At 70.1% G+C, this 43,129-nt stretch carries 32 protein-coding genes (1 of these 32 only partly in view); 20 read left to right on the top strand and 12 right to left on the bottom strand.

Translation table 11 applies throughout. The features are described 5' to 3' along the window. Positions 1-404: helix-turn-helix domain-containing protein (locus ACWEPL_RS16160; protein ID WP_452436589.1), on the bottom strand; the 404-nt coding region annotated here is incomplete at its 3' end. Positions 405-579: 175 nt separating this feature from the next. Here ACWEPL_RS16160 and ACWEPL_RS16155 point away from each other — a divergent pair. After that, positions 580-3,516, top strand: a complete 2,937-nt coding sequence (locus ACWEPL_RS16155) for a glycosyl hydrolase (RefSeq protein ID WP_452436588.1) — start codon at positions 580-582, stop codon at positions 3,514-3,516. Positions 3,517-3,763: 247 nt separating this feature from the next. After that, positions 3,764-4,033 (top strand): hypothetical protein, encoded by a 270-nt coding sequence (locus tag ACWEPL_RS16150; RefSeq protein ID WP_452436587.1) that lies wholly within the window; start codon positions 3,764-3,766, stop codon positions 4,031-4,033. A gap of 315 nt (positions 4,034-4,348) precedes the next feature. Here the strand turns inward: ACWEPL_RS16150 and ACWEPL_RS16145 are convergent, their stop codons facing one another. The 4 genes from ACWEPL_RS16145 to ACWEPL_RS16130 form a co-directional block, all read right to left on the bottom strand. Beyond that, positions 4,349-4,789 (bottom strand): hypothetical protein, encoded by a 441-nt coding sequence (locus tag ACWEPL_RS16145; RefSeq protein WP_363966703.1) that lies wholly within the window; start codon positions 4,787-4,789, stop codon positions 4,349-4,351. Between the two features lie 81 nt (positions 4,790-4,870). Continuing rightward, the gene (locus ACWEPL_RS16140) at positions 4,871-6,856 is read right to left on the bottom strand and encodes an alpha/beta hydrolase (protein ID WP_452436586.1); all 1,986 of its coding nucleotides are present in this window, start codon (positions 6,854-6,856) and stop codon (positions 4,871-4,873) included. A gap of 508 nt (positions 6,857-7,364) precedes the next feature. Next, positions 7,365-7,529: a hypothetical protein gene (locus tag ACWEPL_RS16135; RefSeq protein WP_452436585.1), complete on the bottom strand. Its 165-nt coding sequence runs from the start codon at positions 7,527-7,529 to the stop codon at positions 7,365-7,367. A 144-nt stretch (positions 7,530-7,673) separates the two neighbouring features. After that, complete coding sequence (locus ACWEPL_RS16130; protein ID WP_452436584.1) at positions 7,674-8,903, bottom strand: plasmid pRiA4b ORF-3 family protein; 1,230 nt, start codon at positions 8,901-8,903, stop codon at positions 7,674-7,676. Positions 8,904-9,128: 225 nt separating this feature from the next. Between ACWEPL_RS16130 and ACWEPL_RS16125 the strand changes: the two genes are divergently transcribed. Further along, on the top strand, positions 9,129-10,226 hold the full coding sequence (locus ACWEPL_RS16125) for a LacI family DNA-binding transcriptional regulator (RefSeq protein WP_452436583.1): 1,098 nt from the start codon (positions 9,129-9,131) through the stop codon (positions 10,224-10,226). Positions 10,227-10,267: 41 nt separating this feature from the next. On the opposite strand, the gene ACWEPL_RS16120 is transcribed toward ACWEPL_RS16125, so the two are convergent. Together ACWEPL_RS16120 and ACWEPL_RS16115 are read right to left on the bottom strand one after the other, a co-directional pair. Continuing rightward, positions 10,268-12,382 (bottom strand): ATP-binding protein, encoded by a 2,115-nt coding sequence (locus ACWEPL_RS16120; RefSeq protein WP_452436582.1) that lies wholly within the window; start codon positions 12,380-12,382, stop codon positions 10,268-10,270. Between the two features lie 2 nt (positions 12,383-12,384). Further along, positions 12,385-14,739 (bottom strand): ATP-binding protein, encoded by a 2,355-nt coding sequence (locus ACWEPL_RS16115; RefSeq protein ID WP_363966714.1) that lies wholly within the window; start codon positions 14,737-14,739, stop codon positions 12,385-12,387. A gap of 257 nt (positions 14,740-14,996) precedes the next feature. Between ACWEPL_RS16115 and ACWEPL_RS16110 the strand changes: the two genes are divergently transcribed. Beyond that, positions 14,997-16,508 carry a serine/threonine-protein kinase gene (locus ACWEPL_RS16110; protein ID WP_363966716.1) on the top strand — a complete coding sequence of 504 codons (1,512 nt, stop codon included), beginning with the start codon at positions 14,997-14,999 and terminating at the stop codon, positions 16,506-16,508. 3 nt (positions 16,509-16,511) lie between these two features. Here the strand turns inward: ACWEPL_RS16110 and ACWEPL_RS16105 are convergent, their stop codons facing one another. The 5 genes from ACWEPL_RS16105 to ACWEPL_RS16085 form a co-directional block, all read right to left on the bottom strand. After that, the gene (locus tag ACWEPL_RS16105) at positions 16,512-17,390 is read right to left on the bottom strand and encodes a nucleoside hydrolase (RefSeq protein WP_452436581.1); all 879 of its coding nucleotides are present in this window, start codon (positions 17,388-17,390) and stop codon (positions 16,512-16,514) included. A gap of 31 nt (positions 17,391-17,421) precedes the next feature. Then, positions 17,422-18,240, bottom strand: coding sequence for a carbohydrate ABC transporter permease (locus ACWEPL_RS16100; RefSeq protein ID WP_452436580.1), 819 nt, complete (start codon positions 18,238-18,240; stop codon positions 17,422-17,424). A gap of 2 nt (positions 18,241-18,242) precedes the next feature. Continuing rightward, entirely contained in the window at positions 18,243-19,295 is a 1,053-nt protein-coding gene (locus tag ACWEPL_RS16095) for a carbohydrate ABC transporter permease (RefSeq protein ID WP_452436590.1), read from the bottom strand. A 62-nt stretch (positions 19,296-19,357) separates the two neighbouring features. After that, entirely contained in the window at positions 19,358-20,641 is a 1,284-nt protein-coding gene (locus ACWEPL_RS16090) for an ABC transporter substrate-binding protein (protein ID WP_452436579.1), read from the bottom strand. Positions 20,642-20,807: 166 nt separating this feature from the next. Then, a complete protein-coding gene (locus tag ACWEPL_RS16085; protein WP_452436578.1) occupies positions 20,808-21,131 on the bottom strand; it encodes a hypothetical protein in 324 nt (107 codons plus the stop codon). Positions 21,132-21,378: 247 nt separating this feature from the next. Between ACWEPL_RS16085 and ACWEPL_RS16080 the strand changes: the two genes are divergently transcribed. From ACWEPL_RS16080 to ACWEPL_RS16005, 16 genes are all read left to right on the top strand, one after another. Continuing rightward, positions 21,379-22,698, top strand: a complete 1,320-nt coding sequence (locus tag ACWEPL_RS16080; RefSeq protein WP_452436577.1) for a pectinesterase family protein — start codon at positions 21,379-21,381, stop codon at positions 22,696-22,698. Positions 22,699-23,073: 375 nt separating this feature from the next. Then, positions 23,074-24,390 carry a hypothetical protein gene (locus ACWEPL_RS16075; protein WP_452436576.1) on the top strand — a complete coding sequence of 439 codons (1,317 nt, stop codon included), beginning with the start codon at positions 23,074-23,076 and terminating at the stop codon, positions 24,388-24,390. A 56-nt stretch (positions 24,391-24,446) separates the two neighbouring features. Continuing rightward, positions 24,447-25,343, top strand: coding sequence for a nucleoside hydrolase (locus ACWEPL_RS16070; protein ID WP_449953276.1), 897 nt, complete (start codon positions 24,447-24,449; stop codon positions 25,341-25,343). Positions 25,344-26,052: 709 nt separating this feature from the next. Then, the gene (locus tag ACWEPL_RS16065) at positions 26,053-27,075 is read left to right on the top strand and encodes a sugar-binding transcriptional regulator (RefSeq protein ID WP_363966733.1); all 1,023 of its coding nucleotides are present in this window, start codon (positions 26,053-26,055) and stop codon (positions 27,073-27,075) included. Between the two features lie 900 nt (positions 27,076-27,975). Next, complete coding sequence (locus ACWEPL_RS16060; RefSeq protein ID WP_452436575.1) at positions 27,976-30,219, top strand: Ig-like domain-containing protein; 2,244 nt, start codon at positions 27,976-27,978, stop codon at positions 30,217-30,219. A 16-nt stretch (positions 30,220-30,235) separates the two neighbouring features. Continuing rightward, positions 30,236-32,218, top strand: coding sequence for an ABC transporter substrate-binding protein (locus ACWEPL_RS16055; protein ID WP_452436574.1), 1,983 nt, complete (start codon positions 30,236-30,238; stop codon positions 32,216-32,218). A gap of 9 nt (positions 32,219-32,227) precedes the next feature. After that, the gene (locus ACWEPL_RS16050; RefSeq protein WP_363966739.1) at positions 32,228-33,226 is read left to right on the top strand and encodes an ABC transporter permease; all 999 of its coding nucleotides are present in this window, start codon (positions 32,228-32,230) and stop codon (positions 33,224-33,226) included. A 6-nt stretch (positions 33,227-33,232) separates the two neighbouring features. Next, on the top strand, positions 33,233-34,363 hold the full coding sequence (locus tag ACWEPL_RS16045) for an ABC transporter permease (RefSeq protein ID WP_355201089.1): 1,131 nt from the start codon (positions 33,233-33,235) through the stop codon (positions 34,361-34,363). Continuing rightward, complete coding sequence (locus tag ACWEPL_RS16040) at positions 34,338-35,333, top strand: ABC transporter ATP-binding protein (protein WP_355201091.1); 996 nt, start codon at positions 34,338-34,340, stop codon at positions 35,331-35,333. Before ACWEPL_RS16045 ends, ACWEPL_RS16040 begins: the two co-directional genes overlap by 26 nt. Then, positions 35,330-36,370, top strand: coding sequence for an ABC transporter ATP-binding protein (locus ACWEPL_RS16035; protein WP_363966743.1), 1,041 nt, complete (start codon positions 35,330-35,332; stop codon positions 36,368-36,370). Before ACWEPL_RS16040 ends, ACWEPL_RS16035 begins: the two co-directional genes overlap by 4 nt. Beyond that, positions 36,367-37,407 carry a sialidase family protein gene (locus tag ACWEPL_RS16030; RefSeq protein ID WP_452436573.1) on the top strand — a complete coding sequence of 347 codons (1,041 nt, stop codon included), beginning with the start codon at positions 36,367-36,369 and terminating at the stop codon, positions 37,405-37,407. Before ACWEPL_RS16035 ends, ACWEPL_RS16030 begins: the two co-directional genes overlap by 4 nt. Next, positions 37,404-38,585 (top strand): sialidase family protein, encoded by a 1,182-nt coding sequence (locus ACWEPL_RS16025; protein WP_452436572.1) that lies wholly within the window; start codon positions 37,404-37,406, stop codon positions 38,583-38,585. The genes ACWEPL_RS16030 and ACWEPL_RS16025 overlap by 4 nt, the downstream gene beginning before the upstream one ends. Then, on the top strand, positions 38,582-40,024 hold the full coding sequence (locus ACWEPL_RS16020; RefSeq protein ID WP_363966749.1) for an ABC transporter substrate-binding protein: 1,443 nt from the start codon (positions 38,582-38,584) through the stop codon (positions 40,022-40,024). The genes ACWEPL_RS16025 and ACWEPL_RS16020 overlap by 4 nt, the downstream gene beginning before the upstream one ends. Then, positions 40,021-41,409, top strand: coding sequence for a DUF5060 domain-containing protein (locus tag ACWEPL_RS16015; protein WP_452436571.1), 1,389 nt, complete (start codon positions 40,021-40,023; stop codon positions 41,407-41,409). The genes ACWEPL_RS16020 and ACWEPL_RS16015 overlap by 4 nt, the downstream gene beginning before the upstream one ends. A 2-nt stretch (positions 41,410-41,411) precedes the next feature. After that, positions 41,412-42,407 (top strand): DUF5605 domain-containing protein, encoded by a 996-nt coding sequence (locus ACWEPL_RS16010; protein WP_452436570.1) that lies wholly within the window; start codon positions 41,412-41,414, stop codon positions 42,405-42,407. Beyond that, positions 42,404-43,129, top strand: the 5' end (the start) of a protein-coding gene (locus ACWEPL_RS16005; protein ID WP_452436569.1) for a hypothetical protein. The gene runs 1,326 nt beyond the window's last position; only the first 726 of its 2,052 coding nucleotides appear in the window; it begins with the start codon at positions 42,404-42,406; its stop codon lies off the right edge, out of view. Before ACWEPL_RS16010 ends, ACWEPL_RS16005 begins: the two co-directional genes overlap by 4 nt.

The following is a 43,129-nucleotide window of genomic DNA, read 5'->3' as shown; positions in this document are numbered from 1 at the left end:
GTCGCGGCCGGGTGGCAGGGCTGGGAGTCCCACCGGCAGCCGTCGCCGTCCTTGGGCCACTCGACCGTGTCGAACCAGCCCCGCCCCTTGAAACGCGGCAACCCTGGCGTGCGGCCTGCTTCGACACGGTCGAAGAACGCCCGGTACGCCTTGTCCAGCCTGCGGAGGGTGGCCTGCTGGGAGGAGAACGACCACCGGCCCTGACCGCCGGGGTCGTCGGCGCGGATGTGCTTCAGCTCCGCCGACTGCTCGCCATAGCGCACCGTCACCCCGGCTTTGCGGTAGGCCGTACGGCGGTGTTCGAGAACCGCGTTGTACAGCTCCCGGTGGTCTTCCAGACACTGTGCGAGCGCGGCGGCCTGCTTGCTGGTGGGGCGCAGCAGGAACTTGAACGACCTGCGCACACCCACCCCACACGCTCGGTAACGAGACCACCACGATATCGGCCGGCACCGACAAACCCGGAAGGAAATCTGTGACCCGCGGACCTGACAGGTCAAGGCACGCTCGGGCCTTGACGGCCCTCCCGCTCCCGATTCCCCCGTCGCCTGAAGACGACGGTTACCTCGGGAGACTCTGATGGACGACCTCTCGCGCCGTGGCTTCCTCTTCACCGCGACCCTCGCCGTCACCCTCGCCTCCGGCTCGCCCACCTCCGCCTTCGCCTCAGGCTCGCCCGCCTCCATCGCCGGTCCTCCCGGGGCGGGCTGGTTCGCGCGGCCGCGCCGGGCCGTGCGGCCGATGGTGCGCTGGTGGTGGCCCGACGCCCACGTCGATCCCGCCGAGATCCGGCGGGAGGTGGACGTGCTCGCGGACGCCGGGTTCGGCGGGGCGGAGATCGCGGCGGTGCACCACAGCATCCGCGACAAGTCCGTGCTGGACCCGGCCCGGCACGGCTGGGGCACCCCCGCCTGGAACGCCGCCGTCGAGGCCGCGCTCGACCAGGCGGCCCGGCGCGGCCTGATCATCGACCTCACCATCGGCCCGTCCTGGCCGGCCGCCGTCCCCACGATCACTCCCGAGCATCCGGCCGCGGTCAAGGAGCTGGCGCACGGCTCGGTCGCCGTGGCCGGGGGCGCCACGTACGCGGGTGAGGTGCCGCCGCCCGCCGTCGCCGGGCATCCCGCGCGTACGCTGCTGCTGGTCCAGGCGGCCCGGCTCGACCCCGCGAACTCCACCCGCAAGGAGACCGGCCTCGACCCCGCCTCCGTGGTTCGGGTGCCCGTGAGCGACGGGCGCGTCGACTGGACGGCGCCCGCCGAGGGCGAGTGGGTGCTGATCGCGTACTGGGAGCGGGGCTCGGGCCAGCGTCCCGAGTCCGGCCCGCACACCGTGCCCGAGGCGTACGTGGTGGACCACTTCAGCCGGGCGGGCACCCGGGCGGTGATCGACTACTGGGAGTCCACGCTGCTCACGCCCGCCGTGCGGAGGCTGCTGAAGCGGGCGGGCGGTGCGCTGTTCGAGGACTCCATCGAGATCGAGAGCGACGCGCTGCCGTGGACGCCGGGGCTGCTCGCGGAGTTCGAGCGGCGGCGGGGGTACTCGCTGGCGCCGTTCCTGCCGGTGGTGGTACTGGCGGAGGAGGATCCGGTCTTCGCGTACGACGCCGTGCTGACCAGGCATGCCCGCAAGGACTACTGGGACACGGTCTCCGAGCTGTTCAACGAGCACCACTTCGGGATGCTGCGCGACTGGGCGCATTCGATCGGCCTGGAGCTGCGGGCGCAGCCGTACGGGCTGCAGACCGACGCCATCGCCGCCGCGGCCATCCTCGACGTGGCCGAGGGTGAGTCGCTCGGCTTCAAGAACCTCGACGACTACCGCTGCCTGGCCGGGGGCCGGGACCTGGCGGGGCGCGAGGTGCTGTCGTGCGAGGCGGGGGCGTACGCGGGCGGGGCGTACACGACGACCTGGACGAAGCTGCTGCGCACGGTGGGGGGCGCGTACGCGGCGGGGCTCAACCAGACCGTCCTGCACGGTTTCTCCTACGCCACGGCGCCGGGTGCGGCCTGGCCCGGGTTCGCCGCCTTCACCCCCTACTCGGGGACGGTCGGCTATGCCGAGTCGTGGGGTCCGCGCCAGCCCACCTGGCGGCATATCAGCGATATTTCCGGATATTTCGCGAGAATCCACCAGATCATGCGAGAAGGTGCGCCACGTGCTGACGTGGCGGTGCTGCGGCAGACCGGCTACACCAAGACCGGCATCGGCGCCGGCTGGTTCACCGCGAGCGGCGTCCCCACCGGGTGGACCCACCAGTTCATCAGCGCGCCCCTGCTCGACCTGCCGTCCGCCCGCGTCTCGGGCCGCCGGCTGGCGCCTTCCGGGCCCGCCTACAAGGCGCTGTTCGTGGAGGGCGACCGCTTCTACGCCTCCGAGTGCACGATGACGGTCGCGGTGGCGCGGCGGCTGCTGTCGTACGCGCGGGCCGGGCTGCCCGTCGTACTCCTCGGCGCGTGGCGGTCCGCCTCGGTGCCGGGGGTGGCCGCGGAGGGGGAGAACGAGCGGCTTCGAGCGGTTCTGACCGACCTGCTGGCCGAGCCGTCCGTCCGGCTGGTCGCGGACCAGTCGGAGATCCCGGTCGCGCTCGCCACCCTCGGCGTGCGTCCCGACATCCGGTACGCCACCGCATCCACCCTCCTCGCAGCCCGCCGGGTGGCCGGCGACGTGGACTACTACTACCTCTGCAACGGCAAGCACACCGAGAACCCGAAGCCACCGGTGGCACCCATCGACCACGACGTCACGCTGGCGCGCACGGCCCGCGACGGCGTCCCGTACCTCCTGAACCCGTGGACCGGCCGCGCCGAGCGCCTGGCGCTCTACACGGCCGACACCGACGGGATACGGCTACGGGTGAAGCTGCGCCCGGGCGAGTCGACGGTGCTGGCCATCGGCCGCCCCGGCCTCTTCGGGACCGCCCCGGTGCAGGGACCTCACGCCGTGGCCACGGACGCCGACCTGGTGAGGTACGACCTGGGCACACTGGTCGTGCGCGCCTCCCGCGCCGGGACCTACACCATCACGCTCTCCGACGGCCGCACCGTCACCACGACGATCGGCCCGGTGCCCGAGCCGGTGCCCCTGTCGTCGTGGCGGCTGGAGGTCGAGGACCGGCGTCCGGAGGGCACGACCACGCACCGGCTCACCCTCGACCAACTCACCCCCTGGTCGGACATCCCCGAACTGGCCGACACATCCGGCATCGGCGTCTACACCACCGATGTGCGGCTGGAGGGCGGGGCGTACCTGGAGCTCGGCGCGGTCACCGACACCTGCCGCATCCTCGCCGACGGCCGTCTCCTGAACCCCGTGAACCAGCTCAACCCGGTCGTGGACCTGGGACGGGGCGTCCGCACACTACAGGTGGAAGTGGCCACACCCCTCGGCAACCGGCTCAGGGTGACGGACCCGGCGGTCTACGGCGGCCTGACCCGCCAGCCCTACGGCCTCCTCGGCCCGGTCCGGCTCGTCCCGTACGTCGAGGCCCGCCTGCGTCCGAACTCCGAACCATGAGCATCCGAACTCACCTCCGCCCTGCTCCCATTTCGCCAGAACGGCCCCCTTTCGCGCCCGAGCCGCCGACACCTATTCACATCCCGCGGGAGAAACACGCCGGACGCCGGGAGAAACAACCACACCCAAGCACGGGGGCGATGACCTGCACGAACTCCAACAGTGTGGCACTGTGCTCGCCGTCAGACCTTGCACCCGCGCACTGGTGCGGGATTGCCCTTCCCACCTTCGCAAAGGCAGGAATGCGGTGAACATAGAGGCACAGATCCTCGCTTTGCTAACGCGTATCCGGGCGCTCGAGGAGAACAGGCAGCCCGGAGACGACAGCTCCAAGACGATCAGCATTGCCCTGGTGCTGGCGGAACTCGCCGACATCCGGGCCGAGATGAGACAGGACCTCGCGGCCCTCGGTGACGAACTCGCCGGCCTTCGCCGCCATATGAACGACCGCTTCGCCACCATCCAGTCCGAGCTGCTGCACAGGCTCGGCGGGCTCCCACCCGAAGTGACCAACTAGCGAACCGATCACAGGACGGCAAAACAGCCCCGTCTGAGGCTGCCGAGGCTCAGGCGGGGCCGCTCTTTTGAACACGCCCTGGGCGGTGACAAGGCAGGCAACTGGGAGCGGTGGTACAGGGAGAACATCCCGCCGGCCGAAGCGCGGAAAGAACGCGGCTTGGGGCAGGAGGACTTTGCGGCGATCATGGATGTGAGTGTTGCCAGGGTTTCTCAAAATCGAGCGTGGCGAGGTGGGTCTCTCGATGTCATCGCTCGCTGCGCAGCCTGACGCCTCTTCCATCACCCATCGCCCAACGGAAAAGTTCTGCTGAGTTCAGGGCGTGGACGAGGGCTCGGGGGTGCCGTTGGGCCACAGGCAGGTAGAGGTGGAGCTCAGGGAAAGCACGTCGCCTTCCGTCCAACCGATGGTGATGAAGAAGTCGTCGGGGCGGGAGCGCCCGTAGAGTTGCAGGCCGTTGTCGGACTGGGCCTCGATGTAGTGGCCTTGGCTTTGCCAGTACGCCTTCACCTCGACGATCACCTTCTTGAGCGAGTCCTTGGGCAGCCCGCGCAGGTAGTACGTGCGATTGATGATGAGCCGATCTTCGGAGCCTCCGTCGACCGGGTCGAGGCATAGGCTGTCGTTAAGACTGGGCTGGTGCAGCTCCAGTTCGGGCTTGGGATGCATGATGGCGACGGTCCCGTTGATGAGCTGCTCAATGCGGGCCAGTGCCTGTGCCTTGGTGATCGTCGGCTTGTCGGCCGATGCGTTCATCGCTCCTCCTAGAGCTCCACCGGGCGCGCATCCTGCGACGAGAACCGCGGCTGCGATGATCAACCTGACGGAGCGGAACATCTAGTCTCCTGGCGGGGTCGGCGACGGCTGCGGACTGGGCGACGGCGGGGACACGAGCTCAGGAGAAGGATGTGCCGGAGGTGGCGACGGTGTCGGCAAGGGTGTCGGCAAGGGTGTCGGAGTCGGCACCTGCTTCGGCGTCGGCAGCTTCGTCACCTGGTCATATCGACCAGCGATGATGAATCCCATGTTCCTCAGCGAGACCGACTCATCGTTCCAGTAACCGGAGTGTGTCCCGATGTCATACCCAGTAAAAGCCAGGAAGCCCGAAACTGGCGTAGGGCTGACAACGAAACGCTGGGCGCCGAAGGCGATGTTGCTGGGGTCGGTGCCGAAGGGCCCCGGGCCGTTCGGGAGGGCGGGTTGCAGGACGCCCGAGATGGGGTGCCGCCCGCCGCTCAACGGAAAGTGCCCCAGGTCGGCCACCGGGTCCTGCGGGGACTCCCCTACCCACACCTGTTTGACTCCCAGATCGCCCGCCCGCATCGCCATCGTCCCCGGGCTGCCCACGAGGATGAGCTGATCGGCGAACGTCCCCTTCCGCGTCTGGGCGGCGATGCCGGTTACCACGCTGCCGTAGCTGTGGCCCAGGACGGTGAACCGTGGGGTGCCGGCCGCCTGGTGGGTGGCGTGCAGGCCGTCCAGGAAGCTGGCCAGCGGGCCGGCTCCGGCCTGGGCGAGATGGGGTGAGGCGACGGAGGTGTCCGCCCGGAGGATCCCGGCGTCGAGTTGCGGGGCCGTGTAGCCGAGCCAGAGAATCGAAGCGGTCTTCGCGTGGGGGGCCGAACGGCTCGCCTGGTCCCAGAGGGTTCCGGCGCGGGCCACGTCGGCGCCGATCCCCTCCAGGGTGCTGCCCGTGCCCGGCACGGAGGTGACCACCGAGTCGGCCTTGTCGGGGTCGCCGAAGGAGATGGCGGCCTTGCCGAGCCCGCCCAGTTCGAGGGCGAGCAGGAGCGCGGGCGGGCGGCCGTTGACCCCGCCCAGGGCCAGGCTCTTGGTGACGGCTTCGATCTGCCGCTGCTGCTTCTCCAGCTCCTCGATCTCACGGTGCGTGGTCATCCTCCGCCACGCGTCCGCCATGATGATCCCCTTCGCCAGGGACTCGTCCAGGGCCCGGCGCTCCGCCAGCCGCTTGGCGATGGCCTCCTTGCGCATGGCGAGATAGGCGCGGTTCGCGCTGTCGCGGGTGGCGGCGGGCACGCCGTTGAGCGAGCCGACCAGTTGCGGCGCGGCGTCGATGAGCCGCCGTTGGGCGGCCGGGTCGAGCATCTGCCACCAGGCGCTGACCCGGGCGGCGAGGGTGAGGTCCTTGCCGGTGTTCTGGGCCGCCACCAGCTTCTCCAGCGCCGAGGTGTCGCCGGCTGCGGCGGCGGCCATCACGTCGCCGATAGCGCCCGGGGCGGGGGCGGACCCGCCGAACAGCCCGAAGCCGAGCACGGCCGCGGTGGCCGCCTCTCTGTCGGGGCGCTGCTGGAGCACGGTCAGCCGTCTGCGCAGGTCGGCGACCTCGCCGGCGGCCCAGGCGCCCACGTCCCCGACCTGCTGGGCGGGCGCGGCGCTGACGCCCGCGGAGCCCAGCGCCGCCGAGAGAACACCTCCCGCGGCGGAGAGTTCGTGCCCAGCCCGCTCCAGATCCGCCACCATGCGGGTCATCGCCTCCACGTTCATCCCGGCGTAGCCGCCGCGCGTAGATGGAGTGGCGGGGAGCGGGGTGGACAGCGACGGCGGGGCAGCGTGCCCGCCGAGGGCGCGGATGCGGTCGGCGATCTGCGCGGCCGCGGTCTCGAAGGCACGCTGCAGCCGGGCCCGCTGGTCACCCATGGCTCGGGTGAAGGGAGCGGCGCCGCCGCCGACCCAGGCGTGGGCCGCCATGTAACGCATGCTGGAGTCGAGCGCGCCGAGGTGATCGCCGGCCAGTCGCACCACCCGCGCCAGGGCCTCCTCCAACCCTGCCGTGTCACCTGCCACAACCTCGTACGGTGACACAGTCGCCACCGTACGGAGTCAGGTCATAGCCAGCCGTTATCGGCGGCCATCATTGAGCGGCCGAGCATGATAAGGCGCACTATCGGGCCTATCTCTTCTCCAGAACGCCGCCCCGCTCGTTCACCTGTGGGAACGCTAGTGCGTCCCCCTCAAGGAGGTTGCGCCACAGGTGCTTCACCTCCGCCTCCCGAAGCCAAGGGCTCTCGCTGACCCGGTCTTCCTTGGACGACCTCTCCGTTCGGCGGATATGGCCGAGGCAACCGGCCACGCAGAGCTCGTACACCATCGGCAGGCATTCGCACGTGTGGCCGCGGACCCTGACGGACTTGCATCTGGCTGTCGGGCCGGACCATTCGATGGCCCCGTGCCCCTCTCTCAGCGGCTTCACGTGCGGGCCGTGAATTCCTCGATCGTGATGTCGATCTCCAAGGCCGATTGTGATGTCCGGGTGATGGGACGTCGCTCAACGCGGTGGTCTCCCTGAGGGGGTCGGGCAGAGGTGGGCGACCTACCGGTTCGGGCAGCAGATCACGCCGATCGTGGCGAACCGGCCACCCTGCACCGATTCGCCCCACTGCACGTCCACACCCCCGGACAGCAGGTCGAGGGCCGTCTCCAGCCGGTCCTCAAGGGGCACCCGATCTGGTAGCGGCGTCCGGATTCTTCGAGTCACGCAGGGCGTAGGCGTCCTCCATCACCAAGCCCGGCAGAGGGTCCGTCGTCATCCTCCGTGAATGACGACGGACCCTGGTGGCGGTAACCGGCTCATCTGTTGCGCACCGACCCTCGCCTTCTTGGTGACCAGGTGGAGCGGGTATCAAGCGATGTTCAGCACCGCTCGCCGGACCGCCACCAGATCGAAACGCCTCGGATCGAACTCCGCGGCGCTGGTCAACCCCGCCCATCGCACCAGGTGCTCGTGCTCCTCATGACGGGGATCGGCCAGAGCGGCCCGGAACTCGCGGTACCCCCACGTCCCGCCACAGTCCTCCGGCGGGCAGGCGCCTTCTCCTGCCACGACCGCCGGATACCGGACACCCTCCTCGGCCGCCACCGCCCGCTCGAAGACGATCTCGTGCTCCCAGCTGTCGCCGAAGTCGTACTCCCAGCTGATCCGCGCGCCCGCGCCGCCCACCACCTCGGCCAGGGTGGTCGTCGTCTCGTCCAGCAGGCCGTCGTCCCATTCGAGCGAGGGCCGGCCGTAGCGCCGCTCTCCGATGGTGAAGACGTGCAGGTGATGGCCCTCCCATCCCATGGCCAGGGCCAGGATGCAGTGCAGGCGCGCCAGCGAGATCCCGGCTGACACCCGTAGCCGCCGCCACACCACCGGGTCTTCGGTGTCCAGCAGCGTGACCTTGAGTTCGTACACCGGTTCCCCCGGAGCGGCCTCCCCCAGCGTGCGCCGTATCTCCTCCTGGCCGAGCGGGGTCAGCGCGGCTTCCCCGTTCGTCAGCTCGATCGCTCCCAGGTGCGCCAGCGCGCTCAGCATCCGTTCGGTGTCCCGGTCGTTGGTTTTCCGGGCGCGTTCCGGCTTCTCGATGAGGAACGGTGCCGACGCCCGTTCCCAGGACAGCTCGTACAGCTCCGTCAGCGGCGCGGACCCACCGTACAACCGGGTCAGCACGGTACGCACGACGGGCGCGAACTCCTCGTGCAACGGCGAGGTCCACCACCCGGCTGGGCACACGGCCTCCGCCAGCCGTGGGAACGCCTCGAACGCCGCCTGCCACAGCGCGGCCGGGCGAGCGAGCGTCGGGGTGGCCTTCTTCACCGGGACCAGCCGTCCTTTGACCACCCGCACCAGGCCGGCGGCCCTGGCCCACAGGAAGACCCTCTGCAACCCGGAGAGCTCGGCGCTGGACGTGGTCTTGAACACCCTCCCACCGATGTCCGGGTCGACCACGTCACCGGTGTCCAACAGGTCCACCAGGGTCCTGGCGTCGGCCAGAGTGATCTGGCCGGTGGCGGTCAGTTTCCGGCCCGCGCCGACCCACTCGGTGAAGGCGCGCAGTTCCCGCACCACCGGCGAGTCCTCTGCCTCATGCACTCATCCAGCTAACACCAGCGGGACGCTCCTCGTTGCTCGGCGAGGCTCCCTATTCTGGAATCTTTGGACGCGGAACACGCGCTCAGCCAGGCGGTCCTGCACGGCTCCTCGTAAGCCGAGGCCTGCACCACCGGGGACCCATGAGTCTCGTGAGTCACGGGGGACCTGTATGGGGTGTTCCGGCCCATAAGCTGGGTTCGTGAATGCCGGAGTGAGACGCGAGTGGTGACGCGCAACGACGTGGCGCGGCTGGCGGGCACCTCGCCCGCCGTGGTCAGCTACGTGATCAACAACGGGCCCCGGCCGGTCTCGGCGGCGGCCCGGCAGCGTGTGCTGGACGCCATCAAGCAGCTCGGTTACCGCCCCAACGCGGTGGCCAGGTCGTTGCGCTCGCGACGCTCGTGGACCATCGGGGTGATCGCCTCCGACAGTGCCGGCGGGAAGAGCCCGTTCTTCGGCCAGTTCACCCGGGCCTGCGAGGAGGTGGCCTGGCAGCGGGGCTACTCGGTGCTGTTCGGCAACTCCGCCGAGGATCCGGCGCGGGCGGAGGGCTATGTCAGGGGGTTCCTGGAGCGGCAGGTCGACGGGCTGGTGCTGATGCGGGTGCCGGTCTCGGCCGATCAGGCCGAGGAGATGCGGGGACGCGTTCCGGTGGTCACCATCGACCACGCGGCGCCGCCGTTCTTCTCCCGGCTCGCGGTGGACGACGAGGAGGGCGGCTATCAGGCCACCCGACATCTCCTGGAGCACGGCCATCGCCGCATCGGCTTCGTCGGCGGCCCGCTGGACATCACCCCCGTGCGGCTCAGGGCCGCGGGCTGGCGCCGCGCGCTCCAGGAGGCCGAGGCCGCTGCCGGGTCAGAGGCGGGGCTGGTCGAGGAGGGGAAGCTTGCCAAGGGGGCAGGGTCCGTCGAGGGGGTCGAGCTCGCCAAGGAGGCAGGGCTGGTCGAGGAAGGCGAGTTGAGTTTGGAGGGTGGTTACGAGGCCGCGCTCCGGTTGCTGTCGTCGCCCTCGCGTCCCACGGCCCTGTTCGCCTCCATCGACGGCCAGGCCATCGGCGCGATGCGGGCCGCCGCCGATCTCGGGCTGCGGGTGCCCGGGGACGTGGCGGTGGTGGGGTTCGACGGGGCTCGGGAGGCGGCGTACACGGTGCCCGGGCTTTCGACGATCAGCCAGCCGATAGACGAGATGGCCCGCCACGCCACGGAGACGCTGGTCGGCGCCATCGAGTCGGAGGGTGTGGAGCCGGTGACCAAGATCTTCTCCGCCACGCTGGTCACCCGCGGCTCCTGCGGCTGCCCCGAGCCCCGCCTGCACCGCTGATCCCCCAGCCGTTGATCACGCAGGCCGCGGGCAGCGGCTTGTCACGGCTCTTCCAGTGCGTACGCGATCGCCCGGGAGAGCCCGAGCCGCGTACCGTCCCGGAAGGCCGCCGTGAACGCCTGAGCCCCCAGCTCCCGGCGGGCCCGCTCGGCGCACTCCTGGTGCGATCTCGCCTGGTACCGCATCCGCGCCGGAGAGGCGGCCACCGCCTCCCACAGGACGTGGGCGGCTCCCAGCAGCCGGGCGGCCCGCTCGTACCGGCCACGTGCCGCGGCCGTCCAGGCCAGCACCTCCAGGGACTGCGGAAGGCCCCACCGGTCGTCCGCGGCGCCCCAGAACGCGGCCACCTCCCGCATCCTGGCCTCGGTCTGCTGCAAGTCGCCCTGCTCCCAGCGGGCCATGCCGACCGCATACAATGCGTACGCGCGGAAGAGCGTAGCGTTACGCCTCTCGCACAACGTCACGAGTTCCTCGCCGTACTCGGCGGCCCGGTCCGGGCGCATCGTGGCGGCGAAGAGGCCGGCGACATACAGGGTGACCCCCACCGCGTGGACGTCGCCTCTCGCCCAGTGCCGGGCACGGGCCTCCTCCAGTAGCGCGAGCCCGCCCTCGGCGTCACCCTCCGACAACGCCGCCACGCCGGAGAGCTGGACGGCGAACGCGAGTGCCCTCTCGTCCCTCAACTGACGCGCGAGCGCCAGGCACTCCCGCGCGTCGGCCGCCGCCGCATCGCCCTGGTAGTGGGCGAGCAGCCCGTCGGCCCACAGGCCCATCGCCCTGGCGACGCTCGATCCGGGTACGAGCGCGAGGCCGCGCTTCAGCCAGTACCGGCCTTCGCTGAGACCACCGGCGACGAGCCAGTTGGCCCACAGCTCGGCGGCGATCTCCAGACCGGCGGCGGCGTCGCCGGGCCGGCCGAAGCAGAGGTCGAGCGCGACGCGTACGTTGGGCAGCTCCGGCTCCAGCTTCCGCATGCGATCGATCTGGCCCGGCTCCACCCGGTCCACGCGCACCTGCTCGACCAGTTGGCGATAGTGCTCGATGTACCGCTCGCGCAGCGCCTCCGCGTGCGCGGGGGGCAGCTGTTCGCGGCCGTACGCGCGGATGGTCTCCAGCATGCGGTGACGGGCCCCGGCGCCGTGCGGCTCCGCGACGCCCAGGATGGACTTGTCCACCAGCCCCATCATCAGATCCAGCACGTCCTCGCGGGCCAGGCCCTGCCCGGGGCAGACCGCTTCGGCGGTCTCGACGTCCACTCCCCCCGGGAACATCGACAGCCGTTCCCACAGCCGCCGCTCGCCGGGCGAGCACAGCCCGAAGCTCCACTCCATGGTCGCCCGCAGGGTCTGGTGGCGTGCCAGCCTGCCGGGGCCGACCTCTCCAGCCGGCAGGGCCGCCGCGTCCAGGCGCTCGTCGAGCTCGTTCACGAGGTCTTCCACGGAGGTCGTCCGCAGCCGTACCGCCGCCAGCTCGATGGCCAGCGGGATCCCGTCCAGGCGCCGGGCCAGCCGGGCGACGGCCCGGGCGTTGGCCGCGTCGACGTGGAAGCCCGGCCGGATCGTCGCCGCCCGCTCCGTGAAGAGGCGCACGGCGTCGCGCCGGGCGATGTCGCGGGTACGGTCGCCGGGCCGCGGGATCGGCAGGGACGGCACCGGCAGCACCCGCTCGCCGTACACTCCGAGCGACTGCCGGCTGGTGGCCAGGATCTGCAGCCGCGAGGTGCCGTACAGCAGTTGCTCCACCAGCCGGGCGCACGCGCCGAGCAGATGCTCGCAGTTGTCCAGCACCAGCAGCAGCTGTTTGTCCGCCAGGTGCTCGATCAGCTGGGCCTCGAGGTCCGGCGTGCGGTCGTGGATGCCCAAGGAGGCGGCCACGGCCGGGGCCAGCAGGTCCTCGTCGTCGATGGTGGCCAGCTCCACCAGCCGGACGCCCTCCCGGTACCTCCGGGGCAGGATCTCGCTGACGCGGCGCGCCAGCCGGGTCTTGCCGACCCCGCCCACGCCGGTCAGGGTCAGCAGGCGGGTCTTGGCCAGGAGCCGCCTGACCTGGGCGATCTCGTGCCGTCGTCCGACGAAGCCGGGAGCGTCCGCCTGCCGCCGGTCCGCCGCCGCCTCCTCGGCGTCCGGAGCGCTCCAGATCGTGTCTTTCACGGACATGATCACTCGCCGCCGGGCGGCCTCTCGCCGGTGCGGCGGGCCTGCTCCGCGACCCAGCCGACGATCTGGGTCCTGGAGTTGAAGCCGAGTTTGCACAGAATGTGCTCGATGTGGCCCTCGACGGTGCGCTGAGCGATCACCAGCGCCGCCGCGATCTCCTTGTTCCGCATCCCCCGGGCGATGAGCTGGGCGATCTCGGTCTCCCGCGGGGTGAGCGGCGTGTACTGGTCCTCCTCACCGGACGGGCCGCGCGAGGGCGCCTCCTCCATGAGGGCGTACGCGAGCGCCTGGTCGGCGGAGCGCCTGGTCCCGCGCTTGACGGCCGTCTGGAAGGCCGGTTCGCCAAGAGCCCGGCGGGTACGGTCCTCGCATTCATCGTGGTACCGGACGAGGTGGCCGAATCCCAGCAGGGGCGTGCCGATCGCCTCCCAGACGTTGCGCAGAACGCCCAGCAACGCGCCGGCCCGCGGGTACTCCTCCTGCGCGGCGGCGATCCAGGCCAGCACCTCGATCGTGAGCCCGACCCCGACCGAGTCGTCCAGAGCGTGGAAGACGCGCAGGCTCTCCTGCTCCAAGGCGGTCGCGCCCCGCACGTCGCCCTGGCGCCAGCGTTCGATGCCGAGCGCCGTCATCGTGTACGCCCGGTGCCAGCTCTCGCCGTGGGCGTCGCAGATGGCGATGCCCTCCTCGGCGGCGGCGACGGCGCTGTCCGAACTGCCGAGGAACGAGTGCGCCAGGCAGAGCCAGGTCAGCGCCTGGACCTGGCCCGCCGGGTCTCCACCGGCGCGATGATGGGTCACCGCCTCCTCGAAGGACTTGACGGCCGACTCGGTGTCTCCCGCGTGCATGGCGACCATTCCGGAGTAGAGCGCGACGTAGCCGAGCACCGGTTCCAGCCCGAGTTTCTCGCCGAGCGTCCTGCTCTTGGCCAGCAACCCGACGGCCGAGGCCTGATCGCCCTGGATGATGGCGAGCGAGCCGCATGCCCACAGCGCCCGGGCCCTGACCTCGGACCGGGCGGCGGGCTGCGCGAGTCCCTGTTCGAGCCAGTCGCGGCCTTCGCCCAGGTGACTGCTGGTGATCCAGTGGTCGAGCAGGTCGCTCGCCATGTCGATGCAGAGCCCGGCGCGCTCGGCCTGGCAGTACTCCAGGGCGGTGCGCAGGTTGGGGTGCTCGACGCGCAGCCGGGTCAGCAGCCGCGCCTGCGCCGGGCCGAACAGCTGCGCCTGCGCCTCACGCGAGAGCCGCCGGTAGTAGTCGCGATACCGGCGTTTCAGCTCCTGCTCCTGCCCGGAGGCCACGAGGCGCTCGCGCCCGTACTGCCGGATCGTGTCCAGCAGCCGGAATCGCACTCCGTACGGATGTTCCTCGCGGATCAGGACGGACTTCTCCACCAGGCCGATCATCAGATCGAGGATCTCGTCATGGGCGATGCCGGCCCCGGCGCAGACCGCTTCGACCCCCTCCAGATCCAGGCTGCCGGTGAACACCGACAGGCTCGCCCACAGCCGGCGTTCGTGCTCGGTGCAGAGCCCGTGACTCCAGTCGATCAGGGCGCGGAGCGTCCGGTGGCGGGACACCGTGGCGCTCGGCCCCGTGTTGAGCAGCCCGAACAGATCGTCCAGCCGGTCGAGCAGTTGGTGGAGCGAGAGCACGCGCAGCCGTACGACGGCGAGCTCGATGCCGAGCGGCAGACCGTCCAGGCGACGGCAGATCTGCTCGATCATGTCCTGGTTCTCGCTCGTGACGGTGAAATCGGGCAGCACGGCCGTGGCTCGCTCGGCGAAGAGCCGTACCGCGTCGGACATGGCGGACGCCGTGTCAGGCTGGGAGTCGCAGCCCGGCAGCGGCAACGTCGGCACGGGGAACGCCTGCTCGCCGACGGCTCCCAGCGGCTGCCGGCTGGTGGCCAGGATGCGCAGGTCCGGGGCGCAACGCAGCAGCGCCTGGGCCATCACGGTGGACTCGTCGAGGACGTGCTCGCAGTTGTCCAGGACGACCAGCGCCCGCCGCGCGCACAGGTGCTCGGTGAGCACCTGGAGGGGCGGCCGGGCGGTGTGACTCTGGATCTTCAGCGCGGCGATCGTGGCCTGGGGCAGCAGTGCCGGGTTGTCCAGTTCGGCGAGTTCGACCAGCCAGACCCCGTCGGGGAAGGCCCGCCGCAGGTCGGTGGCGACGCGCAGGGCCAGCCGGGTCTTGCCGACGCCGCCCGGACCGGTGAGGGTGACCATCCGGGCCTCGGAGAGCAAGCGCTTGATCGCCGCTACTTCGTGCCGACGCCCGATGAAACTGGTCACCTCAGCGGGCAGACCGCCGGCGTACGTCTGCGCCGAGGCGCGCAACGTGGCAATGGTCATCGATGCCTCGCATCGGCTCCAGCGAGTAGGTCACCGTACGCGACCAAGAGCCGATATAACCAACATATGCCCAGGACGGGCGCCGATGACCCGGACGATATGCCTGGTCAACGGGCATATCTGGACCTTGTACCGAATCATGGGCAACCCTGGCCTCGCGCCTGGAACAAATTTTGCGCTGCGTGTCTGACTTGTCACTTAACTGACCTTGGCGGTGCTCTGATACGATCTTGGCCCACTGACGGGCTGGAGGCTTGGTGGCCGAAGTGTTGGCCCTGTTGGCCGAGGATCCCAGGACGGTGGGGTCCCACCGCCTGGAAGGGCGGCTTGGGGTAGGCGGGCAGGGCACCGTCTACCTGGGGCGCGGCGGCGACGGCGGCCCGGTGGCGGTCAAGCTCCTGCACCCGCACCTGATGGCCGACCACCGGGAGCAGAAGCGGTTCCTGCACGAGGTGGAGACCGCCAGGCGGGTGGCGCCCTTCTGCACGGCCCAGATCCTCGACTGCGGGTTTCTCGGGGGCAGGCCGTACATCGTCAGCGAGTTCGTGGACGGGCCGTCGCTGCATGACGCCGTACGCGACAACGGGCCGCGCGGGGCGGCCGCCCTGCAGCGGCTGGCGATCAACACCGCGACCGCCCTGATGGCCATCCACGAGGCCGGCGTGGTGCACCGCGACTTCAAGCCCGGCAACGTGCTGCTCGGGCCCGAGGGGCCGGTCGTCATCGACTTCGGCATCGCCCGGGCGCTGGACCTCAGCCAGTCGGTCGTCAGCAGCCAGGCCATCGGCAGCCCCGCCTACATGGCGCCCGAACAGATCTCCGGCGGCGACATCGGGCCCGCGAGCGACCTGTTCGCCTGGGGCGCGACCATGGTCTACGCGGCCACCGGGCAGCACGCCTTCACCGGCGAGTCGATCCCCGCCGTCCTGCACACGATCCTGCACGGCGAGCCGGACCTCGGCGGGCTGGACGGGGCAGTGCGGGCGCTGCTGGAGGAATGCCTGTCCAAGGTCCCGGCCCGGCGGCCCACCGCCGCTCAGGTGATCGAACGCCTGCGCGCTCTGCCGTCCCCGCTCTGGAACACCGTTCCGGTGAGCCGCCGGCCGGGACGCCCGGCCGTCGCCGTTCAGAAGGCGGACGGCCGCAGGCGCGGCCTGGTCATGGGTACGGCGGGCGCGACCCTGCTCGTCGCCGCCGCGGCAGCCGGCTACTTCGCGCTCGTGCCCGCCGCGTCCGGCAGCAAGGCGACCGGGACGACCGCGGCGACCGCGGTGGCATCGGTGCCCGTGGCCCTGCCTTCCTCCAGCGCGCCTGAAACGCCGACCACGCAGGACACACCCGCCCCGGCGGAGATCGAGCGGTCGTCGGCGGCCGAGGCCGTGCCCAGTACGAGCGCCGTCCCGCGCGGCACGTCGAGCCCGACCCGCAGGGCGTCGCGTACGAAAGCCCCGGTCGTCGAGCCCACCCAGAAGCCGACCAAGAAGCCGACCCGCAAGCCCACGACCAGGCCGACCAGAACCACGCCGCCCCCGAGCAGCCCGCCGGCGCCCTCCCAGGGCTCGATCACCTTCAACGACGCCCATGAATACTGCAAAGCGCAGGGCTACAGCATGGCCGCCGGAAACTGGAGTTCGCTGTCGTGCTTCGGCATGACGAACAAACCCATCACCGCGACGGCGGTGTGCCAGTGGAAGTACCAGGGCCGCGACGCGGTCGCCGAGGAGCCTCAGTACGCGTACTCGCAGGAGACGGCCTGCCGGCTGTCATGATGATCATGCCTTCGCGGCGGCGGCCACGATGCGGCGGACGATCTCCTGGGCGATGGGCTCCGGCGAGCCCGAGACGGTGACCCGGGTACGGCCGCCCCCGGGCACGAACGTGCTGGAGCCGTCCGCCCCCACCTCCACCCGGCCCTCCGGGCTGAAGGCGAACAGGTCCGGCGCCAGCATGCTCAGCACCGTGATCGGGTCGTGCGGGCTGTTCCACTCCTCGTTCCAGAACCGCCACCACTGCTCGATCTCCGCCTTCAGCGCCTCCCCCAGCGCCCCGGCCCCCGCGACGGCGGCCACGTCGGCGGCGTCCATCCGGACCGTGGTGGTGATCTCCAGGCCGGTCACCGTGATCGGCACCCCCGAGCCGAAGACGATGGCCGCCGCCTCCGGGTCACAGCGCAGGTTGTGCTCCGGCTCGGGGTCGTTGAAGCGGCCGCCCATGATCCACAGGTGCCGGACGTCCCGGGCGAACGACGGCGACGCCGTCAGGGCGTTGGCGAGGTTGGTGAGGGGCCCGACCGCCACGACGTCCACCTGGCCGGGCGCGCGGCTCACCTGGTCCACCAGGTACGCCGCCGCGTCCCCGGAGTCGACCGCCTCGGTCTCCAGGTCGGTGAAGAGCCTGCCCTCGTGACCCGCCCACCAGACGGGCCGGTCCGTAAGGGTCTTGGCCGCCCCCGGGATGACGGTCAGGGACCGGTCCGCGAGACGTACCAGCCGCTTGGCCAGGCGCGCCCGCAGCAACGTGTCACCGTAGACGGTCGTGCAGCCGACCAGGTCCACCTCCGGCGAGCCGAGCAGGACGGCGAGCGCCAGCGCGTCGTCCACGTCGGAGCCGATGTCGGTGTCGAAGATGACGCGCATGGTCGAAGAACTCATGGAGACCCTTCTCGGAGGTTGTTCTCGGAGGTTATTTGAGACCTGTGGTGGCGATGGACTGCGTGAAGTGACGCTGGAAGCGCAGGATGATCAGCAGCGGGATGACCGTCAGCACGATCGAGCCCGCGAACAGTTGCCCGTAGTCGATGGTGAACTGGCCACGCATGTTCGCCAAGGCGATCGGGCCGAGCTGGTGCTCGGCGTCGGTGCCGATGAGCAGCGGCCAGACGTACGACTGCCACTGGAAGATGAACAGCGTCAGGCCCGCGCTCACCAGGGCGGGACGTGAGAGCGGCAGGTAGATCCTGGCGAACACGCCGAACCAGCCGAGCCCGTCGATGCGCGCCGCCTCCACCAGGTCCTTGGGGATGGCCAGGAAGAACTGGCGCAGCAGGAAGATGGCCAGGCCGTGGCCCAGGCCCGGGAGGATGAGCCCGGCGTACGTGTTCGTCAGGTCCCAGTCGCGGAACAGCGTGGCGAGCGGGATCGCGATCGCGTCGAAGGGGATGAGGAAGCTGAGCACCACGATCGCGAACAGCGCCCCCTGGCCCCTGAACCGCACCGCCGACAGCCCGAACGCGGCCGCAGCCGAGATCAGCAGGCCCACGGCCACGGTGGCCAGCGCCACGAGCAGGGAGTTGAGTATCGCGCGGCCGAAGTCGCCGGTGACCAGGCTCGCGTAGTTGCCGAGGGTGGGAACGGCCGGTACGAGCGTCTCCCACGACAGCCGCGAGATGTGGCGGAAGATCTCCGAGCCGCCGCGCAACGAGCTGGACAGGGCCCAGAGCAGGGGCAGCGCGAAGGCCAGGCCGACGATCGTGCCCAGCAGGGCGTACAGACGTCTGGACACGGTCAGTCCCTCCCCCGGAGCAGCCGGAACTGCACGATCACCACGGCCAGGACGAGCAGCACGAGCAGCATCACCTCGGCCTGGGCGAGGTTCAGGTCGCCCACGGAGTAGGCGCGGGTGAAGATGTCGAACATGGTGACGTTGGTGGAGCCCTGCGGGCCGCCGTTGGTCAGCATCTGTACGGGAGCGAAGACGAGGAAGTTCGAGACCGTGTCCGCCACCAGCACGAACGCGAGCGGCCTGCGCAGCAGCGGCAGCGTGACGTGCCAGAAGCGCGCCCAGGCCGACGCGCCGTCGATCGCGGCGGCCTCGTACAGGGAGGTGGGGATGTCCTGGAGCCCGGCGATGAGGAACATCATCCAGTAGCCGACGCCGATCCACGACAGCAGCACGATCAGCGACCACAGGGCCTGGCCCGGCGAGGTGAGGAACGGCTGCGGCGGGATGCCCAGCACGCTCAGCACCGAGTTGAGCAGGCCGTCCGGCCGGTACGCGACGCTCCAGATCGCCGCCGAGACCGCCGGGGGCACCGCGATCGGCAGGATCACCAGCACCCGCAGGAACCGGACGCCCGCGAAGCGGCGGGTGAACAGGACCGCGAGGGCCAGGGCGGCGGCGATCTGCAGCGGGTTGACGATCAGGCTGAACACGAGCGTGACGCGGACGCTCTGGAGGAACGTCGGGTCGGCGAAGAGCGTGGCGTAGTTGCCCAGGCCGACGAACGTGGTCTCGCCGGTGACCAGGCTGGTGTGGCTCAGGCTGCTGGCGAACGCCATGACGGCGGGGATCAGCCGGAGGACGAGGAGCGCGACCAGGGCGGGCGCCAGGAACGCCAGCGACACCAGCACCGGCCGCCCGACCACCCGGCCGCTCCGCTTACGCCGAGACGACGGCCACCCGCCCGCCACGCCTCCGCCTTTGCCTCCACCTCCGGACGACAGCCGCCCGCCCGCCACGCCTTCGTCCTTGCCTCCGCCTCCGCCTCCGGATGACGGCCGCCCGCCCGCCACGCCTTCGCCGCCGGACGACAGCCGCCCATCCGGCGCGCCCGACATACCCGCCACGCCTCCGCCTCCGCCTCCGCCTCCAGAGGACAGGTGCCTGTCCGACGCGTCCGTCATCGCAGCTGGGCCCAGGCCGTCTTGACCTCCTGCGTGGCCTGTTCGAGCCGGGTCTTGGGATCGGCGCCGTTCCGGATGTCGGCGAACGCCTTGGTCATGATGTCCTCGAACTGGATGTACCCCACCGACCTGGGCCGCGCGACCGCCGTGTTGTCGGCGTCGTACGTGAGGATCTCGCCGACCCCCTTGCTCTTGTCACCGCCCAGCGCGTCGAGGGTGGGGACGTACTTCTCGAAGGCGGCCCGGTTCGACGGGATGATCGTGGTGGCCTTCGTGGTCAGCAGGTTGCCCTCGGGGTCGAGCGAGGCGTACTCGAGGAACTTGCGCGCGAGCGGCTGGTTCTCCGAAGCCGGGTTGATGCCCCAGGACCACGAGCCGGTCGGCGTCACCTGCTTGCCGCCCTTGAAGTAGGGGTACGGCGCCACGCCCCAGTCGAGGTCCTTGGCCGCCGAGAAGACGCCCACGTCCCACGGGCCGCCCGCGAAGAAGGCCACCTTGCCCTCGCTGAACAGCGGCGAGGTCTGGAACGAGCCGACCCCGCGCGGCGCCAGCTTGTTCGCGAACAGGTCGCGGTACCACGTCATCGCCTTCACCCAGCCGTCGGTGGTCAGGTCGGGCGTCAGCATGTCGGGCCCGGTGATCCCGGAGCCGCCGCCGAGCGACTCGGCCAGGCTCTGCAGCTGGTAGTACTGCTCGATCTGCTCGGGGATGAACGCCCACTGGGCGCCACCCTCGGCCTGCGCCTTCTTGCCCGCCTCGATCGTCTGCTCCCACGTCCAGCGCTTGGCGGGGTCGCTCGGCGGCGGGGTGATCCCAGCCTTCTTCAGCAGGGTCTTGTTGTAGAAGAGGAACTGGTCGGAGGTCCAGATGGGGACGGACCAGAGCTTGCCGTTGTGCTCGTTGACCTCGTACTGGGCGGGCAGGGCCGCCTGCTTGACCCGGTCCTTCCAGTCGCTCAGATCGACCAGGAACCCCCGGGTGGCCAGCGCCGCGACGCGCGGCTGGTCGACGGTGTAGACGTCGATCGTGTCGTCCTTGGCGGCCAGCCGCTGCTGCAGAGTGCTGTTGAGCTGGTCGAAGGGGATCTGCGTGTACGCGACCTTCACGCCGGGGTTCTTGGCCTGGAACCCGTCGATGACCGGCTGGAACGTCTTGGGATCTTCGGGCCCGACGAACCGCAGCGTCGTCGACGCCGAATCTCCCCCGCCCCCGCCTCCTCCGGATCCGCACCCGGCCGCCAGCACGGCCAGGAGGCTCACCAGGGCCAGGCTCTTCTTCATGGCTTTGCTCCTTCAAGCCTTCCGGCCGCTGACCAGGTCAAGCGCCGACTCTACACGTGTCACATCCACGATGGCCGCCCAGCATGCCACGAACCCCCACGAACCGACAAGACCTCCCGCTCTTGACCGATCTTGTCGAGACGTCTACATATATATTCAAAGCCAACTATCCATTCGCTCTCAGAGAGGTGAATGTGAAGGCCCCGATCACCGCGCTCCTCACCGCAGCGCTCGCCTTATCCCCCACTCCCCCACCCTTCACCTCCCCGGGAACGACCCCCCTAGCCAGCGCCGAGACCGCATCCACCAGCAACACCTCACCCACCACCGCCAGGACGACCACCAGCAACACCTCACCCACCACCGCCAGGACGACCACCAGCAACACCTCACCCACCACCGCCAGGACGACCACCAGCAGAGCCAACGCCGCCGTCGACAGAGCGACGACCAGCGGAGCCGCAGCCGCCATCGGGGCGGCAAGCGTCAACGGACCAAGCACGACCGAGGCAGCGGGAACCCTCACGGAACCAACCGCGGCCGATGGGGCGGGGGCCCTCAGCGGACGGGATGTGCCCAATGCGGCGGGAACCCTCGGCGGACCAGACACTGACGATGGAGCGGGGGCCCTCAGCGGACGGGATGTGCCCAATGCGGCGGGAACCCTCGGCGGACCAGACACTGACGATGGAGCGGGGGTGGGATTTTCGGTGCCCGGGCGGGCGAGGGGGACCTGCGTGGACGCGCCGTTGAAGATCAGCTTCCCGGCACCCCCGACCCTGGGTTCCTCTGGCGCGATCGAGGTGCGCCGGGTCACCGACGGCGCGTTGGTCGATCGGGTCGAAGCCGCCGCGGCCAAGGCCGACAAGAAGAACATCGGCGCCGCCGTCTCCGACACGGGCCTGCCGCACGACTTCTCGTACGAATCGATCATGATCGACGGCAATGTGGCCGACGTGTACCTGCACCGGCAGCTCGAGTACGGGCAGGAGTACTACGTCACCGTCGACCCCGAGGTGTTCACGGGGTTCGGCGGGATGCAGGAAGCCGGAAAGTGGGGCTTCAAAACCCGGAAGCGGGGGGTTCAGAGCCGGCACCTGACGGTTTCCGGGACTGGGACCGGGGACTTCTGTACGGTGCAGGGTGCCATCGATGCCGTGCCGACCGGCAATCAGTCGCCTGTGACGATCGACGTACGGCCGGGTGTCTACACCGAGATCGTCTACGTACGCGAGGACCGGCCGCACATCACCGTGCGCGGGGCGGGCGCGGGCCGGACCGTGATCCAGTACGCCAACAACGATCTGCGCAATGGCGACGCCGCACTTCGCCAGGGCGGCCCCGCCGATGTGTGCCCGCGCCGCGTGCTGGAGACCTCGGACCTGCACAACTGCTGGCGGGCCATGTTCGGGGTGGACGCGGCGGACTTCCGGATTCAGAACCTCACACTTCACAACACGACCCCCGACGGCGGCTCGCAGGCGGAGGCGTTCCGGGGCAACAACGAGCGGATCGCACTCGAACGCGTGGACCTGCGCAGCCACCAGGACACCCTGCGCCTGCAGGGCAAGGGGTTCGTCACCGGCAGCCGGATCAGCGGCGACACCGACTTCGTGTGGGGCACCGGCACGGTGTTCATCCAGGACTCGGTGCTGGAGTCGACGGACGCCGGCTACATCTCGCAGAGCCGCAACGACGCGACCCGGCCGGGCGCGGTGTTCGTCCGCACCAAGCTGACGCGCGCCCCTGGCGTACCGGACGGCTCGGTGGTGCTGAGCCGCAGCGCCGTGTGGCGGTTCACGCACAGCCAGGCGGTGTTCATCGACACCGAGATGGACGGCCACATCGCCCCTGTCGGCTGGGCCATCGACCCGAACGACTGCGCGCAGGCACAGACTCTCTCCTTCTGGGAGTACGGCAGCACCGACCTCACCACCGGCCGCGCCATCGACACCGCGCAACGGCTGCCCTGCTCCCGCCAGCTGACGACCGCCGAGGCGGAGAAGTGGAGCGACCCGTCGTTCGTCCTGGGCGGCTGGAACCCCCGGCCACGCTGAGCCGGGCAGCGGCGCACCTCCGGCCACCGAACCAAGGCGATGCGCTCTCCTGGCGAAAGGACCGCCGCGGTACCTCTCCGGGCCACCGGACCGGAGCGGTGCACCCCGGCCACCGGACCAGGGCGGTGCGCCTCCTGGCCGCCAGACCAAGGCGGTGCACCTCCCGACCACCGAACCAAGGCGACACGCCTCCCAGAGAACGAGCCAGGGAGGTGCACCTCCCGGCCACCGGGCCAAGGCGGCGCATCCCGGCCATCGGATCGGGGCGATACGGCTCCGACCACTGAGCCAGGGCAGTGCGCCTCCCGGTAACCGGGTCGGGGTGGTGGCGGGTGCTGAGATCACGGGTTTGACGTAGTGGAAGGAATGGATGAGATGGACAAGTTGGCGAGTAGGCGTGCTCTGCTGGGCGGGGTGCTGGGTGGTATCGGGGCGGCCGTCGTCACGGGGCCGGCCGAGGCGGCGAGTCGTACCGGTGCGGGGGCCGGGGTCGTGGGCCGCGCCGGGAGCGCGGCCGGGGTCGAGAGTGCGGCCGGGAGCGGGAGTGCGGCGGGAACGGGTGGGCTGGATGAGGGGGTGCGCGGGGGGAAGGGGGCGCCGCGGCCGGTGGCGCCGGTCAATCAGGAGGTGGCGGCCAGGTTCGGGCCCGAGTACAAGACGCTGCCGCCCGCCGTCGCAGGCGTCGACATCGAGCCGCTGATCGGAATCGCGTCGGCCGCCGACATCGCCGCCAAACGTAAGGGCATGATCGACTACATCTGGAAGGGCGCGGGGCAGCCGAAGACGCTCCCCACCGTCGAGACCGACGTGCCGGCTCCTGACTTCGCCTCCCTGACGGGTGTTCGCCGGATCGACCGGCTGACGGTCCCCCTGGGCTACCAGGTTTCGGCCAAGGTGTACGACATCGTCCCGCGCCGCGCCTGGAACCGGCGCCTCGCGCTCTACCACAACGGCCACGGCGAGCCGTTCGACACCATGCTCCGCACCGTCCAGGCCCTGCTCGACCGCGGTTATCGGGTGATGGCGTACGCGATGCCGTTCCAGCACTGGAACCAGCAGCAGATCGCCGACCCCAAGGACCCGGCGAAGCTGCTGCCGAACCCCTCCCACCGCGAGCTCCCGCCCTGGGAGAGCACCGAGTTCTCCGCCCTGACCTTCTTCCTCGAACCGCTCACGATCACCCTCAACTACGCGCAGGCCACGTACCGGCCGGCCTCCGTCGAGATGATCGGCCTGTCGGGCGGGGGCTGGGCGACGACGGTGTTCGCGGCGCTGGACCCGCGCGTCACCCGCAGCTATCCCACGGCCGGGTCGCTGCCGTTCTTCCTGCGTCCCGCCTCGCCGAAGCCGCGCCCCACGACCGGCGACTGGGAGCAGACCAAGGAGGCGCTGCCCGGCTTCTACGCCGCCACCTCCGACGACTTCCTCGACATGTACGTGCTGGCGTCCGTCGGTCCGGGGCGTGGGCAGGTGCAGATCCTCAACCGGTTCGACGAGTGCTGCTTCAACGGGGTCGGGCACCGCGTCTACCAGGCCCCGGTACGCGACCGGGTGGCGCTGCTCGCCGGCGGGCGGCCCGAGCACGGACGGTGGGATCTCCTTGAGGACGCCACGCACGACGACCACACCATCTCGCCGTTCGCGCTGTCCGTCATCCTCTGGGACCTTGACACCACAAATGTCACAACCTAATATCGGAATATAGATACGTACTTGAATAGATATTCAAGATAGATGGAAGGGTGTGCATGGCGGGCCGTACCTTTTCCCACCGGCGCAGAGTGATCGTCAACACCGACGCCAAAAACGAGGCGGACGACCAATTCGCCATCGTGCACGCCCTGCTCTCACCGAGCCTCGATATTCGCGGGCTGATCGCCGCGCATTTCGGCAATCGCCGCACCCGGTCGAGCCTGGAGGAAAGCCGCGCGGAAATCGACCTGCTGCTGCGGTTGATGAAGCTCGACGGCACGGTCAGGGTCGAGGACGGCGCCCCGTATGCGCTGCCCGACGTGGTCACCCCGGTCCCGTCGCCCGGCGCGGACCTGATCATCGAAGAGGCCATGCGGGACGTCCCCGAGCCGCTGTACGTGGCCTTCCTCGGCCCGCTGACCGACATGGCCTCGGCCCTGCTCCTGGAGCCGCGCATCGCCGAGCGGGACGTGACCGTGATCTGGATCGGCGGCAACGGGTACGACGGGCGCGGCGGCCTGCCCGCCCGGCCGGAGTTCAACCTGTCCAACGACATCGTGGCGGCCAATGTCGTGTTCTCCTCGGCGGTCAAGGTCTGGCAGGTCCCGGCGCCGACGTACCGGATGACGGCGGTCGGATACGCCGAGCTCGACGCGAAGGTGGCGCCGTACGGCGAGATCGGCGAGTACCTCGTGCGCCAGCTCGTCGAGTGGAACGAGCAGCACAGCGGGCCGTCGATCGAGTTCCGCGCGCTCGGCGATTCGCCCGCGATCGGGCTGATGCTCCATCCCGACTGCGGGACGTGGGTGGAGCGCCCCGCCCCGAACTTCCGCCACGACGGGTCGTACGACTTCTCCCTCGAAAATCGGGCGATCCGTACGTACGACTCGATCGACGCGCGGTTCATCTTCGAGGACTTCTTCGCGAAGCTCCAGGCCTTCGCCCGGCGGTAGGCGCGATGGTGGGAGGGAGGGGTGCGACGTGGGCTCGCTGACGCTCGGGGGCGGGGGCCGGAGTGGGGCGGTCGGGCACCCTGCCGGCGGTCTGCGGCTCGGGCGGGGCTCGCCCGGCTCGCGACCCTGGGCCGGAGGAGTGGGCTGCACACGAAGCTGGGGTCGCTCGGCGGCCTCGGCGCGGCGCCGACCAGGTCGAACGGGCCGCGGGCCGATGGTTCTGAACCGACCACGTCGAACGGGCCCTTCGGCGGTAATGGACGAGCGATGGCGGCCTGGAAGCGGGCCGACGGCGCTCGACCAATCACGTCGAACGGGCCCTTCCGCGATGCCGGACGGGCGACAGCGACCTGGGTGCAGGGCGACGGTGCTGGGCCGACGACCTCGAAGGGGCCGTTCGGTGGTGCCGGACCGTCCACGGCGATCCGGGTGTGGAGGGACGGTGCTGGGGCGGCTGCGGCAACCGGGCAGCGGGGCGACGGCGCCGTGGCGGCGTGGCCGTTGGGTAGAGCCGGCGGGGGTGGCGGTGGCGCGGTCGGTGTACGGTCCCGTCGGGTGCTGTCCTGGGTGGCGGGTCGTGGCGCGTGCCACGTACCCGGGGCATCGTGGTGCGAGCGTGGCCGCGGGCTAGCAGAATGGCACTCGGCAGTGGCCCGGGCTCGCCACCGGACCAGCATGAGCGGCGGAGCCGAAGCGGAGGCCAGCGATCGTGGGAGCTGACAGTCAGTTCGAGAAGGGCCGCTCCGGCGGTGAGCCCATGAGGTTCAGCGGTCGCCGGCTCAGCCAGGAGTCGGAACGCATGCGGCTCCTGGTGCGGGTCGCCCGCCTCTACCACGAGCACGGGGTGCGCCAGCCGCAGATCGCGGCGCAGCTGCGCATCTCGCAGCCGCGGGTGTCGCGGCTGCTCAAGGAGGCCGCGGAGATCGGCATCGTACGCACGGTGGTCGTGGTGCCCAGCGGCGTGCACGCGTTACTGGAGGAGGACCTCGAGCGCAAGTACGGCGTGGAGCAGATCATCGTCGTGGACGCCACCGGCGACAACCACGACGTGGTGGCCGCGCTGGGCTCGGCAGGCGCCACGTACCTGGACGCCACGCTGATCGGCGGCGAGCACCTGGGCATCTCGTCCTGGAGCGCCAGCCTGCTGGCCACGGTGGAGGCCATGCAGCGCCGTCCGGTGCAGGTGGCGGAGGAGGTCGTCCAGCTCATCGGCGGGGTGGGCAAGGGATCCGCGCAGGTCCAGGCCACCCGTCTGGCCGCCCATCTGGCCGATCTCACGGGCGCCGAGCCCGTCTTCCTGCCCGCGCCCGGCCTGGTCGGGTCCGCGGCCGCCCGGCAGGCGCTTTCGGACGATCACGTCGTACGGCAGGTCGTGGATGCCTGGTCGCGGTTGACCACGGTGCTGGTGGGGATCGGGAGCCTGGATCCGTCGCCGCTGCTGCGTGACAGCGGCAACGCCATCTCGGAGGAGGACTTCGAGACGTTGCGGGAGTTGGGGGCGGTGGGTGACGTGTGCCTGCGCTTCTTCGACGCCGAGGGGCGGCTGATCGCGTCGCCGCTCGAGGAACGCATTCTTGGCATCTCGGCGGCTGATCTGCTGCGGGTGCCGCGGCGGATCGCCATCGCGGGGGGTCGCCGGAAGACGGCGGCCATTCGGGCGGCGCTGCGTGGGGGGTGGGTGAACACGCTCATCACGGATGTGGGTGTGGCTGAGCAACTCCTTAAGGACTGACCTTCGCCTGGTCAGGGGATGGTCTTGCTGGGGGCGGTCTTGCTGGGGGCGGTCTTGCTGGGGCTCAGTTGGGCGCGGCTGCCTGAGGGCCGGTGAGGAGCCGGCTGGGGCCGTGTATCGTGCGCCGAGCCGCACCCGCGTGCCGGAGGGGCCGTAGGTCTTGCGCGGCGGAGGTCGCCTGGCTTGTATGCCGGAGGGGGCCGCCGGGGTTGCGTGCCGGAGGTGTGCCGGGCTTGGGCGGCGGGGGGTCGTTCAGCCTTGGGTGGCGGAGGTCGTCGGGCTTGCGTGCCGGAGGTGTGCCGGGCTTGGGCGGCGGGGGCCGTTCAGCGTTGTGCTGCAGGTCGCCAGGCTGGGCGGCGGAGATTGCCGGGCTTAGGGGCAGGAGGCCACCGGGTTTGGGTGGCGGGTCGGCGATCCCGCGTGACGGAGGCCGTCGGCGTGCGCGCCCAAAGGCGTCGGGCTCGTGAGGGCCTCAGGCTCGTGAGGGCCTCAGGCTCGTGAGGGCCTCAGGCTCGTGAGGGCCTCAGGCTCGTGAGGGCGGACGACGTCGGGCTCGTGAGGGCGGGGCGGGCCGGGCGGCTGGGGGCGGTGTGAGGTGGGTGGGCGGGTTCGGGTGGGCCCGTTGCGGGGGTTGACGCTGGATCTGGCGGGTTGGAAAGCGCTCTTGACAGTCACAACGGCGTCGTTCACGATGTGATGAATCCACTCCATTCATGGCTGAATAAAAATTCTCACTTAGCGACAGCGTGGTCCGGAGTCGTGCCGAAAGACGGCACAGCCCTGTCTATTCGGGGCAGAAAGCGAGCGTTTCGCATGAGCGAGGCCGAAGGCTTCGATCGCCAGCAATCAGAATTCAGTCGCCGGGATTTCGTGCGGTCCGCGGCGTTGGTTCCGCCCGCCGTGGCATGGGCGGGCACCTCCGGCGTGGCGGCACCGCCCAGCCCGAGCCCCACGCCCACCGTCGCGCCGAAGGTGAAGGCGAAGGGTGTGCCCGCCTTCCCCGGCGCCGAGGGGGCCGGGATGTACACCACCGGCGGCCGGGGCGGCGCCGTGTACGAGGTGACCACCCTCGACGACGACGGCCCCGGGTCCTTACGTGAGGCGGTGGCGAAGTCCGACGGGACGGTCGTCTTCCGGGTCGCCGGGAACATCAAGATCAAGGGCGGCCTCGACATCACCGGCTCGAACCTCACCATCGCCGGCCAGACCGCCCCCGGTCACGGCATCACCGTCATCGGCAACGAGACGCAGATCAAGGGCAGCAACATCATCCTGCGCCACCTGCGCTTCCGCGGCGGCGACGAACTCGGCACCGCCATCGACACCTTCGGCGCCCGTGGCGTGCGGGACATCATCATCGACCACTGCTCCTTCAGCTGGGGTGTGGACGAGTGCTTCTCCGTCTACGGCAACACCAACGTGACCGTCCAGTGGTGCATCATCTCCGAGGGCCTGGTGAACTCGGTGCACCCCAAGGGCCGGCACGGCATGGGCGGCCTGTGGGGCGGCGACACCATCACCTACCACCACAACCTGCTCATCCACGAGAACGGCCGCAACCCGCGCTTCAGCTTCACCGAGGGCATGAGCCTGGTGGTGGACCACCGCAACAACGTGATCTACAACCCCGGGATCACGACCTGCTACGGCGGCGAGTGGGCCAACGGCATCAACATCATCGGCAACTACTACAAGCCCGGCCCCAACACGCTGCCCCCGATCGCCAGGACGATCGTGGCCCCCGGCCGGTTCGGCGAGTGGCACGTCAGCGGCAACACGGTCGAGGGCCACGCCGACCTCACGGCCGACAACACGCTCGGCATCACCTACCCGACCGGCGGCATCACGCTGCGGCCCAGGCCGGTGGAGTTCGAGAACGGCATCACGGAGCAGCCCGCGCAGCAGGCGTTCGCGACGGTCCTGGAACAGGCCGGAGCCACCCTGCCGCGACGGGACTCCATCGACGCCAGGCTGATCAACGAGGCGCGCACCGGCACGGGGCGCCACATCAACTCCCAGAAGGACGTGGGCGGCTGGCTGCCGGCGCCGCCCGAGGCGCCCGCTCCCGCCGACAGCGACCACGACGGCATGCCGGACGAGTGGGAGACCGCCCAGGGGCTGAACCCGGAGAACGCCGACGACGCCAAGACGGTGGACGGCAGCGGGTACACGAACCTGGAGCGCTACCTGAACTCCATCCAGCGAGCCGGGGCCCGCAACCCCGAGGTGGCGATCCTCTCCCCCAAGATCGACCAGGTGTTCGCGGCGGACACGGACCAGCAGTCCGTCGTCGTCCAGGCCGACGCCAAGGCCCTCGACGGCGCGTCCATCGCCAAGGTCGAGTTCTTCCACGGCGACAAGAAGATCGGCGAGGCCACCGCGGCGCCGTACCAGGCGACCTGGGCGGACGCGACCGACGGCACCTACTCCCTGACGGCGCGCGCGACCGACAGCACGGGGTCGGCGACCACCTCGTCGCTGGTGCCGATCCACGTCACCCGCACCATGACCCACAAGCCGTGGACGGCGAAGGACATCGGCGAGGTGGCCATCCCCGGGAGCACGGCGCTGAAGGACGGCGTGTTCACGCTGAAGGGCTCCGGGAAGATCGCGGGCTGGAAGGACTCCTTCCACTTCGCCTATCAGGCCGTCGGGTTCAGCCAGCGGGGCGAGGTCATCGAGATCACCGCGCGGGTGGACAGCATCAGCATGGGGCACGTCGACGCCGTCGCGGGCATCATGGTGCGTCAGGACCTCGCGCCGAACTCACCGTTCATGCTGGCCGGCATCGGTCTGTCCGCGAGCGGTGACGACGGTGCCGGCATGCGCGCCAAGGCCATCAGGGTCGCCTCGAACGGCAAGCAGCCCAGCGTCGGCATCTGGCCGGCCGCCGGCGAGGACCCGCTGAACCCGAAGAAGCCGTACTGGCTGCGCCTGGTCTGCCGGAGCCTGCTGACCGGGGACAACGAGTTCGAGGCCTTCCTGTCGTCCAACTCGCTGAACTGGGACCGCATCGGCTACGAGCGCATCGCGATGCGGACCGGCCGGTTCTACATCGGCCTCGCCGTCGACGGGAACCAGGAGGCGAACGCGGTCCACGCCTACACCACGGCCAGGTTCAGCCTGGTGAAGGTCAATCGTTAGAACTGGAGTACCCCCCATGACCCACCAACCGTTCACGAGGAGGAACCTCCTCCGCGGCGGCGGCCTTCTCCTGCTGACCACCGCCACTGGCTGCAGCTTCCTCGACACCAGCCCCGACACCGGCGGCGCCGTCCAGGCCGCCGACATGTCCGCCAAGGAGTCCCCGGCGCTGGCGCAGCTGGTCAAGAGCGGCAAGCTGCCGCCGCTGGAGCAGCGCCTGCCGAAGAACCCCCTCGTCGTCACGCCGCTGAAGGAACCGGGCAGGTACGGCGGCACCTGGGCCTCGGCCCTCGTCGGCGACGACGACATCGACTGGCTGACCAACACCCTCGGGTACGAGCCCCTGGTCAGGCTCAAGCCCGGCACGAACGGCCAGAAGGGCCCTGACGACATCGTGGCCAACGTGGCGGAGTTCGAGGTCAAGAACGGGGGCCGGGAATACGTCTTCCGCCTGCGCGAGGGCCTCAAGTGGTCGGACGGCCAGCCGTGCACCGCCGACGACCTGATGTTCGCCTTCGAGGACGTGGCCACGTACCACGACCTGCACACCACCGGCATCTACGACCTCTACCTGGAGAACGGCAGCACCACCGAGCGGGTGAAGGTCGAGAAGGTGGACGACCGGACCGTCCGCTACGTCTACAAGGAGCCGAAGGCGGGGTTGCTGTTCCAGATCGCGGTCGCGACGTTCGAGCGGCCCGGCCCGATCGGGTTCCTGCTGCCCAAGCACTACCTCAAGCAGTTCCACAAGAAGTACAACCCGGACGTCGACCAGCTGGCCAAGGACGAGCAGCTGGAGGACTGGACGCAGCTGTTCATGCAGAAGCAGGACCCGTGGCACAACGCCGACCAGCCCACGCTGCACGCCTGGAAGGTGAGCAGCCCGATCGGCAAGGGCACGGCGCTGGTGGCCGAGCGCAACCCGTACTACTGGAAGGTCGACCAGCAGGGGCGCCAGCTCCCGTACATCGACCGCTACCGGGCGGAGGTGCTGGGCGACGTCCAGGTCGAGCTGCTGAAGATCATGAACGGCGAGATCGGCATGCAGCTGCGCAACTTCAACACGCCGGAGAACAAGCCGCTGGTCTCCCAGAACGCCGCCAAGGGCAAGTACCGGCTGTTCGACGTGCCGAGCCGGCTCAGCAACACGATGATCATCCAGTTCAACCAGAACATCGCGGACGACGAGCTGCGCAAGCTGTTCCAGAACAGGGACTTCAGGATCGGGCTGTCGTACGCGATCAACCGCAAGGAGATCATCGACGGCGTGTACGCGGGCCAGGGCGAGCCGTGGCAGGCCGCGCCGTCCAAACGGAACGTGGTCTATGACGAGGCGTTCGCCAAGCAGTACACCGAGTTCGACGCGGCGAAGGCGAACGAGCACCTCGACAAGGCCGGGCTGACCAAGAAGGACGCCGACGGCAAGCGCCTGGGCCCCGACGGCAAGCCGCTGATCGTCACGGTCATGGCCAGCACCGAGTTCCCGCACCACACCGAGGCGCTGGAGTTCGTCAAGAAGGGCTGGGAGGCGGTGGGGGTCGGGCTGCGGGTGGACCCGGTCGCGGGCACGCTGTTCACCGAGCGCACGATGGCGAACCAGCCGCAGGTTTCCACGTACACCTGCAGCGACTTCGACATCATCACGGGCACCGGCGGCGACCACTACTACGTGCCGAGCAACTCCGGCAGCGCCCGCTACGCCATCCGCTGGGCGCAGTGGTACGGCAGCAAGGGCAAGGCCGGCGACGAGCCGCCCAAGGAGGTGCGCGACCAGTTGGAGGCATTCACCACGATGCGCACCGAGCCCGACACCACCAGGGCGATCGAGTCCGCCAGGAAGGTGATCGAGATCGCGGCGCAGCAGTTCTACGCGATCGGGATCAGCACGTACCCGGACGAGTACGGCATCGTGTCGAACAGCTTCAAGAACGTGCCCGACTCGATGGCCGGCGCACCCACCACCCCCGGGCCGACCCAGCCCGAGCAGTACTCCCTCTGAGGAGCCGACGTGCTGGGATACTTCGGCCGCCGCCTGGTGTACGTGGTGGTGACGCTCTGGGCGATCTCGATCGTCACGTTCGTCATCATCAACCTGCCGCCGGGCGACTACGTCTCGACGCTCGTGGCCAACGCGCAGGCCGGCGGCGAGGGCCTCACCCCTGCGGAGATCACCAACCTCAGGCACCGGTACGGCCTCGACGACCCGCTCCTGCTGCAGTACTGGCGCTGGATCACGGCGATCCTCCTGCACGGTGATTTTGGTCAATCGTTTGCCTGGAATCAGGCGGTCTCCACGCTCATCGGCGAGCGGGTCGCGCTGTCGGCGGTGCTGTCGATCAGCTCGCTGCTCATGGTCTGGGCGATCGCGTTCCCGATCGGCATCTACAGCGCGGTCAAGCAGTACTCGTGGGGCGACTACGGCTTCTCGTTCCTGGGGTTCATCGGCATGGCGGTGCCGGAGTTCATGCTGGCGCTGGTCCTCATGTACGTCGGCTTCCGCTTCTTCGGCCAGAGCGTCGGCGGCCTGTTCTCCCCCGAGTTCCAGGACGCCGCCTGGAACCTGGGCAAGGTCCTCGACCTGCTCGGCCACCTGTGGGTGCCGATCGTGGTGATCGGCGTGTCGGGCACCGCCGGCATGATCCGGGTGACCCGGGCGAACCTGCTGGACGAGCTCTACCGCCCGTACGTGCACACGGCCAGGGCCAAGGGCCTGCCGGAGTGGAAGCTGCTGCTGAAGTATCCGGTGCGGATGTCGCTCAGCCCGTTCTTCAGCACGGTCGGCTGGCTGCTGCCCGGCCTGATCGGCGGGGAGACGATCGTGTCGGTGGTCATGAGCCTGCCGACCGGCGGCCCGCTGCTGCTCAACGGCGTCATGAACCAGGACATGTACCTGGTCGGCAGCTTCATCATGATCCTCAGCACGCTGACCGTGATCGGAACCGTGCTGAGCGACCTGGCGCTGGCGTGGTGGGACCCGCGAATCCGTAAACGGTACAAGAGAGAGTAGCGCCGCATGTTCCTCAGGCGACCGACCAAGGAAGTGGGAACGCTGCCGCAGTGGCGGCTGATGTGGCGGCAGTTCCGCAGGCACCGGCTCGCGCTGGCCGGGATGGCCATCCTGGTGCCGGTGTATTTCGTGGCGATCTTCGCGGAGTTCTTCGCGCCGATGTCCAGTTCGACCGCGAACACGTCGATGACGTACGCGCCGCCGCAGGTGCTGCGCTTCTCGGGCGACCTCGGCCTGTACGTGCACGGCTACCGCACCGAGCGCGACCCGAAGACGTACGAGCAGCGTTACACCGAGGACCCCGGGCAGCGGATCGACGTCGGGCTGTTCGTGCACGGCGACGAGTACGAGCTGCTGGGCCTGATCCCGTCGGACCTCCACCTGATCGGCCCGGTCACCAAGGGCGAGCCGGTCTTCCTGCTGGGCTCCGACCAGAACGGGCGCGACCTGCTGTCCAGGCTCATCCACGGGGCCCGGGTGTCGCTGTCGATCGGCCTGGTGGGGGTCGCGGCCAGCTTCTTACTCGGCATGCTCATAGGCGGCATATCCGGATATTTCGGGGGCGGCGTGGACAACGCCGTGCAGCGGGTCATCGAGTTCCTGATCGCGATCCCGACGCTGCCGCTCTGGATGGCGCTCTCGGCCGCGCTCCCGACCGACTGGGGGCCACTGACCAGGTATTTCGCCATCACGGTGATCCTGTCGCTGATCGGGTGGACCGGGCTGGCGAGGGACGTGCGCGGGCGATTCCTGTCGCTGCGCGAGGAGGACTTCGTCATGGCCGCCCGGCTGGACGGCGTGGGCCGGCTGTCGATCATCTTCCGGCACATGATCCCGTCGTTCGCCAGCCACATCATCGCGTCGCTGTCGCTGGCGATCCCGAGCATGATCCTCGGCGAGACGAGCCTGAGCTTCCTCGGGCTCGGCCTCCAGGCGCCGGCGGTGAGCTGGGGCGTGCTGCTGGAGGGCGCCCAGAACATCCGCGTGGTCGCGAACGCCCCCTGGCTGCTGGCGCCGGGCGTCGCGGTGGTGGTGGTCGTGGTGGCCATGAACTTCTTCGGCGACGGTCTGCGCGATGCGGCGGACCCGTACGGGAACAGGAGGGTCCGGCGTGGCCGCAGACGACGTGCTGCTTGAGATCGAGGACCTGCGCACCCACTTCCTGCTCGACGACGGCGTGGTCTGCGCGGTGGACGGCGTGGACCTGCGGGTGCGCAAGGGCGAGACGCTCGCCATCGTCGGCGAGTCCGGCTGCGGAAAGAGCGTCATGGCCCGCTCGATCCTGCGCCTGGTGGACCCGCCGGGCCACATCGAGGGCGGGCGGATCACGCTGCACCGTGAGGGCGGCCCCGTCGAGCTGGTCGGCGCGAACCGCCGGCTGCTGCGGCAGGTCAGGTGGCGGGACATCGCGATGGTGTTCCAGGAGCCGATGGCCTCGCTGAGCCTGGTGCACACGATCGGCAGCCAGATCGTCGAGGCGGTCCGGCTGCACGAGAACGTCGGCAAGGCCGCCGCCCGGCGGCGCGCGATCGAGATGCTCGACCGGGTCGGCATCCCCATGCCGCAGCGCCGGGTGGACGCGTACCCGTTCGAGCTGAGCGGCGGGATGCGGCAGCGCGCGATGATCGCGATGGCGCTGTCGTGCCGGCCGAGCCTGCTCATCGCCGACGAGCCGACGACGGCGCTGGACGTGACCACCCAGGCGCAGATCCTGGAGCTGCTGCGGGACCTGCAGGCGGACTTCGGCATGGCGATCATGATGATCACCCATGACCTGGGGGTGGCCGCGCAGGTGGCCGACAGCATGGCGGTCATGTACCTGGGCCGGGTCGTGGAGTACGGGGCGGCCGAGCAGGTGCTGGCCGCGCCCCGGCATCCGTACACGCGGGCGCTGCTGCGCTCGATGCCCCGGCTCGGACGGGCCTCGCGGACCCGGCTGACGGCCATCAAGGGCATGGTGCCCCCGCCGTACGCGCGGCCGGACGGCTGCCCGTTCCACCCGCGCTGCGACTCCGTCGTGGCCGGGAAGTGCGACGTCGTGCTGCCGCGCCGGGTCCCGATGGCCGACCGTGAGGTCTCCTGCCTGCTCTACGAGGAGGAAGCGTGAGCACGGAACCCCTGCTCAGCATCGAGGGGCTGACCAAGCACTTCCCCATCCGCAGCGGGCTGCTGGGCCGCCAGGTGGGCGCGGTGAAGGCGGTGGACGAGGTCGACCTGGCCATCGAGCCCGGCAGCACGCTCGGCCTGGTCGGCGAGTCCGGCTGCGGCAAGACCACGCTCGGCCGGTGCATCGTGCGGGCGCACGACCCGACCGGCGGGCGCATGCTCTACCGGCAGCCGGACGGCTCGGTCATCGACGTGGCGGGGCTGCAGGAGAAGGAGCTCAAGCCGTACCGGGCGCAGGTGCGGATGATCTTCCAGGACCCGCACTCCTCGCTCAACCCGCGCAAGACCCTGCGCGAGATCATCGGCGAGCCGATGCGCGCGCACAGGTACGGCTCCAAGGAGGAGATCGACGAACGTGTCGGCGAGCTGCTCGACCGGGTGGGCCTGCGCCCCGAGTACGCCAACCGCTACCCGCACGCCTTCAGCGGCGGCGAGCGGCAGCGGGTCGGGATCGCGCGGGCGCTGGCCCTGTCACCCCGGCTGGTGGTGGCCGACGAGGCCGTGAGCGCGCTGGACGTGTCGGTCCGCGCCCAGATCCTGAACCTGCTGAGGGACCTGCAGGAGGACTCGGGCCTGGCCTACCTGTTCGTCAGCCACGACCTGGGCATCGTCGAGCACGTCTCGGACGTGGTCGCGGTCATGTATCTCGGCAAGGTCGTCGAGCAGGGCCCCACCGAGGAGCTGTACACGCGGCCGCTGCACCCGTACACCGAGGCGCTGCTGTCGGCGGTGCCCGACCCGGACCCGGCGGCCAAGCGGCACCGGGAGCGGATCAAGCTGCTGGGCGACATCGCCGACCCGGCGCACGTGCCGCCGGGCTGCCCGTTCCATCCGCGCTGCGTGTACGCCAGGGACACCTGCCGTACGGAGCCGCCGCCGCTGCGCGAGATCGGGGGCCGCCGGGTGGCCTGCCACCTGGCCGAGGAGCTGGAGCTGCGCGGCGTGCCGGACCCGGACGTACGGGAGGTGAAGGCATGAGTGATCCGCGCTTCGACGGCGTCGTCAGGCCGTCGGCGGACCTTCCGGGCGCGCGCGAGGCGCTGCTGCCCGCGCCGCACGGCCCGGACAACCACGCGGCCAACCTGCTGCGCACCCGGGGCGGCGACCTGCTGTGCACCTGGTTCAGCGGCCCCGAGGAGGGCCACCCCGGCACCGACGTCGTGCTGTCGCGGCTGACCGGCGACCGCTGGGAACCGCCCCAGGTGATCGCCGCCGACCCGGAGCGCAGCGAGCAGAACCCGGTGCTGTTCGAGGCGGACGGGCTGCTCTGGCTGCTGCACACCTCCAGCGAGCCGTACGACCAGAAGAGCGCGCACGTCGTGGCCAGGACCTCGGCGGACGCCGGACGTACGTGGAGCGAACCCCGGGTGCTGCTCGCCGAGCCAGGGATCTTCGTGCGGCACCCGCCGCTGATCCTGGACGACGGCACCTGGCTGCTGCCCGCCTACCACTGCGGCGCCTCCGGCGACCGCAGCGTCGTCGAGGTCAGCGCGGACGGCGGGCTCACCTGGGCCGAGCACCCGGTCCCCGGCAGCCGCGACCTGGTGCAGATGACGATCGCGCGGCGGCCGGACGGCCGGCTGCTCGCGCTGTTCAGGGACCGGAAGGCGGGCCGCGTCCACGCCTCGGCCTCCGCCGACGGCCGTACGTGGTCGGCTCCCGAACGGACCGACCTGCCGAACAACGACTCCTCCGTCCAGCTCACGAGGGTGGATGGCCGGCTCGCGCTCGTCTACAACGACGCGAGCCTGGAGCGCGACCAGTTCAGATGGGTGACCAAGAACGGGGAGCGGCGCAGGAAGGCGCTGCGCACCCCGCTGGTCCTCGCGGTGTCGGAGGACGGCGGCGCCCGGTGGCCGCACCGGCGGGTGCTGCAGGACGCCGACCCCGAGTACTGGCAGAACGAGCTCGGCTACTCCTACCCGAGCGTCATCGACGGCGGCGGCGGACGCCTCCACGTCGCCTTTTCCTACCTGCGGAAGACCATCAAATATCTGGAGATTGACCAGCCATGAGATTCAGGCAGAGCATCTTGTACGGCGCGCTGGCGGTGGCCGTGGCCGTCCCGTCGTACGTCACCGATGACGGCGGCGGCGTGGTGCGGGTGGAGCCGACCGGCTCGTACGCCTGCCGCCAGGACGTGGCCGCCCCCGACCCGAACGTGCCCAAGGTGCACGCGGCCGCGATCGCGCAGGCGCCGACGGGCGACATCCTGACCGTCTACTACGGCGGCACCTCGGAAGGTGCGCCCAACCAGGCGCTCTACCTGTCGCGCCTGGCGGTGGACAAGAAGACGTGGTCCAAGCCCGAGGTGGTGTTCGACGAGCCGGGCAAGGCCGACGGCAACCCGGTGCTGTGGTCGGACGGCAAGCGCCTCTACCTGTTCTTCGTGACGATCGAGGGACACGGCTGGGAACAGGCCCCGATCCGGCTGATCACCTCGGACGACGGCGGCCACACCTGGAGCCGGCCGACCTACATCCGCAAGGAGTGGGGGTGGATGGTCGGCACCAACCCGATCCGCATGTCCAACGGCGAAGTACTGCTGCCGATCTACGACGAGGCGGGGTCCAGCTCCGGCTTCTACGTCTTCAGCCAGGACATGAGCACGTGGAAGGCGTATCCGGAGGAGCACACGAGCTGGATCAGGACGGCGAAGAGCTCGATCCAGCCGACGGTCGTCGAGGTGGAGCCGGGCAAGCTGGTCGCCTACATGCGCACCGGCGACGGCGCGATCTACAAGAGCGTGTCGACCGACTTCGCCCGCACCTGGAGCGCGCCGGTGGCCGAGCCCATCGGCAACCCGAACTCGCGGATCGCCGCGCTCAAGCTGGACGACGGCAAGCTGGTGCTGGCCTACAACCCCTGGGTCGAGCACCGCTCCCCCATGCGGGTGTCGCTGTCTCCCGACAAGGGCCGGACCTGGGAGAACTCCGTCGACGTGGAGGCGCAGTCGGGGCCGCAGTTCACCTATCCGGTGATGACGCAGAGCAGCGACGGCTTCATCCACATGGTCTATTCCTACAACCGCAACAACATCCGGCACGTCGTCTTCAACGAGTCCTACCTGCGTGACGCCGTGGGCCTGCTGTCGAACTGGCCCGAGCACACGATCACCGAATTCAGGAGCGGCGTCCGGCGGAATGTCGTGCGCCAGTGCAGCTACACGCCTTCCAAGGGGGAGTCACAATGAACCACAAGACCCGCGGGCTCGCGCTGCTCGCGCTCGCTCTGACCGTCGTCGCCACCCCCGCCAACGCCTCGGCGGGCGCATCGACTGGGGAGTGTAAGAACGTCCCCAACAAGTACAACCAGCCGTTCAGCGTCTGTGACGACGAGCTGTTCATCTTCGCCGCCAACTACAAGCCGTTCGAGTCGAGCGTCGACGGGAACAGGCAGGGGACCAGGGTCTTCGACGAGATCATCGGGAACAGGCTGCGGGCCGCGTTCCCCGGCGTCAAGATCAAGTACGCGACGTGGGACCTCCCCGTGCGCTACGAGAACCTCAAGAGCGCCGGGGTCACCCCCGACATCATCATCGAGGACCCGAAGTCCCGCATCGACCGCGACCTGGAGCCGATGGGCTGGGTCGGCGACCTCACCCCCGACCTCCAGAAGGCCGGCATCGACCTGAGCAAGCTCAACAAGGCCAGCGTGGAGCTGGTCAAGTCGCGCTCCGACGGCGGGGTCTACGGCGTGCCGCTGTTCATCGACGAGCACGTGCTGCTCTACAACAAGAAGATCTTCGACAAGTTCGGGGTGAAGTACCCCAAGCCCGGCATGACGTACGACGAGGCGTACAACATGGCCAAGAAGCTGACCAGGGACGACGGCCTGGACCACTACAAGGGCTACATGCAGCACCCCGACCAGTACCTGGAGTTCAACCAGCTCGGCCTCTACCCGTTCCAGCCCACCACGAGCGAGGAGCCGAAGCCCGAAGAGGTCAAGGTCAGCATCAGCGGCGACGGCTGGAAGCAGTACGTGGAGAACCTGTACCGCTTCCTGGAGATCCCGCGCAACGACTTCACCACCGTCACCGACTTCTTCAAGGGCGACATGAGCCGGCCGGGGCACCTGGCCATGGCGGTCGAGACGCTGTCGCGGCTGAACATGTACGCCGGCAGCGAGCTGTTCATCGAGGACGGGGACGAGGAGTCGTTCAAGGAGCAGGCCAAGAACGTCGACATCGGGGTCACCTCCATCCCGGTGCTCAAGCGGGGCTCCAAGGCGATCTACCAGCCGAACACCCGGGCCGCGTTCATCCCGCCGTCCTCGGCGAAGAAGGAGCAGGCGCTGCAGATCGTCAAGTGGCTGGTCTCGGAGGAGGCCCAGACCGAGCTGTCCAAGCAGGGCATCAAGGCCGTCCTGCAGACCGACAATGTCGTGTCGAACTTCGGCAAGAGCGTCCCCGAGCTGGCCGGCATCGACACCTCGGGCGTGTACTGGGGCGAGAACGCCACCGTGTCGAACTACCAGAACACCGAGTTCTGGGACCTGCCGCTGTACTCGGTCTTCCGCCAGCACGTGCTGCGTGACGGCATGACGGCCGAGCAGTCGCTGACCGTCTCCGAGCAGCAGGACATCCCCGCCTACATCAAGGCGCAGGCCGCCGCTGGGAAGGACTGGTGATTTTTCCGGACACCGTGGAGCGCTGGGGCGTCCACGAGATCGAGCTGGCCGGACCGGCGGGCGGCAACCCCTTCGCGGAGGTTCGCCTGTCGGCCCGGTACCAGTACCGCAACCGCGTCGTGGAGGCCGAGGGCTTCTACGACGGCGACGGTGTCTACCGCGTCCGGTTCATGCCGGACGCGGTGGGTCCGTGGCGGTTCACGACCGTCAGCAACGTGAGTGAGCTGGACGGGCACGCGGGCGGCTTCGAGGTGACGCCCGCGTCCGCCGGCAACCACGGTCCCGTGCGGGCCGTCGGGACGGGCTTCGCGTACGCCGACGGGACGCCGTACCTGCCGTTCGGGACGACCTGCTACCACTGGACGCACGACATGGACGAGGAGCGCGAGCGCGAGACGCTGCGGACGCTGGCGGCCTCGCCGTTCAACAAGCTCCGCATGTGCGTGCTGCCGACCGGGCGGATGGCGCCGCCCGAGGTGCCCTTCGCCGGAGACGACCCCGGCGGGCTGGACAAGACGCGCTTCAACCCGGTGTTCTTCCGGCACCTGGAGGCCCGGATCCGGGACCTGCGGGACATCGGGGTCGAGGCCGACGTGATCCTCTTCCACCCGTACGACGAGGGTCTGCGCGGGGTGGAGGACATGGGGCGCGAGGCCGATCACGCGTACCTGCGCCACGTCGTCGCCCGCCTGGCGGCCAACCGGAACGTGTGGTGGTCGGTCGCCAACGAGTACGACTTCAACCACGCCAAGACCGTCGCCGACTGGGACGACCTGCTGCGGACCGTCGTGCGGCTGGACCCGTACGAGCATCTGCGGTCGATCCACAACGGGACGCGGATGTACGAGGTCGCCTCCCTGTACGACTTCACCAAGCCGTGGGTGACGCACCAGAGCGTGCAGCACTGGGACGCCACGCTGACGGACGAGTGGCTGCGTACGTGCCCCAAGCCCGTGGTGATCGACGAGATCTCCTACGAGGGGGACGCGGGCAAACGCTGGGGCAACATCAGCGGGCCCGAGCTGGTGGACCGGTTCTGGGAGGGCATGGTGCGCGGCGGGTACGTCGGGCACGGCGAGGTGGTGACCGGCGGGCCGGGCCGGCCGTGGGTCGGCAACGGCGGCGAGCTGCGCGGGCAGAGCCCGGCCAGGATCGCGTTCCTGCGCGAGGTCATGGAGGCCCGCCGCGACGGCGTGCACCTGCGCTACCTGGGGCGCCGGCAGCCCTCCTCCGTGACCGTCGAACTCCCGGAAGGGAACCACGAGGTGGAGCTGATCGACGCCTGGAACATGACGATCACTCCGGTGGACGGGGTGCACCGGGACCGGGTGCGCGTCGGGCTGCCAAGCCGGCCGTACCTGGCGCTGCGAATGACGAGGGTGTGATCATGATTTCGCTGGCCACTACCGCGCTCGGCTGGCACCTGCAGGGCGAGAAGCGGCGGGCGCGGACGCTGGCCACGCTGGAGTCGTCGCCGTTCGACCGGGTGCGGATGGCGGCGTTCGCGACGCGGTGCTCGCTGGACTCGCTGGAGGAGCGGGTGGCGGAGCTGGGCGCGATCGGCGTGACCGCCGAGCTGGTCCTGCTGCACCCCTCCGACGGCATCGGGGACGTGGACGCGGCCGCCCGTCTGGTGGCGGAGGTGGTGCCGCGGCTGGCCGCGCACGCGAACGTGTGGTGGTCGCTGGCCGCCGACCCCACCCTTTTCCCCGAAATTTCCGAACATGACTGGGTACGTCTCGCGGACCTGGTCGCCGAGGAGGACCCCGGGCACCACCCGCTGTCGATCACCGCCGAGGCGGGTTCGCCGCTGCTGTGGCGGCGCGCGTTCACGCACGGGAGCGTGGCCGCGCGCAGCCCGCGCGACGCCTGGGTGCTGACGCGCGACCACCACAAGCCGGTGCTCATGGACATGTGCGGGTACGAGGGGGACTCGGACGATCCATGGCACAGCCTGACCCCCGAGGAGGTCGTCGCCCAGGCCTGGGACGGGTCGGTGCGGCGCCGGTACGTCACGCACGGGGAGTCGTACCTCGACGACGAGGGACTGACCTGGTCGGAGGCCGGCGGCACGCTGGCGGGCGCGGCCGTGGCGCGGCTGGGGCTGCTGCGGGAGGTGATCGCCGAGACGCCCGCGCAGGCGCGTTACCGGGATCGGGACGCGCCGATGCTGGAGGTGCCCGGGGAGTTCTACCTGGAGTACTGCGGCGAGCACCGGTTCCCTGAGCGGGTGTACGAGGTGCCGGCCGGGCGGTACGAGGTCGAGGTGATCGACACGTGGGAGATGACGGTCGGCTCGCTGGGGGTCCAGGAGGGCGGGACGCTGACGGTCCCGCTGCCGGCCACCGGGGCCCAGGCCGTCCGCCTCAGGCGGCACGCGTGACGGCGTCCGCTGTTGTCGCCGCCCTCACCGAGCCGGGCGGGAAGGTCGTCGAGGTGGTGCCCGGCGAGGGCGGCCCCGAGGTGCGGCTGAGCCACCGCGACGCGGACGGCCCGCACCTGCGGGCGCCGCTGCGCGGCCTGCTCACCGCCTCCACCGGCCGCCCCTGGCGGATCGAGCACCCGGGCTCCGTCCACCTCGCGCCCCTGGGCGAGCCTCTGGTGGCGACGGGGCCGCCCGGGGCCGCACCCGGGGGCGAGGCCCTGGTGGTGACGGCGCGGACGGGGCCGCTCGGGGCCCGGCTGGAGCTGGCCTTCACCTCCGACGGCCTGCTCACCCTCACCGCCACCTGGCACAACGACTCCGAGCACGAGGTGACCGACGTGGCGGCGGGCCTCCTGCTCCCCCTCCCCACCGACGACGCGAACGTCACCATGCCCGGCGTCCTCTACAACGGCAACCCCTCCTCCGACCCCCACCGCAGGGTCCCCCGCGTCGAGCCGGGCGGCGGGTTCGTGTGCGAGCAGGACCGCCTGCCCATCCCCGCCGTCAACGCCGCCTGGTCCGGCCGGTACGTCAGCCTCTTCGCCCACCCGGCCCACCGCCGCGACGCGGAGGGCAGGGTCACCTACGACTCCCTGGGCTTCATCAGGTCACCGGGCCTGACGGTGGCGGCGATGACCGGCGTGATCATGTTCGACGGCAGGCCCGATGTCTGCTACGTC

The sequence above is a fragment of the Nonomuraea sp. NPDC004186 genome, from assembly GCF_053603495.1.
Note: the sequence above shows the minus strand (reverse complement) of the source record. Positions and strands in the feature narration are given on the sequence as shown.

What these genes read in the sequence shown, in the direction of transcription:
- ACWEPL_RS16020 (WP_363966749.1), top strand. Translation starts at nt 38,582, where the DNA reads ATGAACCACAAGACCCGCGGGCTCGCGCTGCTCGCGCTCGCTCTGACC.
- ACWEPL_RS16030 (WP_452436573.1), top strand. Translation starts at nt 36,367, where the DNA reads ATGAGTGATCCGCGCTTCGACGGCGTCGTCAGGCCGTCGGCGGACCTT.
- ACWEPL_RS16045 (WP_355201089.1), top strand. Translation starts at nt 33,233, where the DNA reads ATGTTCCTCAGGCGACCGACCAAGGAAGTGGGAACGCTGCCGCAGTGG.
- ACWEPL_RS16075 (WP_452436576.1), top strand. Translation starts at nt 23,074, where the DNA reads ATGGACAAGTTGGCGAGTAGGCGTGCTCTGCTGGGCGGGGTGCTGGGT.
- ACWEPL_RS16155 (WP_452436588.1), top strand. Translation starts at nt 580, where the DNA reads ATGGACGACCTCTCGCGCCGTGGCTTCCTCTTCACCGCGACCCTCGCC.
- ACWEPL_RS16120 (WP_452436582.1), bottom strand. Translation starts at nt 12,382, where the DNA reads ATGTCCGTGAAAGACACGATCTGGAGCGCTCCGGACGCCGAGGAGGCG.
- ACWEPL_RS16010 (WP_452436570.1), top strand. Translation starts at nt 41,412, where the DNA reads ATGATTTCGCTGGCCACTACCGCGCTCGGCTGGCACCTGCAGGGCGAG.
- ACWEPL_RS16070 (WP_449953276.1), top strand. Translation starts at nt 24,447, where the DNA reads ATGGCGGGCCGTACCTTTTCCCACCGGCGCAGAGTGATCGTCAACACC.
- ACWEPL_RS16145 (WP_363966703.1), bottom strand. Translation starts at nt 4,789, where the DNA reads ATGAACGCATCGGCCGACAAGCCGACGATCACCAAGGCACAGGCACTG.
- ACWEPL_RS16055 (WP_452436574.1), top strand. Translation starts at nt 30,236, where the DNA reads ATGACCCACCAACCGTTCACGAGGAGGAACCTCCTCCGCGGCGGCGGC.
- ACWEPL_RS16105 (WP_452436581.1), bottom strand. Translation starts at nt 17,390, where the DNA reads ATGAGTTCTTCGACCATGCGCGTCATCTTCGACACCGACATCGGCTCC.
- ACWEPL_RS16095 (WP_452436590.1), bottom strand. Translation starts at nt 19,295, where the DNA reads ATGTCGGGCGCGCCGGATGGGCGGCTGTCGTCCGGCGGCGAAGGCGTG.
- ACWEPL_RS16025 (WP_452436572.1), top strand. Translation starts at nt 37,404, where the DNA reads ATGAGATTCAGGCAGAGCATCTTGTACGGCGCGCTGGCGGTGGCCGTG.
- ACWEPL_RS16090 (WP_452436579.1), bottom strand. Translation starts at nt 20,641, where the DNA reads ATGAAGAAGAGCCTGGCCCTGGTGAGCCTCCTGGCCGTGCTGGCGGCC.
- ACWEPL_RS16115 (WP_363966714.1), bottom strand. Translation starts at nt 14,739, where the DNA reads ATGACCATTGCCACGTTGCGCGCCTCGGCGCAGACGTACGCCGGCGGT.